We start from the raw sequence: 55477 nt of genomic DNA, 5'->3' as shown, positions 1-55477 counted from the left end.
ACTGGTACAGCAGCCCGGCGATTCTCAAGGAGTGGCAGGACCTGGTGCTCGAGCACGGCTTCGCCTACGGTGCCGGCGGAACGGCCCTGGCGGGCAAGAAGTTTCTCTCGGCCATCACCACCGGCGGCCAGCAGCAGGCCTACAGCCGCTCCGGCGCCAACCGCTTTGCGATCAGGGAACTGCTGGCACCCTTCGAGCAGACCGCCCGCCTCTGCGGCATGGACTGGCTGCCCCCCTTCGTGATCCACGGCACCCACCTGCTCCGGGAGGCCGGCCAGATCGACCCCTACGTCCGCTCCTACCGGCTCCTGCTCATGGGGCTGCGGGATGACACGGTGCGCTGGGATGGACTCTCAGAAGGGGAGTACCTGTATCACAACCTCGAGCGGGTGCTCGGCCCCTCCCCGGTGACCGACCATGCATGACGAAAGCCTTTTCCTGCAGGCCTTCATCTATCTGGCTGCGGCCGTGGTGGCGGTACCGATCTCCAACCGGCTGGGGCTGGGTTCGGTGCTCGGCTATCTCATCGCCGGGGTGGTGATCGGCCCCTTCGGCCTGCGTCTGGTGGGGCAGGAGGGGGAGGACGTGATGCACTTCGCCGAGTTCGGCGTGGTCATGCTGCTGTTCCTGGTGGGGCTGGAGCTGCAGCCCTCCAGGCTGTGGCGTCTGCGACTGCCGATCCTCGGCATGGGTGGCCTGCAGGTGCTGGCCACCGCCCTGCTGATCGCGGCCCTGGCCATGGGGCTCGGGCTGGCCTGGACGATGGCCCTGGCGGTGGGGCTGATCCTGTCGATGTCATCGACGGCCATCGGCCTGCAGAGCCTGGACGAGAAGGGCCTGGCGAAAACCGACGCGGGCCAGTCGGCCTTCTCGGTGCTGCTCTTCCAGGACATCGCGGTGATCCCCATCCTGGCGTTGCTGCCATTGCTGGCCTACGAGAAGGCCGATCTGGGGGGCCACGGGCCGGCGCTCAATCCCTGGCTGCAGGCTGTGATGGTGCTGGGAATCGTGGCCGGGATCATCGTCGGCGGCCGGTACCTGATGCGGCCCGTGTTCCGCATCGTGGCCGCCACGCGGTTGCGGGAGGTGTTCACCGCCATGGCCCTGCTGCTGGTGATCGGCATTGCCCTCGCCATGCAGCAGGTGGGCCTCTCACCCGCCCTGGGCACCTTCGTGGCCGGGGTGGTGCTGGCCGACAACGAATACCGCCACGAGCTGGAGGGTGACATCGCCCCCTTCAAGGGGCTGCTGCTCGGGCTGTTCTTTCTCACGGTGGGGGCCAGCATCGATTTCGGCCTGCTGATCGAGCGGCCGTGGTTGATCCTGGGCCTGGTAGTAGCCCTGGTGTTCACCAAGCTGGGCGTGCTGGTGGCCCTGGGGCGGGGTTTCCGTCTGGCCTGGAGCCAGACCCTCCTGTTCGGCTTCGCCCTCGCCCAGGGGGGCGAATTCGCCTTCGTCCTGTTCTCCTTCGCCACCAAGGCCAAGGTGCTGCCGGAAAGCCTCACGGCCGTGCTCGTGGCGGTGGTGGCCTTCTCCATGCTGCTCACCCCCCTGCTGCTGATCGCCAACGACCGCTGGCTGCAGCCCCGTTTCGCCAGCCCGGACGAGGAACGGGAGGCCGACGGCATCGACACGAGCGACAGCCCGGTGATCATCGCCGGCTTCGGCCGCTTCGGGCAGGTTGTGGGGCGGCTGCTGCTGGCCCACCGCTGTCGCATCACGGTGCTGGACCACAGCCCCGCCCAGATCGATCTGCTGCGGCGCTTCGGCTGGACAGTGTTCTACGGCGACGCCGGTCGGCTCGATCTGCTGCAGGCGGCCGGGGCCGCCCAGGCCCGGCTGCTGGTGGTGGCGATTGATGATCCCGACAAGGCACTGGAGATCGTGGCCCTGGCCCAGAAGCATTTCCCCCACCTGGCGATCCTGGCCCGAGCCCAGGATCGCCGCCATGCCTACGCCCTGATCCGCCATGGGGTGAGCCTGATCCGTCGGGAAACCTTCGGCTCGGCCCTGGAGATGGGCATCGATGCCCTCAGGCTGCTGGGAGTGCGGGCCCACCGGGCCCATCGAATCGCCCAGACCTTCCGTCAGCACGATGAGGCCGCGCTGCAGGAAATGGCGACGATCGAAGGCGACGACGCGCTGGTGATCGCCCGTTCGCGTCAGCTGACCCATGACCTGGAGCAGTTGCTCCAGGCCGACGGGTACAGCATCAGCGCCGACAACGACCAGGCCTGGGACGTGGTCGCCCGTCGGGGACTGTCTCGGGGTTGAGCCCGGCCGCGTCCCTCAAAGGGCCGTCCCCTCGGATGGCCCCTCCTGCTGCGGCAGCTGCTGCCAGCCCGGTTGCCATGCATCGCGGTCGCGCAGCTCACCCAGGGGCACCAGCAGCCGGACCTGCGGCTCCAGCACCGCCTGAAGCTCCACGGTCCGCTCGCGGCCGCGACCCCGCTGGCCCAGCACCGCGAAGTGGCGATAGCCACCGCTGCGTTCGGCCCAGGCGGGCTGGGCAGTCCAGGCGGCGGGCAGCTTCATCAAGCGGGAGGCGGGGGATAGAACGTCAGTGGATCTGCGCGGAGATGGGCTCTTCGATCACCGGGTTGCGCAGCACACCGATGCCTTCGATCTCCACCTCGACCGTATCGCCCACGCGCAGCCAGCGGGGTGGATCAGCCGCCATGCCCACACCACTGGGGGTGCCGGTGAGGATCACGGTGCCGGCCAGCAGGGTGGTGCTGGCGCTGAGGAATTCGATGATCTCCGCCACTGGAAAGATCATGTCGGCGGTGCTGGCCGCTTGAACCGTTGCGCCGTTGAGGCGGGTCTGCAGGCTGAGGGCCTGGGGATCGGGGATCGCTGCGGCGCTCACCAGGCAGGGGCCCAGGGGCGCGAAGCTGTCGAAGCTCTTGCCGCGGCACCACTGGCCGCCGCCGAGGCGGGGCTGCTTCTGCCAGTCGCGGGCGCTGACGTCATTGGCGCAGGTGTAGCCCAGCACCACCTTGAGGGCCTCGGAGCGCGGCACGTTGCGGCAGGTGCGACCGATCACCACCGCCAGTTCCCCCTCGTAATCCACCTGGTGGCTGGACGCGGTGGTCGGCAGGGTGATGGGGGCGTCCGGGTGCTGCACCGCCCCCGGCGATTTCATGAACAGCACCGGATAGGAGGGGATCGCCGCACCGGTCTCGGCGGCATGGCGGCGGTAGTTCAGACCGATGCAGAGGATGGCCCGGGGCTCCAAAGGGGCCAGGATCCGCTTCGCCACGGCCGGTTCGCCCGTGGGCACCAGTTCACCGAACAGGTCGCCCGCCAAACGCTCCAGGAGCCCGTCGGGATCCAGACGGGCGTGATGGAGGCCACCCGCGCCATCGAGGTACCGCACGATCTTCATGGGGGACGTCACAAGGGCATCAAGCCGAGACCGCAGGTTGCTCAGAGCGGCCACTCTCGCCCAGATTCCCGGGGCGGCGCGGGCAGCGTGATCCCGGCGGCCCATGGATGATGGGGGCGCCAGCGGACCCAGGAGCACGCCGTGGTCGCCGAACCCCGTCGCCAGCGGAGCACGATCCTCCGCGGCGCCGAGCTGCTGAATGACCCCTTGCTCAACAAGGGCACCGCCTTCAGCCGGGCAGAGCGCCAGGCCCTGGGCCTGGAGTCCCTGCTGCCCTGGCAGGTGGAGAGCATCGAGGCCCAGGTGGAGCGCTGCCGCCTGGCCTTCGAGGCGATGGGCAGCGACCTGGAGCGTTACGCCTACCTCCAGACCCTGAGGGAGCGGAACGTGACCCTCTTCCACCGCTTCCTGGCCGATCACATCGAGCTGGCGATGCCGATCGTTTACACCCCCACGGTCGGGCAGGCGATCCAGCATTTCAGCCACACCTACCGCAGCCCCAGCCAGGGGATCTACCTGGCGGCACCGCAGCAGGAGCGTCTCGAGGAGCTGCTGGTTCAGGCCTGCGGCGACCACTCCCCGGACCTGCTGCTGGTCACCGACGCCCAGGGGATCCTCGGCATCGGTGACCAGGGCGTGGGGGGCATCCAGATCTGCCAGGGGAAGCTGGCCGTCTACACCCTCTGCGCCGGGCTCGATCCAGCCAGGGGGCTGCCAGTGATGCTCGATGTGGGCACCGACAGGCCGGAACTGCTCGCCGACCCCTGCTACCCGGGCCTGCGCCAGCCCCGCCTGCAGGGGGAGGCCTACACCGCCTTCCTCGACTGTTTCGTCTCGGCGGTGCAGCGGGTCTGCCCCGGCGCCCTGGTGCACTGGGAGGACTTCGGCGCCACCCATGCCCGCTCCGTGCTGGAGGCCTACCGGCACCGGGTGCCGAGCTTCAACGACGACATCCAGGGCACCAGCAGCGTGGCCGCCGCCGCGATCCTGGCCGGCCTGCGGGGCCTCGGCAAGCAGCTGGTTGATCAGCAGATCGTCATCTTCGGGGCGGGCAGTGCCGGCTGCGGCATCGCCGAGCGGCTCTGGCGTCTGCTGCAGCGCGCGGGGCTCACCGCCTCCGAAGCCGCTGATCGCCTCTGGCTGATCGATCGTGATGGGCTGATCCACGCCGCCACCCCGTCTCTTGCGGGCGGCGCCCGGCCGTTTGCCAAGTCGCAACAGCTCCTGACGGCCCGCTTCGGGGCGGAGGCCGGCGAGAGCAGCCACGGGCCGGGCCTGCTGGCCGTGATCGAAGCGGTGCGGCCGGGGGTGCTGATCGGGACCTCCACGGCGGCCGGGGCCTTCAACCAGGCGGTGGTGGAGGCGCTCTGCGGCGGTGTCGAGCGGCCGATCGTTCTGCCCCTCTCCAATCCCACCCACCTGGCGGAGATCACCCCGGAGCACCTGCTGGACTGGAGCCAGGGCCGGGCGCTGGTGGCCACCGGCAGCCCCTTCCCCCCCGTGGCCTGCACCGGCAGCGCCGGCCAGCCGATCGAACGGGTGATCGGCCAGTGCAACAACTGCTTCGTGTTCCCCGGCCTGGGTTACGGAGCCGTGGCGGTGGGCGCCAGGGAGGTGAGCGACACCATGATTGACGCCAGCATCGAGGCCCTGGCCCGGGTGATTCCTGCCGCCAGCGATCCTGAGGCGCCGCTGATGCCACCCCTTTCAGCCGTGCAGGCGGTGTCCCGGGCCGTGGCCGAAGCCGTGGCGATCGCGGCGGTGCAGGAGGGACTGGCGCGCCAGGCCAGCAGCCTCGAGGCCGCCAGAGCAAGACTCGAAGACTGCCGATGGAGTCCCACTTACGAGAAACTTGAGGCCCTGGATTAGCACTTAATTCGTGATATCATTTGGCCCTAAGCCCTTCCCAGTCGATGTCAGATCGGAAGACAAAGAAGCCCTCAGCCTCTGACATCAACAACCGTTTAGGTTATCTGCTGGCAGGATCATCTTTTCTCTACGTTTGCTTCTCTCTGGTTGTGTATGCCGTTCCTTCGCTTCAGGAATGGCGCGGCCTGGCCTTCGCACCGATCCGGCAGGTCGCGATGGTCACTCCCCCCTTTGCCGACCTTGCCATGCTCACCCACAGCTCCCGCTGTGTCGGCAGCCTGAGCGATCTCTTCGACGGCCGGGTGAACTGCGACCCCTACGGCCGCCTGTTCACCTATCCGCCGATGGCCCTGTGGATGTTCAGTGCCCTTGGTCTCTCCAGTGCCAGCCTCGGGTGGGTGGGCATAGCGCTGGGGGCCGCCGTGGCCCTGCTCACCGGCACCTTTTTCTTCACCCTGATCCCCTCTGCTGCCGTGGCAGGGATTCTGTTGGCCCTGACCTACCTGTCGCTGCCATTCCAACTGGCGCTGGAGCGGGCTAACAACGATCTGATCGTGTTCCTGCTGCTGGCGTTGCTGGCTCTGGCTCTGTCAAGCCAGAGGCCGCGCTTGGCCGTGGCTGCAGCCCCCCTGGCGTTCCTTTCTGTGGCCACCAAGATCCTTCCCCTGTTCGGCCTCATCGCCACTCAATGGCTGCCTGCAGGCTTGAGATCCAAGGCCCAGCTTCCGGTGAGAAACCTCCGTTGGGGTCTGCTCGGTGGGGTGGCCGGCCTGTCCCTGGTCCTGCCCTGGCTCGGCCCGATTCTGCGCAATTCCCCAGCTCCCTCAGGCGGGATCCTGAGCCATGGGCTGATGGATAACCAAGTCTATTTAGACAAGTTGGTCAACTTGTCCGGAGCTCACTCCAGAGTCCTGCTCTTCGGTTGCCTGGGGATCAAGCTCCTTTTCCTTTTGATGGGGTTCGTTGGAGCCTGGCGGCAGGAGATGCGCCACCGTCTGCACTCTTTTCTGGCGTCGCAAGCCAACCGGCTCGATGGACGGCTGATTGCCGTCACCATCAGCCTCTTCTCGGGCACCTGGGTGGGGTCCTACCTGTTCACCAAGTCCTACGACTACAAATTCATCTTCCTGGTGCCCATCCTGGGACTCACGGGCGCCCTGCTGTCCCGAGGGGCCACCGGCGCGGGTCAACGCGCCTGGATCAGCCTGATTCTGGTGCCGATCCTGGCCGCCTGGTTCATCCCATACCTGGCCATCAGCTTCGGCAAATCCATGGGAGTTTCCTTGGAGCTCGTCAATGACTTCGTGCTGATTCCAGTTCTGGCGGGCGCCGTCCTCGCCACTTTGATCGGTTTGCGGTCCGCCCTGCGGGCGATCCCCTGAACCCGAGGGATCAATAAGAGCTGTGTCACCCACTCGCGCAGGCGACGCCCCTCGCCCTAGCACCTTGGGCAATCACCCCCCGCGCGATGGGCTTTTTCGTCCGGCTCACCGACGCCATCGCCGCCCGTCAGTCGCTTCTGGTCACCGGCCTCGATCCCAACCCGGAGATGCTGCAGGCCTGGGCCCACCGCCGCGGCATGGGGGGTCGCTCGTTTCTCTCCCAGGCGCGTTACTGGATCAAGGCGGTGGTGGAAGCCACCGCCGACCACGTCTGCGCCTACAAACCCAGCCTCGGTTTTTACCAGGCCCTCGGCCCCGTCGGACTGGAACTGCTGCGGGAGGTGCGGGAACTGGTGCCCCTCGACATCCCCCTGATCATCGATGCCAAGCACGGGGACCTGAACAGTTCCTCGGCCCTGGCCCATTACCTGTTCCGCGAACTCGGCGCCGATGGCGTCACCCTCTCGCCCCTGGCCGGCCAGGACATCGCCGCCCCCTTCCTGCTGTATCCCGAAAAGGCGGTGGTGATCACCTGCCACAGCGCCAATGCGGCCGCCAGGGTGCTGCAGCATCACCCCGATGAGGACGACCCCCTCTACCTGCGCATCGTGCGGGAAACCCAGCTCTGGGCCACCCCCGACCAGCTGCTGCTGGAAGTGGGCACCAGCGACCCCGCCATCCTGGCCCGGGTGCGCCAGGAGGCACCGGAGCGCTTCCTGATCCTGCGCAGCCTCTGGGGAGAGGAGGACCGGCTCGATGCCCTGCTGGAGGCCGGACTGAGTCCGTCGGCCGACGGCCTGTTGATGCCCCTGCCCCAAAACCTGCTGGTGGAGGACGACATCGCCGAGCGCTCGGCCGCCCTCAAGCAACGCATCAGCGAACGGCGGGACCGCTGGCTGGAGCGGCGGGCGCAGGACCAGAGCGATGTCTGCAGCCTGTGGCTGCCGGATCGCCAAAAGCACAGCGGGGCGACAGCCGGCGCCGCGCCGGATGCCGATGGCAGCGAAGACCCATTGGCCAGCCTGATCCTCGACCTGTTCGACATGGGCTGCCTGTTGTTCGGCGACTACGTGCAGGCCTCTGGGGCCGTTTTCAACTACTACGTGGATCTGCGCCAGATCATCTCCGATCCCAACCTCTTCCACCGGGTGCTGCATGCCTACGCCGGCCAGCTCGGTGAGCTGGTCTTCGACCGCATCGCCGGCATTCCCTACGGCTCCCTGCCCACGGCCACCGGGCTGTCCCTGCAGCTGCACAAGCCCCTGCTCTACCCGCGCAAGGAGGTGAAGGCCCACGGGGCCCGCCGCCTGATTGAAGGGGACTTCGAGGAGGGCGACCGGGTGGTGGTGGTGGACGACATCCTGATCACCGGCACCAGCGTGCTTGAGGGCATCGCCAAGCTGGAAAGCTCCGGCCTGGAGGTGGAGGACGTGGTGGTGTTCATCGACCACGGCGGTCAGGCGGACACCAGCGCCCGCCAGCGGCTCGCCAGGTCGGGCTACCGCTGCCATGCCGTGCTCGACATTCCGCGCATCACCGGGGTGCTGCATGCGGCCGGGCGGCTCAGCGATGGACAGGCCGCCACCCTCGGGTACGCCGTTCCGGAGCGGGCTTTGGGCGTCGAGGGGATACTGGCCAGCTCGTAGAGTGGTAAGGCGCCCCTGAAAAACCCGGGTGCCCCCTTCCCCCATGCCCCAGGTCCAGGGTCAGCCCCCCACGATCGGCGAGCTTGAGGCGAAATATTCCCTGTACTGCAAGGCGATGCGGCTGCTGCTCAAGGAGGGACGCACCATGGAGGCGATTCAGAAGACGGTCTGCTGGAGCCGGCTGGAGCAGCTCCACATCTGCCTCCCCAGCCGCTACAAATCTCCCGACTACCTCTACGCCGTGCTGAAACGCGACCTGCGCTGATCACAGCGCAGCGGATCACAGCGCAGCAGATTCCCCTGCCAGGATCACGGAGCGAAAAGGGTCGGTGCCCACCCAGGCGATTCCGTGAAGTCGATCTCCGACCCCTTCCTGCGCCGGCCCGTGCTGACGCTGGTCGTCAGCCTGCTCATCCTGTTGGGGGGCCTGGTGAGCCTGCCTGTGCTGCAGGTGGAAAACCTGCCGCCGATCGCGCCCGGACGGGTCACGGTGCGGGCCAGCTACCCCGGCGCCGGACCGGAGGTGGTGGAGCAGGGTGTCACCGCCCTGCTCGAAAAGCAGTTCAACGGCCTGGAACGTCTCGACACGATCCGTTCCACCAGCTCCGCCAACGGCAGCACGATCACCCTGGGCTTCGAGGGCGGCAACCCGGAGCTCAACCAGATCAACACCCAGAACGAAGCCACCGTGGTGGCCCGTCAGCTCCCCGCGCCGGTGGCCCGGTTCGGGGTCCAGGTACGGCGTAGCTCCGATGATCTGCTGATGGTGCTGAGCTTCAGCGCCAGCCGCGGCACCTATGCCGACACCTTCCTCACCGGCTGGGTGGACCAGGTGGTGCGCGACCGGCTGCGCCGGGTCGCCGGGGTGGGTGATGTCAATCTCTTCGGCGGCAGCAGCCTGGCCTTCCGGCTGTGGCTCGATCCCGACCAGCTCCAGGCCCGCAACCTCACGATCGCCGAGGTGCGCCAGGCCCTGCAGCAGCAGAACGTCCTGGCGGCCCTGGGGCAGACCGGCGAAGCCCCCGTTCCATCCAGCCAGATGACCACCCTGCCCCTGCGGATGGAAGGCCGACTGCGCTCGCCCCAGGAGTTCGAACAACTGGTGGTGGCCCGCACCGGCGACGGCGGGGTCACCCTGCTCAAGGACGTGGGACGGGTGGAGCTCGGCAGCGAGAGCTACGAGACCATCGCCACCAACCTGGCCGGCGAGACGGCCGTGGCGATGGGGATCTTCCAGCGCGACGGCAGCAACGCCCTCGAGGTGCGCCAGGGCGTGGAGAAGGCCCTGGACGCCCTGGCCCCCCGCTTTCCACCCGGGGTGGCGATGGAAGTGATCGTGGATGAGGCCGAGAACGTGCGCGCCAGCATCGATGGCGCCGTGGAGGCCCTGAGGGACGCGGTGCTGCTGGTGTTCCTGGTGCTGCTGCTCGGACTGGGCAACAGCCGCCTGGCCCTGATCACCGCCGGCGCCGTGCCGGTGGCCCTGATCGGCTCGTTCAGCGTGCTCAAGCTCACCGGCAGCTCGATCAACACCCTCACCCTGTTCGGCATGGTGCTGGCCTCCGGGCTGGTGGTGGATGACGCCATCGTCGTGAGTGAAGACATCGGCAGGCGCATCGAGAATGGCCGCCCGCCCGTCCTGGCGGCGCGGGAAGCGATGGCGGAGCTGGGCAGTGCCGTTGTGGCCACCTCCGTGGTGCTGGTGGTGGTGTTCCTGCCGGTGCTGACCATGGAAGGCAGCGTGGGCCGGCTGTACGCCCCGATCGCCATCGCCATCAGCAGCGCGGTGGTCTTCTCCACCATCAACGCCATCAGCTTCACCCCGGTGGCCGCCAGCCGCCTGCTCCACGCCGAACGGCGCGAACCGGCCTGGCTGCGGCGCTGGATCGATCCTCCACGACGGGCCCTTGAAGCCATCGAAGCCCCCTACGGCCGCCTGCTGGACGGGGTGCTCGCCCGGCGCCGTCTGGTGGTGGGGCTGCTGCTGGCGGGCCTCCTGCTCACGATGGTCAGCCTGCAGCAATTCCCCACCGCCTTCATCCCCCAGGAGGACACCGGCCAGCTGCGGGGGGTGGTGATCCTGCCGGACGGGACGGCCCTGCCCCAGACCCAGAAGGTGCTGGAGGAGGTGCGGCGCCTCGCCTCCAAGGAACCGGCGATCACCAGCGCCAACTTCTACGCAGGCCGCTCCTTCGGCGACAGCAGCCCCAACAAGGGGCAATTCTTCCTGCGGCTGCGGCCCATCAAGGAACGCCCCGAGGCCGACCAGACCAGCGTCGCCGTGGCGGAGCGGATGAACGCCCTGCTCACCAAAGGCATCCGCACCGCGGTGGTGCAGCTCAGCGAAGCCCCCAGCGTGCGCGGCTTCAGCAGCGAGGGGGGGCTGGAACTGGAACTGCTCGACACCAGCGGCGGCCTGCTCAGCCTGGCGGCCTTCGAGCAGGAGGCCCGCTCCTTCATCGCCGATGCCCAGGCCAGCGAGATCCAGGGCAGCCCAGCCTTCCAACGGGTGTCCACCCGCTTCAGCGCCGGGGCCCCCCAGATCACCCTGGTGCCCGATCGCCTGCGCATGGCCTCCCTGGGGGTGGATCTGGCGACCGTGGTCGACACCCTGGGGGCCAGTTTCGGCAGCGATTACGTCAACGACACCTTTGAGGGTGACCAGGTCCGCAAGGTGATCGTGCAACTCGACGGACGCTCCCGCGCCGGTACGGAGGACATGCTGGCCCTCCAGGTGCGCAACCGGGAGGGACGGCTGATCCCGATGGCCGAGGTGGTGCAGGTGGAGCAGGGTGCCGGCCCGACCACCATCAACCACACCCGCCTGGTGCGCTCGATCAGCGTCCGGGCCCTGCCGCGCCGTGGGGTCAGCAGCGGCCAGGCGATGGCCCTGCTCGAACAGGTGCATCGCAGCCGCGACTCCGGCGCCGTGGATCTGGAATGGGCCGGGCTGGCCCGGGAGGAGGCCCGCGCCGGTGGCGGCAACGTGCGGGTCTTCGCCCTGGGGATCCTGGTGATGGGCCTGGTGCTGGCGGCCCTCTACGAGAACTTCATCGATCCGCTGATCATCCTAGTCACCGTGCCGCTGGCCATGCTCGGCGCCGTGATGGGCCTGAGCCTGCGGGGCCTGCCCCTTGATGTCTATGGGCAGATGGGACTGCTGGTGCTCTCCAGCCTGGCGGCCAAGAACGGCATCCTGATCGTGGAATTCGCCAATCAACGGCTCAAGGCGGGCCTGCCCCTGGAGGAGGCGATCCACGGGGCCGCCGTCGCCCGTCTGCGACCGATCCTGCTGACGGCGATCTCCTCGCTGGCGGGCTGCATCCCGCTGCTGTTTCCCTTCGGAGCCGGTGCCGCCAGCCGCCTGAGCATCGGCACCGTGGTGTTCAGCGGCCAGCTGGTGTCCACGGTGCTCAGCCTGGCGGTGGTGCCCGCCGTCTACAGGATCGTCAAGGGCTGGGAGCTGCGCTGGCGCAGCGGAGGGCCGAAACCAGACGCCCTGATGCAGGACCCTGGATTCGGGTCCGTTGATCGCTCCGGCGCGGGCTCCTAGGGATCGGGCCGCCAGGCCCCAGCCACGAACCGCTCCGGCTTCAGCCCCTGCGCCCTGAGCAGGGCGATCAGCCCCTGCTCCCCCAGCAGGTGCATCAGACCCACCACCACCAGCGTGTCGTCGGGGCGTCGCAGGAGCTCCCGTACCGGAGCCACCCAGGCCCGGTTGCGCCGGAGCACCAGGCGCTGGTACAGATCGGGGCGCTGACGGTAGTCCCCGAGCAGGAGGGCATCGAGCCCGGCCAGGTCGCCGGCCCGCCAGGCGCCCTCGAGGGCCTCAAGCCTCGGCCCGACGCTGTCCAGTTCCTTCAGGGTGACCTCCAGCAGCTGCACCTGATCCGCCCGGCTCAGCCCATCGAAGAGCTCGAGTTGCTGGGCCGGCGTCTCCAGTCCGTCGATGGGCTTGCGGTCGGCGGCAGCCCTGGCCTGGAGCTGGCCCTCGACGCCGCTGTCCGGGGAGTAGCCCCGCTCCAGGAACTCGGCGGACGCCAGCAGCAGGGCCACGGCCCAGGGCTCGAAGCGATCGATCGCCGCTTCCGGCAGTCCCAGGCCCTTCAGCCGCGGCTGCAGGGCCCGCCAGGACGCCGGCGGCAGGCCGTCGCTCAGGGAGCGGCCCTGGGAATCGATGGCCCGCCCCATCAGCTCGCCGGCCAGGGCCGCCGGGCTGATGGCGTCCATGTCGAGCTCCATCACCAACCGCTCCGCCTCGCCATAGACCTGGCCATAGGACGGGGGCAGGGCGGCCCGGTCACGGCGCAGCTGGTGCAGGGAGCCGGCGATGAACACCGTTCCGGCGCCGTCGCGCAACCGCCAGAGGGTGCCGACCTCGGCAGCCGCCGCGGGAAGGGCGACCAGCCACAGGGCCAGCACAGCCAGGGAGCGGTGCAGCACCCGCGCTCGCATGGGCTGCAGTATCAACAACGTCGCGCGGACGCTAGCGACGCTGCGTCGTGGCTTCGCAAGTTGGTCATGCTGATCGAGGCCCCCGCTGCCGATCCGTGCTTCTCGCCGCATCCCAGCCGATCTGGTCGCTGCCCCTGGAGGAGGTCCACCAGGCCCTGCAGACCTCAGCGCAAGGCCTGAGCAGCGAAGAGGCCGACCGACGCCTGGCTCAGTTCGGCCCCAATCGCCTCCCGCCGGCCAAGCGGCGACCCCTGGCCCTGCGCTTCCTGGACCAGATGGTCCACTTCATGGCCCTGCTGCTGTGGATCGCCGGAGGCCTGGCCTTCGCCGCCGGTACCCCGCAGCTGGGCTGGGCCATCTGGGCGGTGGTGCTGATCAATGGTGTCTTCTCCTTCTGGCAGGAATTCCAGGCCGAGCGAACCCTGGCCGCGCTCACGCGTGCCCTGCCCAGCCAGGTGCAGGTGTGGCGCAACGGGCAACTGGGCTTTCTGCCGGCGGAGGACCTGGTGGCGGGCGATCGGGTTCGGCTCGAGGAGGGGGATCGGGTCCCGGCCGACTGTCGGGTGAGCATCGCCCACGCGCTCTATCTGGATCTGTCCGTGCTCACCGGCGAATCCCTGCCGGTGGCGCGCCGGAGTGACGCCCCTGAAGCCAGCCAACGGCAGGCGAAGGTCAGCACCAGTGAGCGGGCCAACCTGGTGATGGCCGGCAGCACGGTGGCCTCGGGACGGGGGGAGGCGTTCGTCTACGCCACGGGCGCCGAGACGGAATTCGGGCAGGTGGCGCGGCTGGCGGCCGGCACCACCCGCGGCGCCAGCACCCTCGAGGTGCAGGTCAGCAAAATCGTCCACACGATCTGCACCATCGCCGTGACCATGGGCGTGGTCGCCTTCGGCCTCAGCGTCCTGCTGGTCGGGATGACCCCGCTGGAGAGCGTGGTGTTCGCCACGGGGATCATCGTGGCCAACGTCCCTGAAGGGCTGCTGCCCACCGTGACCCTGGCCCTGGCCATGGCGGTGCAGCGCATGGCGAGCCGCAAGGCCCTGGTCCGCCGCCTCTCGGCGGTGGAAGCCCTTGGCTCGGTGAGTGTGATCTGCTCCGACAAGACGGGAACGCTCACCGGAAACCGGATGGCGGTGGAGAGCACCTGGCTGCCCTTGCCCGCAGAGGGGCTGGAACGGCTGTTGTTGCGCACCGCCTCCCTGTGCTCCAACGCCCGTCTCGAGGCGGCGGTGGCCGGCTCTGTCGGAGCCACCGAACCGTGGCTGGGGGTGGGGGATCCCACCGAAACGGCGATGCTGGTGGCCGCCGCTGAAGCTGGGCTGGTGCCGGAGGAGTTGCCGGGCCGGCATCCACGGCTTCGGGAGATCCCCTTCGATTCCCTCCGCCGCCGCATGACGGTGCTGGTGGACTGGAGTGACCAGGCCGACGATCTGCCGATCGTCACGGGGGGCTCCCTGCTGATCACCAAGGGGGCCCCCCTGGAGGTGCTGGCGCACTGCACCAGCTGGCTGTCCTCCGGTGGCGACGCGCCCTTGCCCGGCGAGCTGCGCCAGCAGGTGGTGGCCGCCAACGATGGGCTGGCCGCCCGAGGCTTCCGCGTCATCGCCGTGGCGCTGCGCCGCGGCGATGACCAGTCGACCACGGCGCCGAGCGATGACCTGGAAGGTGGGCAGATGTTCCTCGGCCTGCTGGGTCTGTACGACCCACCACGGCCGGAGGTGCCGGACGCGATCCGGCAGTGCCGCGAAGCCGGCATCAAGGTGACGATGGTCACCGGCGACTACGGCCTCACGGCCCAGGCGATCGCCCAGCAGATCGGTCTGCTCGACCCCCCCCGATCCTCGGGCCGGTCGACAGCCCATCAGCAGGCCAGCGCCGACCCGGTGCGGGTGATCGAGGGCTCCACCCTGGCCCAGATCAGCGACGTGCAGCTGCGCCAACTGCTCAAGTACCGCCGCCGGCTGGTGTTCGCCCGCATGGCACCGGAGCAGAAGCTGCGCCTGGTGCAGGCCTACCGCGCCCTCGGCGAGGTGGTGGCCGTCACCGGCGATGGCGTCAACGATGCGCCGGCCCTGCGCGCCTCGGATGTCGGGCTGGCGATGGGGATCAGCGGCACGGATGTGGCCCGTGAGGCCGCCGACATCGTGCTGCTCGACGACAACTTCGCCACGATCGTGCAGGCGGTCCGCTACGGCCGCTCGGTGGTGACCAACATCGGCCGCTTCATCACCTACGTGCTGGCCTCAAACGTGCCGGAGGTGCTGCCCTTCCTGGCGATGGTGATCGCCGGGATTCCCGCTGCCCTCACGGTGCTGCAGATCCTGGCCGTCGACCTGGGCACCGACCTGCTGCCGGCCCTCGGCCTGGGGGCCGACCCACCCGAGCCGGGGGTGATGCGCCTGCCCCCGCGCCCCAAGGGCTTGCCGCTGCTCAACCGGGCCGTGATGGTGCGCGCCTACCTGGTGCTGGGGCTGGTGGAGGGCCTGGTGGCCATGGCGGGGTACCTGCTGACCTGGCGTGCCAACGGTGTGGGCTGGAGCCAGCTGCGCCTCCTGGCCCCCCAGCTGCTGCACCACACCGCCGACGCCGGCGTGGTGGCGATCCAGCAGCAGGCCACCACCGTCACCTTCTGCCTGATCGTGGCCGGCCAGATGGGCACCCTGCTGGCCTGCCGCAGTGAACGCCGTCCCGCCTGGGCCATGCTCGGCATCCCCAATCCCATGCTCTGGCTGGGCCTGATCAGCGAGCCGCTGCTGGCCAGTGCCCTGGTGCTGGTGGCTCCGGTGGCGGCGGTGTTCGGAATGGTGCCGTTTCCGATGGCCTGGCTGGGGCCGATGGCCCTGGCCCCGGTGTTGGTGATCCTGGTGGATGCCCTCGACAAACGCTGGCGGCACCCTGGGCAGGTGCTGCCAGGGTTCAGCAGATCCGTGGCAGCAGCTCCCCACTGAGGGGAATCAGCACCCGCTCACTGCCGAAGGGGGTGCGCAGCAGCACCCGGCCCCGGGGGGGGCCGACTCCTGAGCCTGCCGCCGCCACCCGGCCGATCCAGGTCCCCCCCGCCGGAGCCAGCACCGCCAGGGCCCGCTGCCGATCAGCCTCGGGCACCACCGCCAGGAAGCGGCCCTCGTTGGCCAGGTGCAGCGGATCGAAGCCCAGCAGCGCGCAGGTGCGCCGCACCGGCTCCGCCACCGGCAGGCACGCTTCCTCGATCCGCAGCTCCAGGGCGTTGGGGGCCGCCAGTTCCTGCAGGGCGCTGGCCAGGCCGCCCCGGGTGAGATCGCGCAGGCAGTGGAGCCGCACCCCTGCGGCCAGCAACGCCTCCACCGCGGGCCACAGGGGCATGCAATCGCTGGCCAGGGGGGGCTGCAGGTCGAGGCCATGGCGGGCGGCCAGGATCGCCACCCCGTGGCGGCCCAGATCACCGCTCACCAGCAGCTGGTCGCCGGGGACGATCGCCAGTGGATCGATCGGATCGTCCACCTGCAGCAGGCCGATGCCGCTGGTGTTGAGGAAAGCCCCATCCCCCTTGCCCCGCTCCACCACCTTGGTGTCGCCGGTGACGATGCTCACCCCGCAGCGCCGGGACGCCTCCACCAGCGACGACACGATCCGGCGCAGCAGGGCGATCTCCAGCCCCTCCTCCAGGATCAGGCCCAGGCTCAGCACCAAAGGCCTGGCACCGGCCATGGCCAGGTCGTTGGCGGTGCCCGTCACCGCCAGGCTGCCGATGTCGCCCCCCTCGAACTCCAGGGGGTGCACCACGTAGCTGTCGGTGGTGAAGGCCAGGCGCCCGTGGGGCAGGGAGAGGCGGGCGGCATCGTGCAGCACCTGGTCGGGATCGGCGTAGAGGCGGCGCAGTTCGCCGTCGATCAGCTGCTGCATCAGGGTGCCGCCACCGCCGTGGGCCAGCTGGATCCGGGGCGTGGCGGGCGGGGCCGGCTCAGCCACGGCGGCCGTAACGGTGGTAGGCCGCGCAGGCCCCCTCCGAGGACACCATCGGCGCCCCCAGCGGATGCTCCGGGGTGCAGGCGCCGCCGAAGGCCGGGCAATCCATGGGCCGGGCTCGCCCCTGCAGGATGGCGCCACTGATGCAGACACCCGCCGGCTCCAGAGCGTCCGCCGGTTCGACTGGCAGGTCGGTGAAGCGAGCGCCGGCCTCCAGGCGGCGGAAGGGCGCCCTCAGTCCCAGGCCACCGCCGGGGATGACGCCGAAGCCCCGCCAGGGCCGGTCCACCGGCTCGAACACCGATTCCAGCAGGGCCCGGGCGGCCGGGTTGCCCTGCTGGCTCACCACCCGGCCGTAGGCATTCGCCACCCGGGCCTCCCCCCGCTCCAGCTGGCGCACGCAGGCCACCAGCCCCCGCATCAGATCCAGGGGCTCAAAGCCGCTCACCACCACCGGCACCCGGTGCCGATCGACCAGCTGCTCCAGCTCCGCGGTACCCATCACGGCGCAGACGTGCCCGGCCGCCAGGAATCCCTGCACCTGGTTGCCCTCCGCCGTGAGGATCGCCGCCATGGCGGGGGGAACCCGGACATGGGCCGCCAGCAGGGAAAGGTTCGCCGCGCCTGAGGCCACGGCCTGGCGCACCAGCAGGGCCGAGGCCGGGGCCGTGGTCTCGAACCCCACCGCCAGAAACACCACCTGGCGATCCAAATGGCGCCGGGCCAGCTCGAGGGCCTCCAACGGGGAGGTGAGCAGGCGCACGTCGCCCCCTTCGGCTCTCACCCCCAGCAGGTCGCCCGGCTCGCCATCGGCGGCGCTTCCCGGCACCCGCAGCATGTCGCCGTAGGAGCAGAGGATCACCTCCGGCCGGCGGGCCAGGGTGCGGGCTGCATCGATCGTGGCGGCGGGGGTGACGCAGACCGGGCAGCCGGGGCCGTGGATCAGCCGCAAGCCGGGGGGGAGCAACTGGTCGAGCCCCCAGCGCACGATGGCGTGGGTCTGGCCGCCGCACACCTCCATCAGCGTCCAGGGGCGGGTGGTGATCGCGGCCAGCTCAGCCGCCAGCTCCCGCACGGCAGCCACCTCCGCCGTCTGCACCGCTGGAGCACTCACCAGGGACCGGGCGCCGCCGTGGCTTCGGCGGGCAGGAAGGTCTGGACGGCGCGCATGTACTGGGAGCGCTCGTACTCGCTGGGATCGGGGCAGCGTTGCTGGCTCATGCAGCCGATAAGTTCCCGGGCGGTGGCGTGCTCGTGCTCCAGCAGCCACTGGCTCAGCTCCTCCTCCAGCCCCGCCAGCCTGCCGGGGCCATGGCGCAGCAGGGCGGCCACCACCTGGGTGATGGCGGCACCGGCCATCAGCAGGCGCACCACGTCGGTGCCGCGGTGCACGCCGCCGGTGGCCGCCAAATCCAGCGGGTGGCGGCCATGCAGCAGGGCGATCCAGCGCAGGGGCAGCCGCAGGTCGTGGGGGGTGCTCAGCAGCAGGTTGGGGCGCACCTCCAGTTCCTCGATGTCGATGTCGGGCTGGTAGAAGCGGTTGAACAGCACCAGGCCATCGGCCCCGACGGCGGCCAGCCGCTTGGCCATGGCACCGAAGTTGGTGAAGAAGGGGCTGAGCTTCACCGCCAGCGGCAGCGTCACCTCGGCGCGCACCTCGGCGACGATCTCCAGCACCTGGTTCTCGATCGCCGCGCTGGAGAGATCGGGGTCGGTGGGGACGGAATAGATGTTCAGCTCCAGGGCGCTGGCGCCGGCGTCCTCCATCCGCCGCGCCACCTGCACCCACTGGCCGGGGTGGGCGCCATTGAGGCTGGCGATCACCGGCACCGACAGGCGGGAGCGGGCCTGCTCGAGGTGGCGCAGGTAGAGGTCGTGGCCCACGTGGAAGATCGAGGGCTCGGGGAAGTAGCTGAGCGCCTCGCCGTAGCTGTCGGCCCCCTGCAGGGTCACCCGGTGCAGCTCCAGCTGGTCGCGCTCGATCTGTTCCTCGAACAGCGAATGCAGAACCACGGCGGCGGCCCCCGCCTCCTCCAGCCGCAGCAACTGGTCGATGTCCTCGCTCAGGGGCGCCGCGGCCCCCACCACCAGCGGGCTGCGCAGCTCCAGGCCCAGGTAGGTGACGGACAGATCGGGACGGGTCATGCCGGTGCCTCTGTCTGGGACTTGGCCGGGGTGCCGGCGAGGGCCTGGTAGATAGCCCAACGGCGGGCCACCTCCAGCTCCGCCTGGCGCGCCAGGGCCCGGGCCCGCTCCGGCTGGCTGAAGGAGAGCATGCGGAAGCGGTTCTCCGTGGCCATCGCCTCGGCCAGGGGCCGCTTCTGGCCCCGACTGTCGATCTGCAGAGGGTGCTCACCCCGTTCGGTGCGGCGCGGGTCGTAGCGGTAGAGCAGCCAGCGGCCGGAGTCCACCGCCGCCTTCTGCTGCTCCATGCCCCGGGCCATGTCGATGCCGTGGGCGATGCAGTGGGAGTAGGCCAGGATCAGCGACGGCCCCGGGTAGCTCTCCGCCTCCAGAAACGCCCGCACCGTGTGCTCGTCACGGGCCCCCATGGCCACGCTGGCCACATAGACGCTTCCGTAGCTCATCATCATCAGCCCGAGATCCTTCTTGGGGGCGGCCTTGCCGCCGGCGGCGTACTTGGCCACCGCCGCCCGGGGCGTGGCCTTCGACATCTGGCCGCCGGTGTTGGAATACACCTCGGTGTCGAGCACCAGGGCGTTGACATCCCGGCCACTGGCCAGCACGTGGTCGAGGCCGCCGAAGCCGATGTCGTAGGCCCAGCCGTCGCCCCCCACCAGCCAGACGCTCTTCTTGACCAGGGCATCGGCCAGATCCAGCAGACGGGCGGCCTGGCCGTCCCGGGGAGTGGCGGCCCGAGGGGCCCCGGGGGCCTCCCCCACCACAGCCTGCAGCAGGCGCTTGAGCTCCTCCACCCGCTTCCGCTGGGCGACGATGCCGGCCTCGTCGTGCTGGTCACCGTCGCGGATCGCCGCCACCAGGGCCTCGGGAAGTGCGAGCCGCTCCAGGAGTTCGAGGGCCATCTGGCGCTGCTGGTCGATGGCCACGCGCATGCCCAGGCCGAACTCGGCGTTGTCCTCGAACAGGGAATTGCTCCAGGCCGGGCCGCGCCCCTCGGCGTTGGTGCTCCAGGGGGTGGTGGGCAGGTTGCCGCCGTAGATGGAGGAGCAGCCCGTGGCATTGGCCACCAGCATGCGGTCGCCGAACAGCTGGCTGGCCAGCTTGAGGTAGGGCGTTTCGCCGCAGCCGCCGCAGGCGCCGGAGAACTCGAACAGGGGCTGCTGCAGCTGCTGCTGGCCGATCTTGTGCAGGTTGAGGTCGCCGCGGGCCATCTCGGGCAGCCCCAGGAAATAGTCCCAGTGGCCCCGGGCCTGCTCCCGCAGGGGGCGCTGGGGCGCCATGTTGATCGCCTTGCGCTTCGGTTCGGTGCGGTCGCGGGCCGGGCAGACCTCCACGCACAGGGCGCAGCCGGTGCAGTCCTCGACGGCCACCTGGATCGTGAAACTGTGGCCCTTGAAGTCGGGGTCGCGGGCCGGGGCCTGACGGAATCCATCCGGTGCACCCGCCAGGGCGTCCGGCGCCACCGCCTTGGCCCGGATCACCGCATGGGGGCAGACCATGACGCACTTGCCGCACTGCACACAGAGGTCGCTCTCCCACACCGGCACCGTCTCGGCGATGTTGCGCTTCTCCCACTGGGCCGTGCCGGTGGGCCAGGTGCCGTCGCAGGGCAGGGCGCTGACCGGCAGGGCATCGCCGCGCCGCTCCAGCAGGGGGGCGATCACCTCGCGCACGAACAGCGGAGCCCCGGCGAGCCGGTCGGCCACAGGCGGCGCCACCGGGAGGTCGTCCTCCGCCGGCAGCCGGCACCAATCGAGCGGCTGCAGGTTGTCGAGGGTGGCGTCGAGGGCGCGCAGGTTCATGGCCACCACCGCCTCCCCCTTGCGGCCGTAGGTCTTGCGCAGGGAGACACGGATCTGCTCGATCGCCTCCTGCCGCGGCAGCACGCCGCTGACGGCGAAGAAGCAGGCCTGCATCACCGTGTTGATGTGGTTCCCCATGCCGGCCTCCCGCGCCACCCGGTAGGCGTTGATCAGCCACACCGACAGCCCCCGCTCGCGGATGCCGCAGCGCAGCGACGCCGGCATCCGCCGCCAGCTCTCCTCGATCGGGAAGGGGCTGTTGAGCAGCAGCACCCCACCGGCGTCCAGGCCGGCCAGGAGGTCGAAGCGATCGACGAAATCCCACTGGTGGCAGGCCACCAGGGTGGGACGCTCGATCAGGTAGGGGGCGCGGATCGGCCTAGGGCCGAAGCGCAGGTGCGACACCGTGACCGAGCCGGATTTCTTGGAGTCGTAGACGAAGTAGGCCTGGGCGAACAGATCGGTCTGCTCCCCGATGATCTTGATCGTGGCCTTGTTGCCCCCCACCGTGCCGTCCGAGCCCAGGCCGTAGAACACGGCGCGCACCTCGTCGGCCCCGTCCACGTGGAAGTCCGCCGCGACGGGCAGGGAGCGGTGGGTGACATCGTCGTCGATGCCGACCGTGAAGTGGTTGCGGGGCTGCGGCAGCTGGAGGTTGTCGAACACCGCCTTGACCATCGCCGGGGTGTACTCCTTGGAGGAGAGGCCGAAGCGGCCGCCCACCACCCGGGGCAGGGGGCGATCGCCGTGGCAGGACTGCCACTCCTCACTGAGGGCCGCCACCGCATCGAGGTAGAGGGGCTCGCCGCCGGCCCCGGGCTCCTTGCAGCGGTCGAGCACCGCCAGCCCCCGCAGCGTGGGCGGCAGGGCGGCGGCGAACAGGGCCGCCACGAAGGGCCGGAACAGGCGCACCTTGAGCACCCCCACCCGCTGGCCGGCGGCGATCAGGGCCAACGCCGTCTCCTCAGCGGTCTCGCAGCCGGAGCCCATCAGCACCACCACCCACGCGGCATCGGTGGCGCCCACGTACTCGTAGGGACCGTAGTGGCGGCCGGTGAGGCCGGCGAACTGCTCCATCGCCTCCACCAGGTGCCCGGGGAGGGCGTCGTAGAAGCGGTTCACCGACTCCCGCGCCTGGAAATACACATCCGGGTTCTGGGCCGTGCCCCGCAGCACCGGGTGGTCGGGGGAGAGGGCCCGATGGCGGTGGTCCGCCACCGCCTGCATCGGCATCAGGGCATGGAGCACCGCGTCGTCGATGGGGTGGATCTTCTGGATTTCGTGGGAGGTGCGGAAGCCGTCGAACATGTGCAGCACCGGCAGCCGCCCCAGCAGGCTCGCCCGGGTGGCGATGGCGGCGAAGTCGCCCGCCTCCTGCACCGAGGCCGAGCAGAGAATCACGCAGCCGGTGCCGCGGCAGGCCATCACGTCGCTGTGGTCGCCGAAGATCGAGAGCCCCTGGGCCGCCAGGGAACGGGCCGCCACGTGCAGCACGGCGGGGGTGAGCTCTCCGGCCAGCTTGTAGAGGTTGGGCACCATCAGCAGCAGACCCTGGGAGGCCGTGAAGGTGGTGGTCAGCACCCCCGCCTGCAGGGCTCCGTGCACGGTGCCGGCGGCGCCGGCCTCGCTCTGCAGCTCCACCACCGCCGGGACCGTGCCCCAGAGGTTGGGTCGGCCTTCGGTGCTCCAGGCATCGGCCCACTCCCCCATCGGCGAGGCGGGGGTGATCGGGTAGATGGCGATGGCCTCGTTGAGGCGGTAGGCCACCAGGGCCACGGCCTCGTTGCCGTCAACGGTGATGGTCATGCGGGATCGTCGTCGACGAGGCTGAGGGCCAGGCCCACGTGCACCAGCACCCGATCGCCCACGGCCGCCTCGGGCAGACAGGCCAGGCTCACCTGCTGACGCACCCCACCGAAATCCACCTCAGCCATGCGCCAGAGGCCGTCATCGGCTGCGGCATCGGCCCCGGCCGGCTCAGGCGCTCCCTGCGGCGGCTGGATCCGGATCGAGAGGATGCGAGCCGGCACGGCCAGGCACATGGGGAGATTTCGGCTCGTGGACACTCCATCCGGTTGTAGGCGCGCCGGCCGGATCTGCCCACGGACCGCCCACCGCCCAGGCCTGCCCCAGGGCCAGCCCGCCGTCACTGCAGGGCACGACCTGCGGCCAGAACGGCTGCAAGCCCCTGGCCCGCAGCGCCGCGATCGCAGCCTCGAGCAGCAGCCGGTTCTGGAAACAGCCGCCGCCCAGGGCCACCGGGACCCCGCCGCTGCTGGCCCTGGCGGGGGGGCACATCCAGGTAACGGCGAGGGCGGCCGTCTCGGCCAGGGACTCGGCCAGGGCGTGATGGAAGCGGGCGGCACACAGCGCCGGCGGCGTGCCGGCAGCGATCGCCGCCAGCAGCGCCGCCAGCAACGGTTGCCAGTCGAGCCAACCCAGGCGCGGCGCGCCGGAGCCATCCGCGACGGCCTCGGGCGGCACCAAGGGGAGGGGCCAGCTCGCAGGCTCACCCGGGGCAGAGGCGGCAGCCCCCTCCAGGAGCAGACCCGCTTCGCCCTCATAGCTCTGCACCTGCACCAGGCCCAGCAGGGAGGCGACCGCATCGAACAGCCGGCCGACGCCGGTGCTCTGGGGGCTGTTGCAGCCGCTGGCGATGGCCTGCAGCAGCAGGCGGCGCTCACCGGCCGTGAAGGCGGCCAGGCTGTGGCGGGCGCCGGGGTGCGCCAGGGCAGCGGGGCCGGAGGCGGCCAGGAGTCCCAGGGCCGCCCGGCGGGGTTCCGCCATGGCCCGCTCACCGCCCGGCAGGGAGAAGGGCCTCATGGCCACCATTCGCTCGCAGGGGGGGGCGCCGGACCCACCCAGCAGCAGCAGCTCCCCGCCCCACAGCTGGGGACCGCCATCGGCGGCAGGGGCCGGGGCGTAACCGAGACCATCCCAGGTGAAGGCCAGCAACGGCAACGGCAGCCCGTGCTCGGCCAGCACAGCCAGGCCATGGGCCCGGTGGTGCTGCACCGTTCGCCGCGGCCACGGCTGGGCGGCGGCGAGCTGATGGCTGAGGTAGCCGGGGTGGGCATCGCAGGCGATCCGCGTCAGACGCTTGCCCCAGCCCCGCTCGATCGCCACCAGACCCTCCGCCAGCCGGGAGAGCAGGCGCCCCTCGGCCAGGTCGCCCAGGTGGGGGGCCAGCCACAGCCGCCCCTCCAGTGCCAGGGCCGGCGCACTCTTGAGATCCCCGCCAAGCGCCACCACGCCATCCGGCGCCCCGCCTGGGGCGACAGCCAGCACCAGGGGCTCGGGGGCATAGCCCCGGGCCCGGCGCAGCAGGGCCGGCCGGCCATCGATCAACTGCAGCACCGAATCATCCAGGGGCCGGGCGATGGCGCGGTCATGCACAAGAAAGACATCGGCGATGGGGCCGCCGGCGCCGCCCCCCAACCGCTCCAGTGCCTCGGCGGGATCGGTGCAGAGCGGTTCACCGCTGGGGTTGCCGCTGGTGGCCACCAGGGGCCGGCCGAAGGCGTGCGCCAGCAGGTGGTGCAACGGCGAAGCCGGCAGCATCGCCCCCAGACATGGGCTGCCCGGGGCCACGCCCGGCAGGGCTTCGGGAACCCCCAGGCGGCGGCGCAGCAGCACGATCGGAGCGGCGGGGTCCGCCAGGGCCCGACGCTCCTCGTCATCAAGTCGGCAGAAGGGGTCCATGGCGGCGGCCTCGGTCACCAGCAAGGCGAAGGGCTTGGCGGGCCGCCGCTTGCGCTGCCGCAGCCGCGCCACCGCCGCGGTGTTGGTGCCATCCACCAGCAGCTGGAAGCCGCCCACCCCCTGCAGGGCCAGGATCTCCCCGGCGGCGAGACGGCCGCAGCAAGAGTTGATCAGGGCGGAGGTGGTGCCGACGTCAGCTCCCACCGGGGGCCGACCTGCGCCATTCCAGAGGGCCAGCCGCGGACCGCACGCCGGGCAGGCGATCGTCTCGGCATGGAAGCGGCGATCGGCCGGATCCTCGAACTCCCTGAGGCAGGCCGGGCAGAGCGGGAAGGGGGCCAGGGTCGTGTGGGCGCGGTCCCAGGGCTCGGCGGTGGCGATGCTGAAGCGGGGACCGCAGTCGCAGCAGCTGATGAAGGGATAGCCGAAGCGGCGATCGGCGGGATCGGCCAGCTCGTCCAGGCAGGTGCGGCAGGGGGCCCGATCGGCCACCAGGGCCAGGGCCACCAGGTCGATGCTGAGGGGCTCCGCGACGCCGGCCTTGATGCGGACGCCGGGGGAAATCCCCCCACCAGCCCCCTCGGGTGCGGGTCGCCAGAGGGGGGCAAGGGCCTCAAGACGGGCCCCGGGGGGCAGCTGCAGCGGCAGGCGCCGCAGGAACCTCTCCAGGGCAGCGCGTTCCCCCTGCAGCTGCAACCGCACCACACCGGGGCCGTTCTCCACCTCCCCGCTGAGGTCGAGGTCGCGTGCCAGCCGGTGCACCAGGGGCCGGAAACCCACCCCCTGGACCACCCCGCGGCACTCCAGCTGCAGCAGGGCGCGACCGGCAACAGGCGGCCTGCTCACCCGGCGACGGGCACCCGCTCCATTGAGAGGGCCGCCAGCAGCTCGGTGATGCCCTCACCGGTGCGGGCGGAGACCGTCACGATCCGGGCCTGGGGGGCCACACGGGCCACATGGCGACGGGCCAAAGGAGCATCAAAGCCGCAGGCCTCGGCCAGATCGCTCTTGCTGATCACCACCACATCGGCGGAGTGGAAGGTGGCCGGATACTTCAGGGGCTTGTCCTCGCCTTCAGTGACCGACAGCAGCACCACCCGCTGGCTTTCGCCCAGGTCAAAGGCGGCCGGGCAGACCAGGTTGCCCACGTTTTCAATCACCAGCACCTCCAGACCAGCCAGGGGATGGCCGAGGTGGTCAAGGTCGTGGAGGGCCCGGTGCACCATCTCCGCCTCCAGGTGACAGGCCTGACCGGTGGTGATCTGCAAGGCCGGCACCCCGGCGGCCCGCAGGCGACGGGCATCGTTGTCGGTGGCCAGATCCCCCACGATCACCGCCATCGGATGGCGCGCCGCCGAGATCGGGGCCAGCTCCAGGGCCAGCCGCTCCAGCAAGGCGGTCTTGCCGGAGCCGGGGGAGGAGAGCAGGTTGATCACCCGAACCCCGGCGGCGGCGAAATGCTCCCGGTTGGCCGCCGCCTGGGCGTCGTTGTGCGCCAGCAGGCGCTGGCCCAGCTCCAGGTGGCGGGGGGCCTCGATAGCGGCTGCGACCGGTTGGCCGCACTTGCAGTCGACACACATCGCAGGATCGACCCCCGGACAGGGAAACAGCACGGAAAAGCCCCGTCGGGGCCCGGCTTTGCCCGAAGGCTAGGCACGGAGCTCCAACGGGGCCGGATGACCACCGGGATCATCCAGAGTGATCACCAGAGGCCACGGATCGGTGCGGGGGCCGGCTCGGGCTGGAAGATCGGCATGGGGGCCGGTGCGGGCTGGATGACGGGTTCCGGCGCCGGTGCGGGAGCAGCAGCCACCGGGCGGGCGCCGAAGCGGTAGCGGAAGCCAATCTTGCCGCCGAAGCTGTTGAAGGCGTCGAAGGTCAGGTTCTCGGAGGAATAGCCACCAGCGCCCTGATAAACGCCCTCAAGGTAGACATCGGAGTTGTAGCTCATGGCGTAGGTGACGCCCACCTTGGCCTGCCAACCGAACAGCCCTTTGTTGACGCTGTTGGTGGGGAAGCCGTTGAGGCTGAAGCTCGGGGTGCTCAGGTTGGTGTACCCGATGCCACCGCCGATGTAAGGCGTCCAGCGGCTGTTGGTCTCGATGTCGTAGTAGAGGCTGGCCAGCACATCATTCTTGTTGATGATGCCGGAGACGTTGTTGGTGAAGGGAACGATGCCGAAGGCACCGAAGCCGATCGGATTGGCGGCACCGACGGCGTTCAGGCTCGCCCGGCTGTAGCCGTAGGTGAGCTCGGTGCGCAGGGCACCGAAGTCGTAACCAACGCCGACGTCACCGGAGAAGCCACCGCCCAGGTCGAGCTTGGTGGAGTTGTTGTTGCCGAAATTGAACAGCAGCGGGGTGAAGAAGGGTGAAACCAGCGTGCCGGTGCTGTTGACCGTCTGGTCACTGGGGGTCTGGGCGCCAGCACCAATGGTGAGATACCAACCCTTGGCGGAATAGGCCTCTTTCACCACCGGCAGGGGGTAGGTCTGGGCGATGAGGGTGGCCTCCGGTGCAACTTGGGGAGCCAGGCTTGCGCTGGGGGCTGGAGCGTCAGTGGGGCTGGCTTCCGTGAGCCCGGGAAGGCTGGCCGACGTTTCCAATGCCACAGGGTTGGTCACTGGCTCGGTGCGCTCGCCAAGGGACCTGACCTCCGCCATGGCGGGGCCACCCAGGAGGAAACCGCCCGTTGCAGCGATTCCAACTCCGCGGAGAAAAGTTCGATTGAATGTCTTTGTGAAATAAGTCATGGGGTTGCGTTCCTCTCACTCATTTACAAATAAACCCACGCCATGCTCCAAATGTCAGGTCATGGACAGCATCAGGCCTGGCACAGAGTGGCAAAAAAAAGAAAACTTGCGCAAGATTTAATTTCATGCCTGAAACTGGCTGCAGCCTGGCCCTAGCGCACGGTAGAGAGTATTTTTTCCACTCCTGATCGGGATAACCGCCTATCTCAGGCCGCGGGGTCGGGGTCCACGTCGGCATGGCGATTCCGGGGGTGCAAGGCAGCCAGGCCCGCACTGCCTCAGTCGAGCTCCAGGGAGGCCAGCTGCAGTTCCCGGCCCCGCAGCAGCTCCCGGCTGATGCGGCCGCAGAGCGGGCAGTCGCAGCAACCATCGAGCGCCGGGAATGGCTGACCGCAGGCGGCACAGAAACACGCCGCGGCCACCGCCTCGATCACGAGCCGGGAACCGGCGGCGATTGTGTCCGCCATCACCACCTCATGGGCCAGGCGCAGGGCCTCGATCTCCACCCCCGCCAGGCTGCCCACCCGCAGGGTGATGGCGGTGATGCGGCGGGCCCCATGCAGGGCGGCCTGCTCCAGGGCCTGCTGCCGCACCGCGTCCATCAGGCTGAGTTCATGCACGGGACTGGACAGCCCCCTGCAACCAGCCCCGCAGCAGCCGGCGCGCCTCGGGCAGCTGGCGCCGCAGCTGCGGCGAGAAGCGATCGCCCCAGGAGAAGTCGAAGGCCGGCACCAGCAACTCGTGGGCCGGTACACAGCAATCGAACAGCTGCTCGGCCAGGGCCAGCAACCGGGAGGGTTGAACCCGGTGCGTGTCCCGCTCCCAGCCGTCCGTGGCCGCCAGGGGCCGCAACAGGCAATGGCTCTGGGGCGGCGCCAACCAGGCGTCGACGATCAGCAGCCGATCGGCCGCCGCCACCGCCTCGGCCAGCTCCGGCGTCAGCTGGTGGCGCTGCAGGCCCAGGCCCTCCACCAGGTGCCAGCCCACCCCGTCATCGCCCCGCAGGGGGTTGCCGATGCCGATCAGCAGCGCGCCTCCGGTGCCGACGCCGCAGCCATTCATCCCCGCAGGCGTTCGGCCAGCACGGTGCCATCGGCGGCCAGCAGCTGCAGCCGCAGCGGCATCTGGCCGGCGGCATGGGTGGAACAGGAGAGGCAGGGGTCGAAGCAGCGGATGCCCGCCTCCACCCGGTTGAGCATCGCCTCGGGGATCTCGGCGCCGGCGGGCACCGGATCGGGGATGTATTCCTGGGCGATCTGGTGCACGGTGCGGTTCATCGCCAGGTTGTTCTGGCCAGTGGCGATGATCAGGTTGACGCTGGTGAGCAGGCCGTCGTCATCCACCTTGTAGTGGTGGAAGAGGGTGCCCCGGGGCGCCTCGCTCACGCCCACCGCCTCGTTGCGGTTGAGGGAGGCGCGCAGACGGATGCGGCCATGCATCAGGTCGGGGTCGCGCACCAGGGCCTCGATCGCTTCGAGGCAGGCCACGATCTCCACCAGCCGCGCGTGGTGATAGGCGAAGCTCGAAGTGGCCGGATGGCCGCTGCGCTGGCGCAGCTCCGCCAGCTCCCGGTCGGCCCAGGGGGTGCCGATGCTGTCGCAGACGTTGAGCCGGGCCAGGGGGCCCACCCGGTAGATGCCGTCCGGGTAACCAAGGGGCTTGTAGTAGGGGAATTTGAGGTAGCTCCAGGGTTCCACCGCCTCGCCGAGAAACTCGGCGTAGTCGTCCTCGCTGAGCTGGTCGGCGACGATCGCCCCGTTCGCATCCCGGAAGCGAAGGCCACCGTCGATGTGCTCCCAGAGCCCCTTGGGGGTCACCAGGCCCATGAACAGGCTGGGGAAGTCGCCGAAGACCCGCTGCTCCTTCTGCAGCGGACCATCGAGCAGCTTTTTGTAGAGCTCCAGCGCCAGGGTCACGGTGGCGCGGGCTTCCGGCAGGCGCTCCAGGATCCAGTCCTTGGCCTCCTGGCTCAGGGGGGTGCGCACGCCCCCGGGCACCGCCCAGGCGGAGTGGATCTTGCGGCCGCCCAGCAGCTCCAGGATCTGCTGGCCGAACTGGCGCAGGCGGATGCCGGCCCGGGCCAGGTCGGGGTCGGCGGCCATCAGGCCGAAGACGTTGCGTTTGGCCGGATCGCTCTCCCAGCCCAGCAGGAAATCAGGGCTGCTGAGGTGAAAGAACGAGAGCGCGTGGGACTGGGTGAGCTGGGCCAGGTTGAGCAGCCGCCGCAGTTTGTCGGCCGCCGGGGGGATCGAAATCGCCAGCAGCTTGTCGCCGGTCCTGGCGGCCGCCAGCAGATGACTCACCGGGCAGATGCCGCAGATGCGGGCCGTGATGCCGGCCATCTCGGTGAAGGGCCGGCCCTCGCAGAACTTTTCGAAGCCCCGGTACTCCACCACGTGGAAGCGGGTGTCGGTGAGGTGGCCAGCCTCGTCGAGGTGGAGGGTGATCTTGGCGTGGCCCTCGATTCGGGTCACCGGATCGATGATGACAGTGCGGGTCATGGCGTTGTCCTCATCCGAACCGCAGCATGGCGGACCCCTCCTGCACGGGCCGCTCACCGGCCAGCAACGGTGTGATCGCCTCGCGGATGCGCTCGGCGGACGGGGGGCAGCCCGGGAGGAAGAGATCCACCGGGATCACCTCATGCAGGGGCAGCACCCGGGGCAGCAGTTCGGGAACGATGCCGGGGGCGAAGGGCAGCTGGCCCGTGGCGTCGGCCAGCTCCAGGTAGCCCCGTTCCAGCACGGCCCTGGCGCTGTCGTGGCCGCCATCGAGCAGGTTGCGCAGGCCGGGCACGTTGGCCGTCACGGCGCAGTCGCCGAAGGAGATCACCAGGGCGGTGCGCTGGCGAAGCTGCAGGGCCAGTTCGAGGTTGTCGACGTTGGCCACCGCCCCCTCCACCAGGGCGATGTCGACGTTCTCGGGGTAGATCTTGACGTCGGTGCCGACCGGCGAGAACACCACATCCACCTTCTCGGCCAGATCGAAGAGGAACTCGTCGAGATCCAGAAAGGACATGTGGCAGCCGGAGCAGCCCGCCAGCCAGACGGTGGCGAGGCGGAGCTTGGCGGCGGGTGGGGTGGGGGTCATGGGGTGGGGGTCACTGGTTGTGCCAGCGGCGCTGCTCGCGGGCGGTGCGCAACAGGGCGGGCAAGGTGGTGTTGGGATGCTTCTCGGCCGTGGTGTCGCTGTTGCGGAACAGGGCGCCGGTGGGGCACACATCGACGCACTTGCCGCAGGAGGTGCAGGCCTGCACCTGGCCCCAGGGCTCATCGAGGCCGGCGACGATGTGGCATTGGCCGCCGCGGCTGCCGATGTCCCACACATGGGCCCCCTCAATCTCATCGCAGACCCGCACGCAACGGGTGCAGAGGATGCAGCGGTTGTGGTCGAGGGTGAACTGGGGGTGGGAAGCATCCACCGACCGCTGGGGGTACTGGTAAGGGAAGCGGGAGTGGTCCATGCCCACGGTCACGGCCATGTCCTGCAGCTCGCAGTGGGTGTTGGCCACGCAGACGGCGCAGACGTGGTTGCCCTCGGCGAAGATCAGCTCCACCGTCATGCGCCGGTACTCCTTGAGCCGGGGGGTGTGGGTGTGCACCACCATGCCCTCGGCGGCGGCGGTGCTGCAGGCGGGAAGCAACTTGCCCGAGCCCTCCACTTCCACCAGGCACAGCCTGCACGCGGACACCGGGGTGAGCCCTTCGAGATGACACAGCGTGGGGACGTTGGCCTCCGCCGCCCGGGTGGCCTCCAGCAGGCTGGCCCCCGCCGGCACCGCCACGTCCTGCCCGTTGACGTTGAGAGTGACGACGCTCATCGCTTCACCGTCCCTGTGGCGAGGCAGGCCGCGGGCTCGCGGCAGGCAGCCTCGTATTCATGGCGGAACCAGCGCAGGGTGCTGAGCACCGGATTGGGGGCCGACTGGCCCAGGCCGCAGAGGCTGGTGACCTTGACCATCTGGCAGAGGGCATCGAGCCGCTCCATGTCGGCGGGGGTGGCCCGGCGTTCCACGAAGCGATCAAGCAACTGGGCCAGCTGCACGGTGCCGGCGCGGCAGGGCACGCACTTGCCGCAGCTCTCGTTGACGCTGAAGCCCATGAAGTGGCGCGCCACCTCGGGCATGGAGGTACCGGATCCCATCACCACCATGCCGCCGGAGCCCATGATCGAGCCGAGCTCCAGCAGGCTTTCGTAGTCGACGGGGGTGTCGAGCCGTTCGGCCGGGATGCACCCGCCTGAGGGGCCCCCCGTCTGCACCGCCTTGATCGGCGAGCCATCGGGCACCCCGCCCCCGATCACCTCCACCACCGTGCGCAGGGGGGTGCCCATCGGCACCTCCACCAGGCCGGTGTTGACCACCGCCCCAGAGAGGGCGAACACCTTGGTGCCCTTGCTGTGCTCGGTGCCGATGGAGGCGTACCAGTCGCCCCCCTGCCGCAGGATCGCCGGCACGGCCGTGAAGGTTTCGACGTTGTTGATCAAGGTGGGGGCCCCCCAGAGACCGGACTGGGCCGGAAAGGGGGGCCGGGGCTGGGGCATGCCGCGCTGGCCCTGGATGGAAAGCAGCAGGGCCGTCTCCTCCCCACACACGTAGGCGCCGGCGCCCACCCGCACCTCCAGGCGCAGGTTGAAGCTGGTGCCGTGGATGTGGTTGCCCAGCAGGTGCCGGCTGCGGGCCTGCTGCAGGGCCAGCCGCAGCCGTTCGATCGCCAGGGGGTACTCCGCCCGTACATAAACGAAGCCCCGCTCGGCGCCGACGGCATAGGCGGCGATCGCCATCCCCTCGATCAGCCGGTGCGGGTCGCTCTCGAGCACGCTGCGGTCCATGAAGGCGCCCGGGTCCCCCTCATCGGCGTTGCAGACCACATAACGGGGGCCGGGGGGCTGCAGGGCCACCGTGTCCCACTTCAGACCCGTGGGGTAGCCGGCGCCGCCGCGACCGCGCAGGCCGCTGCGGCGCACCTCGTCGCGCACCTGCTCGGGGGTGAGGTCCTCAAGCACGCGGCGCAGCTGGCCATAGGCGCCCAGGGAGAGGGCGTCGTCGATGGACTCGGGATTCACCTGCCCGCAGCCCTCGAGAACCACGGACTGCTGCAGGGCGAAGAAGGGGGCCTCCAGATCGAGGCGGTGGGCCGCCAGGGGATCGCCGTTGCCGGGGGCCTGGCTGGTGGGGAGGCCGGCGGCGATCAGGGCCCCGGCGTGCTCCGGTGCCACGCCCCCGAAGAGTTGCGTGGGGCCAGGACCGTCGCAGGCCACCAGGGGGCCGCTGCCGCAGAGGCGCAGGCAACCCACCGGCTTGATCGTCAGCGCATCAGCAGCGAGGCCGGCGGCATCACGGGCGCCCTCCAGGGCGGCGCGCAGGGCCTGGCCACCGGCGGAACGGCAACCACTGGCATCGCAGCAGCGCAGCTGCGGGGGGGCGGGCATGGGGGACCGGGCGTGCCTATTGACTTGTTAGCCAGGAAATGGCCGGGCGGCCGTTCACTCGCCTCTGGCGAGGTCCCGGGCGATGCTGTCCACCGTGGCCGGCAATGGGGTGTTGGCGGGGATCACCCGGTTGGCATAGAGCACCTGACGGATCTTCTCCAGGAGTGGGGGCAGATTGTTCTGAAGCGGGTTCAGCAGCTCATACTGCTCCTGGAGTCCCGGATAACGGATCCCGCTCCCCATCGCTGGCGCCATGGTGGAGCCAAGACCAAGATGGCTCGCCATCTCCTGGCGCACCGTTGCCTGTTGCTGGCTTTCCTCCGCCCGAACCTTCTGCCACCCCTTGACAAGGGCCTGGACCGCCTCGGGATGAACGTGTAGGAACTCGGGTTCCACGGCAAGCACATCCAGGATTTCGTAGGGGAGTTGCCGACTCGTGAACAGGGTTTGCAGCGGCTGGGAGCGCAGCAGCATTTCGCTGCGGGGGGGGTAGCTCACCACCGCCGCCACCCGCCCCTCCCGCAGGGCCGCCGCCCATGAGCTGGCGGGCAGGAAACGCAGCTGAGAAGGCGAGGGGGCAGGCAGGCCCTTGGTCTCAAACGCCCGGGCCAGGAGATACGGCGCCAGGCTGCCGCGTTCGACAGCGATTGGACGACCGACCAGGCCCTCCACACCCTGCACCCCCTTGCGGGCCAGCAGCTGATCAGCACCACGGGACTCATCGATGACGTAGACGATCACCGGACATCTCTCCGGGGCCAGCCCGCAGATGGTGACGACATCGATCGTGGTGGTGGCGATGGCCTGGGCCCTACCCGAGACGTAGGCCTGCATCGACCCCCCCATGTCGGCGAAAATGCGCAGATCGAGGTTGAGCCGGCGGGAATCGTAATGCGCGCCGGCCTTGGCGAGGGCGAAGTAGGAGAACCCCGGCCATGGGTTCACCGCCAGAATCAGCCGCGGAGGCTGGCGCTGACAGCCCATGGCGATCGCCAGCAGCAGTGGCCCCAAAAGGGCGATCCGGGCGAGACGGTACCGCCGATCCCTGGGGGCTCTCCCCGGGGGATGGGCCTCGCTGGCGCCAGGGTCCATGGGTGGGCCATAAGGCATGGAGGAACTAGTGTGAAATACCAACATCGCGCACCATTTTTATTTCCACTGCCCCCACTCTCCGCTCCCTTTCCCCTGCCTTCCACCCCACTGCCAGATGAACAGGACAACCGGGACTGGAGCTCTCTGGGATGCGTTGTGGTGGCCGCCGGAATCCTCGGCACTGGCCTGCTGACCTGGAGCAGCTCCCAACACACCAGGCAGGACCACGACAACAGGGAGCGACCCATGGCCGATCTGGTTGTGATTGCCGTGCGGAGGGAACTGGCCACCACACAATCGGTGCTGAAGGCTCTTGCAGGTCTGCAGCTGGCCTCGGAAGAAGTTACCCCTGCCGAGCTGCAACGGTTCGTCGGAGCCCTCGAGATTGACGGCCGCTCTCTGGAGGGCATCGGCACCCTGGGCTACGCCTCGGCCGAACCCGGAAAGGCCTCGATCCGCTTGATCGCTCCGCTGGATCCCGGCAGCCGCCGGCTGCTGGGGAGCGATCTCTGGCAACTGATCCGGGGCTCCGCCCGCCCCTTCCAGGCCCTGCCCCCAGACCCCACCCCCCCGGAAAGCCTGCTCCTGCCGGGACGTCCCGAGAAGGGGAAGCCGCTGTTCCTGGTGCAGACCCTCCCCTTCGGAAGCAACACCGAAGCGGACTCGGACAAGCCGAAGCCACCAGCACGTTGGGCGTTTGCCACCTTGCCACTTCCTGACATGCTGCGGGCGGCCCTGAACCACCCGTTGATCCAGCTGAGGGAGCCGGTGGATCTGCAGCTGTACTTCGGCGATCGCGCCGACCCGGCCCAGCTTCTCTATGACTCCCGCAACCTCGCCCGGGAGGGGGTGTTACCCCACGCCCAGGCGCGGCCGTTCGAAAGCGGAGGCCAGCGCTGGCTGTTGCTGGTGCAGGCTCCCCAGGGTGTTCCAGGCCTTCCGCTCCCTCATTGGGCGGCGGTGCTCCTGCTTGGCCTGACGACCACCCTCCTGGCGGCCCTGCTGACCCGCCTGTTCCTGCGGCGGAGCCACATGGCCGAGCGGGGGGAGAGATCCATGGAGGCGATGCGCCGCAGCTGGGAGGCAAGCCTCCAGTGGTTCGGCCTCCATCGCCTGGCGTTCTCCCTGATCGGGGAGGGTGTGGTGATCACCGACAGCGGTGGTTCGATCCTGTCCTGCAACGAGGCCTATGCCGCCATCTCGGGCTACGGGGAGGAGGAGCTGGTGGGCCGCAACCCCCGCCTGTTGGGCTCCGGTCATCAGCCCCCCGCGTTCTACAAAGCGCTCCGGGAACAGCTGCTAGACATCGGCCACTGGGAAGGGGAGATCCTGAACCGACGGCCTTCGGGGGAGGTCTACTCCGCCTGGCTACGGATGGGGGTGCTCCGGGACGCGTCCGGAGCACCCAGCCATTTCGTGGCCGCCATGGCCGATCTCACCCGGCTCCGGGAGAAGGATCGGCAGTTGGTGTTTCAGGGTTATCACGACCCCCTCACCAAGCTCCCCAACCTGCAGATGGCCGAACTGCGCCTGGGGGAGATGTGCCAGCGGCCCCAACCCCTGGTAGTGATCTGGATCGAACTGGACGGCATCAAGCGTATCGAGGAAAGCTTCGGCCAGGCCAAGGGGGATCGGCTATTGCAGCTCATTGTCGACCGGCTTGACCGCTTCGTGGGCCCCACGGACGTCCTGGCCCAGGTGGGGAGAAGTGAGTTCCTGATCGTGCATACCCTGGAGCCTGCTGATCCCACTGGCCCGCAGATGGCCAGCAGGATCCTGGCCGGGCTCACCGATCCGACGGGCCCTGCGCAGAAGCTGGAACTGGCCCTTTCGGCCTGCGCCGGATTGAGCTGCTTCCCGAAGGACTCCAGGGAACCGGAAAGCCTGCTTCAGTTCGCCTCCACAGCCCTTGGGCAGGCCCGACAGCAGGGACCGCAGACGATCCTGCCCTACTCGGCCAAGATGACGCTCAGGAGCAGGCACCGCCTGGCGATTGAAGCCCACCTGCAGCGGGCGGTGGACTCGGACCAACTCGAGATTCACTATCAGCCCCAGGTCGATGGCCAGGGAAATCTCCTCGGCGCGGAGGCCCTGCTCCGCTGGCGCAGTCCGAAATTCGGTCTCGTCTCGCCGCTGGAGTTCATCCCCATCGCGGAAGCCAGCGACCTGATCTACAGGATTGGGGAATGGGTGCTGCAGGACGCCTGCCGCCAGTGGCAGGTGTGGGGGCAGGCCGGTTTCAGTCCCGGCCGGCTGGCGGTGAACCTCTCCAACCGACAGTTCCAGGATCCACGACAGACCGTGCCGAATCTGGTGAAGGGGTGCCTGCGCCGCACGGGCCTTGGCGTCGGTCGGCTGGAGCTGGAGATCACCGAGAGTTGCCTGATGCAGTCCATCAGCACGCGCGAACAGCTCCTGGAACTGGAGGCCATGGGAGTGGAACTGGCGATCGACGACTTCGGCACCGGCTTCTCTTCCCTGAGCACGATCCACACGTATCCCATCCAGAAGCTGAAGATCGATCGCTGCTTCGTGAAGGACATTGACACCAATCGCACCTCCCAGGCGATCGTGCACGCCACCCTGGCCATGGCCGTGGGGCTCGGGTTCAGAACCCTGGCGGAGGGAGTGGAGCGTCCAGAGGAACTGGGCTTCCTCCGCCGCTGCGGCTGTCAAGCCTTCCAGGGCTATCTGTTCAGCCGTCCCCTCGCCGCCACAGCGTTCGAAGCTCTACTCAAGAAGGGAGCGGCTGCCGTCCTGGTGCCTGACGGCGAACCGGCGAAGGTCCCCCTGCCATGAGCCGTCCCATCCGACTCCCCCGGGGCCTTACGACCTCTCGCCAGGGTCTTCTCCTCGCCCTGCTCGCCGGCCTGGCCGTCCTCGGCAACGTGGCCACGGTGCCACTGTTCTTCAGCATCCAGATCCTGCTGGGGCCGATCGCCTCCACCCTCACCTTGCTGTGGCTGCGGGGCTGGTGGAGCGTGGCGATCGCCATCATGGCGAGCCTCTACACCTGGAAGCTCTGGGGACATCCCTGGGCCATCCTGATCTTCAGCGCCGAGGCCCTCTGGCTGGCGGTGTTCGTGAATCGCCTCAACGGCCCGCCGGAGAACGACTTCAACGGCCGCATCATCTTTGCCGACATCGCCTACTGGCTTCTGGTCGGGACACCTTTGGTGCTCTTCCTCTACGGCGGTGTCCTTGACATCGACCCGACCAACGTGACAGTCACGGCCGCCAAGCAAGCGGTCAACGGCATGACCAACACGGTGGTGGCCTTCCTCCTGTTCGTGCTGGTGCAGGTGTGGCACAACAGCAGGGGCAGGGGGCTGTTACCCCTGCGGGGCATCGTGTTCTCCCTGGTGCTGGCTTCGATCACGTTGCCGTCGCTGGCTCTCACCCTTCTCTCCGGCAACCTGCTGCAGACCGCCACCCAGGAAGGGGTTCTGGAGAACCTGCGGACCGTCGGCGAAGCCGCCGTCTGGACCGATCCCCGGGCTTTCGGGCCGCGATCCCGCGGGCTTCCGGCCAGCGTCGGGGCGGCGGCTTTCCTTCTCAAGGATCGCGATGGCAACGTGATCAGCTCCAATCCCGCTCTGTTCCTGCGCCTGGCGACTGATTTCCGTCCCGCTCCGCAGGAGCACATCAAGGTGAACGGGCTGCAGATCCTGGTTCCCAGAGGGGAGCGTCCTGCCCTCAGGCTATGGATCCGGGGGTACTGGAGCACAACCATCGACTTCAGGGGTCAGCCGGTGCAGGTCGTGAAACCGGCCCGTCCCGTGGTGCTCAAGCTCCAGGCCCAGAGTGCCGCCATGCTCACCACCCTGATCGGGATGACGCTGTTGGGGGCCCTGCTCAGCGAGCTTGTGGCCACTCTGATTGAGAAACAGCTTCGCCCCCTCGACCAGCCGCTGGCTGACGCCACCGAGCCGCCTGCCCTCTCCGGCCGCCCGGGCGCGGCGAACGTCTCGGGCTATGGCAGTCTCATCGCCGAGATCCACAGCACGGCGCACCGCCTTCAGGAACACAGGCGGGAAGAAGCCCGCCTGCGCCAGAACCTCGCGGCCATGAGCGGGCGACTCGAGCAGTCCATCGAGCAACAGCGACTCCACTGCAGCACCGATTCCCTCACCGGTGCGAGCAACCGCTCCGAGCTCGACAGCAGCCTGCAACGGGTCGCCGAACGGGCCTGTGCCTGCTCCGTCCCGCTGTCCTCCCTGGCCTTCGCAGTGCAGGGTCTACGGCAGATCAATATGCTCCATGGCAGGCAGAAAGGGGACGAGGTCCTGCGCCAGTTGATCGCCGATGTGAAGCAGCTTCTTCACCCCAACGATGAACTGTTCCGCATCGGAGGCAATGAGTTCCTGCTGCTTCTCTGGGATCAGCCGCTCGAATCGGCCCGCACCACGGCCGAGCAGATCCGCAGGGTCGTCAGCGAGGCGGAGCTACCACCCTGCCATGACTCGTCCCCAAGGCTGGAGATCAACGCAGGGCTGAGCCTTCAGAGTGGCTCGGATCCCACCGGGAAGACCATGCTCAGCAGGGTGGAACTGGCCCTGAGCCAATCCAGGGGCCTGGGGACCCATCAGGTGGTGGTGCGCTGAGGCAGGCCGGCTGACTCCAGCCGGGCGTCCAGGTCCTCGGGCGGGTCCACGTGCAGCCGCGTCACCAGCACCCCGTCCACCACCAGCACCGGCGCCTGGCCGCAGGCCCCCAGGCAGCTGACGTGCTGCAGGGCCCAGACGCCATCGCCGGAGGGATCGTCGAGGCGAACCCCCAGCCGCTGCTCGATGCGGGCTGCCACCTGGGCACCTCCCTTCACGTAACAGGCGGTGCCGAGGCAGACGGCGCAGCGATGGGCGGTGGGGGGCTCCAGCCGGAACAGGTGGTAGAAGCTGGCCACGCCATGGACGCGGCTCAACGGCAGCCGCATCCCGGTGGCCACCTCCCGCAGGGACTCCGGCGCCAGGTACCCGTGGAGCTCCTGCACCTGGTGCAGCACCTCAATGAGCGCGTCGGCACCGGCGCCATGGCGGCGGATCACCTGGGCGATGCGCGGGTCGGTGCTGACTGCGGCCGAAGGGGTCATACCGTTGTTCTCCCACCGCCCCTTGCTAGCCACCGCAAGGGCCACGGTCAGCAGACTGCGGCAGGAATGCAGCATCCGGGCGTACAGCGTGGAAGCGAGCAACTACTTATACTTCCTCCGATGAGGCCCCCCTACAGCATGAATCCTGCGTTTCAAGCTCCGTTCCGAGCCGTCGTGTTGAGTTTTGTTCTGTTGTTCAGTTCAGCGGCCATGGCCTGCGAGAAGCACATCAACGGCCACCAGAACAGTTCCGACACCCATTCGGAAAACATCAACAACTAACTGTCTTCACCACCAACGCGGTGAAATGGGCGGCTAATGATTAGCAGTCACATTCGTTAGTCAGAATAATTTGATTCCTTCCCACCCTCGTTACCATCCAAGAGTCGTCGTCTCGGCTGTTGCCCTGATCGGCCTCTTTCTGCTGGATCTGGCCCTCACCAGAAGCCTGGGATTCACGCTGTTTCCTTACTACTGGATCCCCGTGGTGCTGGCGGCCTCGTTCGCCACGCCACGCCAGGTGGGTTGGTTCACGAGCCTGGCGATCGTCCTGACGGTTGTCTGGTCCCTTCAGGCTCCCCAGCCCACAACGCTGGAACTGCTGCTGCGGCTGGTCGGGCTGATCGGGATGGCCTGGGTGTCAATGCAGCTGGCCCGGGAACTGCAGACCAAGGACCGCAGCAACCGGGAACTCAAGCAGCACTACCAGTTGCTGGCCGAAAATGCCCCGGATGTGGTCCTCAGCAGCGACCCGAACGGGCGGATCGCCTGGATCTCCCCGTCGGTGCACCAGTTACTGGGCCATGACTCCCGGCAGCTACAGGGACGCACCATCGATGAACTGCTGCTGGAGGCGGACCGCAAGCAGCTGGATCAGAGCATCGGCCTGGTCCTGCAGGGAAACAGCAGTATCTGCGAGCTTCGCTTCCGGACCGCTGATGGGGGCAGCCGCTGGGTGTCCATGGCCCTGCGGCCGGTGCTCGGGGCCGCTGGGGAGGTGCTGGGGATGGTCGGCAGCTGGCGCGACATCCAGGGGGAAGTCGAGGCGCGCCAGGCGGAGGAGCGCACCAAGGAGGCCCTGGAGGCCTCGGAGGAACGGCTGCGCCTCACGATGGAGAACGCCTCGACCGGCATTGCCCTGCTCGACGCCCAGGGGCATTTCCTCTCCATCAACCCCACTGGCAGCGGGCTGCTCGACCAGGACCACGTTGGCCTGGAGGGCCTCACCTGGCAGGCGTTCTCACCGGCGGCGGACCAGGCCAGCGAAGCCCCGCTGATGGAGGAACTGCTCAGCGGTCGACGCGCCTGCTACCGGCTGCGCAAGCGCATCCTCCAGCGGCCCGACCGCTGCATCTGGGTGGATTGCAGTGTCTCCTGCTCGCGCCATGCCGACGGCACCACGGCCTTCGTGATCGCCCAGTTCAACGACGTCACCGAGATGGTTCAGGCGGAAGCCGCCCTGGCCACCTCGGAGGAGCGCTACCGACTGCTGGCGGAGAACTCCAGCGATGTGGTGCTGCTGATCAAGGACGAGCTGATCAGCTGGATCTCCCCGTCGCTCACCTGCATGCTGGGTTGGCAGCCGGGAGACTGGATCGGCCATCCCCTCAGCCGCTTCATCCCCGCCGAGGAGCAACCGGCCCTGGAGCGCGATCTACACGCCCTCGCCGCCGGTCGGACGGTTGTCAGCAGGCTGCAGGCCCTGGCCCACGACCACAGCCAACGCTGGGTGGAACTGCATGCCAGTCCCTACAGAGATCTCGATGGCCACCTCGACGGCATCGTGGGATCCTTCCGGACCGTGGATCAGGAGGTGGCTGCCGAAAGGGAGCTGGCCCGCCGCGCCTGCACCGACGAACTGACCGGGCTGGTGAACCGCCACGAGGCGTTGGAGCAGATCACCGCCATCGCCGGCCGTGTGGTGCGCCAAGGCCATGCCACGGCCGTGTTGTTCTGCGATCTCGATAACTTCAAGGAGATCAACGACACCTTCGGTCACGTGCCTGGAGATGAATTGCTCAGGGCCGTGGCCACGAGAATCCGCATGGGCCTGCGCAGCGGTGACATGGCCGCCCGCATTGGTGGCGACGAGTTGATGGTGGTGCTGCAGGGGGTGCGAAGCCTGAGCGATGCGGTGACCATCGCCGACAAGCTGCGTCGGGCCGTGGCCGAACCGATCCCCACCAGTGCTGGCTTCCTGTCGATCACCCTGAGCATCGGCGTCACGATGGTCGAACCTGGCGAAGACTCCGACGAGATCATCTCCAGGGCCGACCGTGCCATGTACCGGGCCAAGCAGACCGGGCGCAACCAGGTGCTGGCCTTCAGCGACCAGAGCGATACGTTCGAAAGCCGGAGTGTCAGCTGGCAGCCCGTGCTCTGAACCGCTCAGGAGGAGCGAAAAACTGGAAGAATGGCAAGGGAGGCGATTGCCATGGAGATCATCGGTATCGATCATGTGGTGCTGCGCTGCAGGGATCTGGAGCCCATGGAGCGCTTCTACACCAACGTGCTGGGTTGCGCCGTGACCCGACGTAACGATGCTCTGGGACTGATCCACCTGAAAGCCGGCAACGGCCTGATCGATCTGGCGGCCGTCAACGGAGAGCTGGGTCGCCGGGGAGGTGTGGGACCGGGGGCAGAAGGCCACAACCTGGATCACGTTTGCCTGCGGATCGAACCCTTCGACGAAGAGGCCTTGCGGGCCCATCTCCACCGCCATGGCCTAGAGGCCGGCCCCCTCCATCATTCCTATGGGGCCGAGGGTGTCGGCCCGGCCCTCTACCTGGAAGATCCGGAGGGGAACAGCATCGAACTCAAGGGCCCACCCCAGGGCTGAAACGGCCTCCGGTAAGGGCGGGTTCAGCCACGCCAGGTGGGCTGGCCCCCGCGACCCAGGGTGCCCCGGTGGCGCCAGAGAGCGGCCGGACTCACCTCAATGCCGTGCTGCCTGGCCAGATCGGACGCGGCCTGGGGCGAATCGGATGCTTGCAACGCACCGGAGAACAACGGATCACGCAGGGCTAGATCTTTCACCCGATGCAGAGCTTCTGTGGCATTGGGCTGGGCGGCATTGGGCTGGGCGTAGGTACTTGTGCTGGATAATTCACAGGTAGTCACTGGATTTCTTCCTCTTTTGACTCATCCTAATCAGAAAGAGTCGCCACCAAGATGAGTGGAAACACCTATCCCATCGTTTAACTTCAGTTCACGGTTTTCGGTCACTTTGTCCGGTCACGATGTCCGGAAATAGTCTGCTCCTTTGCCACCGCTGGCGGCAGACCCATAGATCTTCGAGGAAGGGAAATATTCGGCCTCCAGTTGCACCTCGGCGGCCACCTCTTCTCCTGCCGTTTCAGCAATGAATTGCAGGGTGAGATCAATCCCAGACGAGATGCCGGCCGCCGTCCAGATGGCTCCATCCCGGGTGAAGCGCTCTTCCACCACCTCCACATCGCCGAGGGCCCGCAGGCGCTCCAGGGAGGCCCAGTGGGTGGTGGCCCGCTTGCCACTGAGCAGGCCGGCGGCATGCAGCAGGAACGCGCCGGTGCAGACCGAAAGCACCGCCCGGCAACGGGTCGCCTGCTGGCGGATGAAGGCGATCAGCTCGGCATTGTTCACCTGCGTGCGGGTGCCCAGGCCGCCCGGCACCAGCAGCACCTCCAGGGGCGGAGCCGTGGCGAAGCTGGCCTGGGGCAGCAGCACCAGCCCCTTGGCGCAGGTGATCGGAGCCTCGCCCTGGCCGATCATCAGGCACTCCCTGGGGCCTCCGGGCTGACGCGCCCACAGGGCGGCCATCTCCCAGGGTCCGATGGCGTCGAGCTCCTCCACCCCGGGGAACAGCAGGATGCCGAAGCTTCCGACGCCATTGGACGCGGCTGGATCCATCGTCAGCCCTGCCCGCAGGCGCCTAAAAAGCACTCAAGTTTCCCACCAGCAGCGCCTGCACGCTGGCCAGCTTGTCGTCGAGGCTCTGGTCCCGGTCGGTGCGGGTGTTGATGGTCACGGTGGTGAAGATCCGCGGGCAGCCCATGGCATGCACGGCGGCATGGCAGGCCTCGATCGCCGCCATCACCGGCGCCCACTCCCCCTCGATGGCGGTGCCATTGGGGTGCAGCCGGATCGTCAGCCCGGCCTGCTGCAGCACCCGCTCGCAGGTGGCCACGTAGGAGGCCAGGCTCACCCCCACACCGATCGGCACCACACAGAGATCAACGATCACCTTCATGGCGGAAGCGGGCAGGGGCCATGGCGATCCTCACAAGGTGCCGATGCTGAACAGCAACTGCAACAGGGCAAAACCCGCCAGACAGGTGGCGGCCAGCAGCGGAGCGACATGAACCAACTTCGGGATCCCACGATGGCTTCGGTCTAGGCGGGATGGTGCCGCAGGGGAAGACCGTGGAACCGCTGCGTGTGGAGAGCCACAGACACAGTTAGTGATGAACTTTTGTCCTGAGTGCCAGACCAGAGTTCGGGGCCCGAATCTCAGCGATGGGGGCAGGGGGACTTGAACCCCCACAGCCTTGCAGCCTGCGGATTTTAAGTCCGCTGCGTCTACCAATTTCGCCATGCCCCCGCACGGGGATCCTAGATTCGCCCCACTTCGCGCAACCCCGGTGGCCCTGAGCGGACCTCTGAGCAGCCTTTCGCTCGACACCCTGCTGGTGATCGGCGCCTATCTGGCTCTGGCCGGGGCATACCTGGTGGTGGTGCCCCTGGCCCTCTACTGGTGGATGCACAAGCGCTGGACCGTCATGGGCAAGATCGAGCGCACGGCCATCTACGGCCTGGTGTTCCTGTTCTTCCCGGGGCTGATCCTGTTCTCCCCCTTCCTCAACCTGCGCATGGCGGGCCAGGGCGAGGCCTGATCCGTGACCCGCGCACAGGCGATCCTGCTGGGCTTTGTGGTGTTCGGCATTGGCGGGGGCGGCTACTGGGTGTTTCGCTCCAGCGGCCTGGAGGGCTTCTCCCCCGGTATCGCCGCTTCGGCGCTGCTGATGCTCGTGGTGCTGGGGTGGACCGCCAGTTACCTGGTGCGGGTGGTGGGCGGCAAGATGACCTACATGGAGCAGCGGCGCCGCTATCGGGCCGCCTACGACGCCGTCACCGACGAGGAGCTGCAGCGCAAGTTCGACGCCATGAGCCCCGAGGAGCAGGCCAGGCTGCTGGCCGAGGTGGGCCAGCTGCAGGCCGATGCCGACATGTGAGGACGACCCCATAGGCTCAGGGGCACCGTCCTGACTCCGGCCCGATGAGCGTCGCCGCCACCGCCGGCCCTGCCACCACCCCCACGCCGATCCAGCAGCGCTTCGCCGCCCTGCGGGCCAAGGGGCGCTGCGCCCTGATGCCCTTTCTGATGGCAGGGGATCCGGATCTGTCGATCACCGCCGCCAGCCTGCTGGCCCTGCAGGCCGCCGGCGCCGATCTGATCGAACTGGGCATCCCCTACAGCGATCCGCTGGCGGATGGCCCGGTGATCCAGGCCGCCGCCAGCCGGGCCCTGGCCTCCGGCACCACCCCTGGCCGGGTGCTGGCGATGCTGGAGTCCCTGCGGGGCCAGCTGACCCTGCCGGTGGTGCTGTTCACCTACAGCAACCCCCTGCTCAACCGGGGCATGGAGAGCTTCTGCCGCGAGGCCGCCGCCGCCGGTGCCGCCGGCCTGGTGGTGCCGGATCTGCCCCTGGAGGAGGCCCAGAAACTCTCCGGCATCGCAGCCGGCCATGGTCTGGATCTGGTGTTGCTGGTGGCCCCCAACACCCCGGCCGAACGCATGGCCCGCATCCACACCGCCAGCCGCGGCTTCACCTACCTGGTGAGCGTCACCGGGGTGACGGGGGTGCGCACCAGCCTGGAAACGCGGGTGGGACCGCTGGTGCAACAGCTGCGGGAGCTGGGCCCCACACCTGTGGCCGTGGGCTTCGGCATCGCCACCGGCGAGCAGGCTCTGCAGGTGCGCCGCTGGGGCGGCGACGGCGCCATCGTGGGCAGCGCCCTGGTCCGCCGCATGGCCCAGGCCCACCAGAGCGGAGCCGATGTGGCCGCTGATGCCGGTGCCTTCGCCGCCGAGCTGCGCGCCGCCCTCGATCAGCCGCTTTAGCCGAGCTACAGCACAGGGGCGCAGGCGCTCAACGACAGCAGCAGCGCCAGCGCCGCGACCAACGACGCCGGGACAAGCACAGACGTGGCGGTTAGAGATGGAACACCCATGGGACAACCTCGCAAGGTGGGGAGATGATCTCCTCATGATGGGATGGAGCTGGAACTGGAACTGGAACTGCCTTTTTCTCCCGCCTGCCTGCGCAACCAGGAGCCAATCCTGACGCTGCTGCGCCGGTGGATACCCCCGGAAGCCCGGGTGCTGGAGGTGGGGTCGGGCAGCGGCCAGCACGCCATCCACATGGCGCGCCACCTGCCGGGGGTGTGCTGGCAGCCCAGTGAGCGCTCCGAATCCCTGGCTGGATTGGCCGGACGCATCGCCCTGGAGGGCCAGGCGGGGCTGGCCCCGGGGGCCCGGGTGGCGCCGCCGCTGGTGCTGGATGTGACCGAGGCCCACTGGCCAGCCGGGCCCTTCGAGGCTGTGTTCACGGCGAACACGCTGCACATCATGCCGGCGGCCGCCGTGCCCCACCTGCTGGCCGGCAGTGCCCGGGTCCTGACCGCCGATGGCCTGCTGCTGATCTACGGCCCCTTTCGCTACGGCCATGGCCACACCGCCGCGAGCAACGGGGCCTTCGACCTCCACTTGCGCCAGATCGATCCGGCCATGGGGGTGCGTGACGCCGAGGAGCTACAGGTCGAAGCCGCTCAGCTGGGGCTGCATCTGCAGGCCGATGCGGCGATGCCGGCCAACAACCGCCTGCTGGTGTTTCAACAATGCAATGAAGGGCGCGGAGAATGAAAGGCTGAGGGACGTTCACCCCCCACCCTGCGGCCCATGAAATTCGTCCTCTGGGGCACCTACTGCGCCGACGCCCTCGAGCAGCGCACCCCCTACCGCGACGAGCATCTGGCTGGACTGCAACGCCAGAAAGAGGAGGGCGTGCTGCTCACCTTGGGGCCCACGGTCGACGCCAGCCACGTCTTCGGCCTCTACGAAGCCGACGAGCTGGAGACGGTGGAGAACCTCGTCAAAGGGGACATCTACTGGCGCCAGGGCATCTGGACGGCCGTGGAGATCTATCCCTGGATCCAGGCCTTCTGAGCCCCGCCCAGGCGTAGCGGGTGCAGCGACGTCACGTCACGGGATCAGCTTCAGCCGCGGGGCCAGCCCGCCTGGGCCTGCTGCCACACCCAGGCGGCCACCGCCTCGGCCCCGCCATCACCGAGGGCTTCGCCGTAGCCGCCCATCTGGCCGATCCCTGCGGCGGCAATCGTGGCAATCACCGCCGGGTCGGCGGCGCCATTGCGCTCCAGCGCTGCCAGCTTCAATGTCTTGCTGCGGCGAAGGATGTTGCCGCCCTGGACATGGCAGCCGATGCAGTGGGCCTCAAACAGCTCGGCGCCAGTGGTGAGACTTGCGAGCGCGGAATCGCTGGCCTCCAAAGCGAAGCTTGGCCCTGGGAAGCCAAGGGCCGGTGGCGGCAGGATCACGGCCAGCACCAGGAGCAGGGCCACCAGCGCCGACAGCAGCGGGCGCCAGCGAATCAATCCTCTTCGTCGGCGCTGCCGGCGGGGATCAGGCGGATCTGTTTGCGGCCGAGCTTGATCTCGAACTCATCGCCGGGCTTGAGATCAAGCATGGCGGTATAGGCCTTGCCGATCAGCAGATTGCCGTTGCCCTGCACCGTGGCCACATAGCTGAGTTTGCGCCCACCTTTGCCCACCTTGCCGGCCGCACCGAACTCGACGCCTTTGGCCTCAAGCAGGGCCTCGTAGAAGGCGGTGAAGTTCAGGCGCTCGGCGCCATCCTTCTTGGTGGAAACATAGCCACAGGCCCGAACGATCTCGGACTTGCCGACATCGCCGAGTTCCTTGACCTTGGCAAGCAATTCCGATCCAGTCAGCATGGTATGTACGCGGTGTCGTGAGTGAGGTTAGAACTAAAGCATACACCAGCACCATCAGCCTGCTGCCGAAAGCGGCGACAATCCATGCACATTCACGGCCACGATGCTGCCGATCCGTCCACTCCGGCCCGATGATTGCCAGCAGCTGGTCGCTGTCTATCACGAGGCGGTCATCAGCCAGGCCGGCAACCTCTACAGCCCGTCACAGATCGAGGCCTGGTCACAACAGGCGAGCCGCAATGATGGCTTCCGGTCGTCACTGCTACGGGGCCATGGGTTGGTGAGCTGTGCCAACGACGACGACACGATCATCGAAGCGTTTGCCCTTCTCGATCCCATCGACCGGCTCGCCCTGCTCTACTGCCGGGGCCGCGCCAGCCGCCAGGGACGGGCTGGCGCCCTGCTGGAGGCCTTGGAGCAGCACGCCCGCACCCAGGGGGTGAGCCGCCTGCGCACCGAGGCCAGCCAGCTGTCACGGCCGCTGCTGGAGCGGCGGGGCTGGGTGGTGGACGCCGAAGAAACGGTGATCCTGGGCGGCGTCTCCTTCCTGCGCTGGCGGATGGGCAAGGATCTGCTCTGACGCCTGAGCACCTCCCCCATGGCCGAAGCCCAGCTGCAGCAGTTCCTGGAGAAGGTGCGCCAGCTCAATGCCTTCGTGGCCCTGAGCGAGGCCGACCCCGCCCTGCGCCAAGCCCTGCGCGACTGTGGCGATCACCATCAGGTGGTGGCCCTGGCCCGCTCCTGCGGCTTCGAAATCGGCCGCCGCTGGGGCGAGCCACCAGCGGGCGACGGGGCCGAAGCCAGCTCTGGAGGGGCTTCCAGTGCCTCCCTGGTACGGAGCCCGTGCCCCGCCGCTGGGGGGGAAGTCACCACCCTGCTGCTGCAGACCCCGCAGCTGCGGTTGGAGCGGATCCACTCCTGCAGCGCCTCCAGCCCGGAGGGCTTCTGGTACGACCAGACGGAGCACGAGTGGGTGCTGCTGCTGCAGGGCAGTGCCCGGTTGCAGTTCGCCGATGAGGCCGAACCCCGTGCCCTGGCCTGCGGTGAGGCCCTGCTGATCAGTGCGGGCCGTCGGCACCGGCTGCTGGCGAGTGACCCGCTTCCTGGAACGATCTGGCTGGCCCTGTTCTGGCCACCCCATCCCGCTCACTGACGTCCGGCTCACTGACCTGGCGCACCATCCAGAAGGCCGCCGCCAGGCACAGCACGGCCACCCCCAGACCCACCACCAGCAGCGGCTTGTCCTCGGCGTTCGGGGGAAGCACGATCACCTTCCGGGCCACGGCCGTGATGGCGGTGAGCAGCACCAATTCGATCTGCACCACATGGCGACGCAGATAGGAGGTGATGTTCTGCAGCACCTCGATGGCGATCAGCAGGTTGAGCAGATCCCCGAGCACGGCGATGAGGCCTTCGCCCACCCAGCGCCGGGATGGGTCGAGCAACTGCAGGACGACCTCGAAGGAGAACTTCAGGGCCGCCACCGCCAGCACCAGGAACAGCATCACGGCCAGCAACTTGGCCACCAGGCGCTCACCCCGGTCGATCAGGCTGAGAAAGATCGTGTCCTGGAAGATCCCCTTCAGGCGTCGCATCAGTTCTTGAACGGCTGGTAGTTGGGTTTGGCCGGGGTGTCACTGGGGGAATTTTCGATCACCGTGTCGCAGGTGATCGAGCCATCCGGGCTGGTGACGCAGTTGGTGGGCTTGATCTGGGTTTCCGGCCCCACGCTGCTGCCACGCTTGAGCATGAAGGACTCCACCTGGGCCTGGGCCGCACCGGTGAAGCTCAAGCCGACCACCAGGGCAGCGGCGGCCCGCATGGACCAGGGGAAGACGCGGGTTGGGACGGCGGTGGCGTTCATGGTGGTGGGCGTCGGCGCGGGGCCGCAGGATCGGTCAGACCCCACTCTGGTGGCTGGTCGCCTGGCCCGCCAGCACAGCGCGTGCAGTGCGTCAGCTGCCGCTGTCGCCGCGGATTTCCTGCAGCAGCAGGTCGAGCTGGCCCATCGAATCGTCCAGCCGCCCAGCGGTGGCGTCGAAGGCGCCGTCCTCGCCGGGCTCCTCGGCCAGCCACTGGGCCTCAATGGCACAGAGGCGTTCGGCCAGGCCCGCCGCGCCCTGGCGGCTCCAGGTGCGGTGCAGCTCCTCAAGCAGCACGGGCATGCGGATCGAACCGGCCCTCAGGGCCCGACGCAGGTCGGACTGGGTGCGGCCGGTGAGCCGCAACCAGTCCTTGAGAAGGCTCTGGAGCTCGTCGAGCTGCTCCGGGCTGAGGGAGGGGGCGGACGCTGGCATGGCCAGACGCTACCCCTGCTGGCGGTAGAGGGGGAACCAGCGATCCAGCCGGCTCTGGGCCCGGGCGCGGATCGCCGGCGTGCGGTGGGTTCCGCAGAGCCCCAGCAAGGCCGTCAGCGCCACCATGTCATCACTGAAGCCGGCCGCCGGGATGAAATCGGGGATCACATCGAGGGGCAGCAGCAGGTAGGTGAGGGCCGCCAGCACGGTGAGCCGCACCTGGGGAGGGGTGCCGCCATCCAGCAGGAGCTCCACGCACTCGAAGGCGGGGCGGGCGATGGTGCGGCCGGCCCGGCGCAGCAGCCGCACCAGCAGCGCCTCATCAAGCACCGCGCTCTCGAGCACCTCGGCGTCGACGGGGGCTTGATCGGCGGGAGCAACAGCCATGGCGATCTGCTCGGGGGAAGGGACACGCCAACGGGTTGGGCGTCCATTCATTCTGTGGGCCACGCAACCTGATCAACGAGGGGTGGATCCCCCTCCATTCACTCCTCCACCAGGCCGCTTTCGATGCCGGTCTTGCGCAGCTTGCGCAGGGCCCGCTGCACCACCTGGCGGCAGTATTCGCGGCTGCATTCCAGCTGCCGGGCCACCTCGGCCAGGGTGCGCCACTCGCGGCTGCCATCAAGCCCGAAACGCAGCAGCACCACCGTGCGCTCCTTGGGGGTGAGGTTGGACTTCTCCAGCAGCGTCCAGACCGACTCGGTGCGCTCGGCCTGCTCGGCCATCTCCATCGGCGCTGGCTCATGGCTGGGCAGCACGTCCACCAGCTCGGAGGGGTCGGCCTTGGAGCGCACGGCCCCCTGCAGGCTGACCGTGACGCTGCGCAGCTCGCAGCCCAGCAGATCTTCGACCTCGGCCACCGGCAGCCCCATGGCGGTGGCCAGCTCCCCGGCGTTGGGGGAATGGCCGTGGGACTGGAGATGGCGCGCCTTGGCGGCCCGCAGCCGGGTGAGCTTCTCGTTGACGTTGACGGGAATGCGGATCGTGCGGCTCTGGGTGGAGAGAGCCCGGTTCAGACCCTGACGGATCCACCAGTAGGCGTAGGTGCTGAAACGGTGACCACGGGTGGGATCAAACTTTTCGACCGCGCGGGTCAGTCCGATGGTGCCTTCCTGGATCAGATCAAGTAGATCAAGGCCCTTACCTTGGTAACGCTTGGCGAGATTGACGACCAGCCGCAGATTGGCTGTCACCATTTGCTGTTTTGCTCGCTCGCCGGTGCGCAAGGTGCGCTTTTCAAGATCGTTGTACTCGCAGGCCGGACCCGTGCCGCCCGCCTGGGCACAGCGTTCCTGGAGGCTGACCATCGCCTGCACTTTTCGCCCTAGGGTGAGCTCCTGCTCAGGGGTGAGCAGCTGATGGCGGCCGATCTCGCCGAGAAAGGCACTGAGGGAACTCGCCATGGAGCCTCTGAATCGATGAGTTGAACCTACGGTTGTTTCTGGATGTTCCTGAAACAAACAGAAAGCCTTCAGTGTTCCGTTGCGTCTTGCGCATAAAGCCACCTGATTCGCTCTTTTCTCTGCTGATTTCAGACTGGCCTGCACAGCGACCACAGCCTCGGACCCGGGGGCAACGACCCAGCCGCTACCGTCCGGAGCGACCACCTGACACCAGCCGATGGCCGGGCTTCTCTCCATCCCCTCCGAAGTGCTCTCCAGCGCCGGGGTGGCCTACGTGCACTACCTGAGCTTCATGGTCTGCTTCGGCGCCCTGGTGCTGGAGCGGCGCCTGATCCGGCCCGACCCGGATCGCAAGGACGCGATCCTGATGGTGATCACGGACGTGACCTACGGCCTGGCCGCCCTGGGGGTGCTGCTCAGCGGCATTCTGCGGGTGCTGTATTTCGGCCAGGGCACCAGCTTCTACACCGAGAATCCCCTGTTCTGGTGGAAGGTGGGCACCTACCTGGCGGTGGGCGCCCTCTCCCTCTACCCCACCATCACCTACATCCTCTGGGCGATTCCGCTGCGCAAGGGGGAGCTGCCCCAGGTGAGCGAGGCCCTGGCCAACCGCCTGCGCTGGGTGCTCAACATCGAGCTGGTGGGCTTTGCCGCCATCCCCCTGATGGCCTCCCTGATGGCCCGCGGAGTCGGACTGGCGGGCTGATGGGCCGGCCCCACCGCGTGCTGGCGGCCGGCTTGGTGCCGGCGCTGCTGCTGCTGGCGGCGCCGCTGCAGGCCGCCACGCCACCTTGCAGGGCGGCTATGGCCACCCGCGCCATCGCGGAAACGCCGAGCACGCCCGCCGCCACAGCCGCCGCGGCACCAGCCACAGGCGAGGACTACCGCCAACTGCTGCGGCCCACGGGCTTCGGCTGGCCCCGGCTGGATCACTGGTGCGTGTGGGTGGAGCCGGCGGCGACGGGCGGAGCGGGCCAACGCTGGGACGCGCTCTGGCTCGGCGCGGTGGAGCGGGCCCTGGGCCAATGGCAGCAGGACCTGGCGATCACCCGGGTGGAGGATCCGGCGGCGGCCCAGGTGCGGATCCTGCGGCGGCGTCCGCCCCTGCTCAGGGAGCCGAATGGCCGCACCCGGGCCAGCCATGGCCGGGCCCAGCTGGCGTTGGTGGCGGTGGATCGGGGGGCCGGCTGGATCCTGGAGCCCCAGGTGTTGGTGCAGATCAGCCCTGGCCAGCGGCCGGAGGCCACCGAGGCCAACGCCCTGCATGAGCTGGGCCATGCCTTCGGGCTGTGGGGCCACAGCGACGATCCCGCCGACGCCATGGCGGCCGTTCCCGGGGCCCGGCCGGTGCTTGAGCTCAGCGGGCGTGATCGGGCCACCCTGCGCTGGCTTTACCAGCAACCCACCAACTTCGGCCAACCCCTGCCGGCGGCTCCCGCATCCCGCTGAGGGAGCCGTTCAGACCGGCGGGCTTTCCTCGGCGTGGGGGGGCCGGTGGGGTGGGTGGCGGTGGTGGTAGGGAACGAAGCCCGGGCCATAGATCTGGGCCAGCCGGTTGGGGCTGAGGGCGTGGTCGGGGGTGCCGTGGCAGCGCAGGCTGCGGTTCAGGCAGAGCACGCCGTCGCAGGTGCGGCGCACCATCTCCAGATCGTGCGAGACCTGCAGGATCGTCCAGCCCTCGCTGCGCCGCAGCTGGTAGAGGAGGGTGTGGAACTGCTCAGCGGCGCGGGCATCGAGGCCAGCCTGGGCCTCGTCGAGCACCAGCAGACGGCGGGGGCGCACGACACAGAACGCCAGCAGCACCCGCTTGAGCTGGCCGCCGGAAAGTTCGGAGAGCAGGCGGTCGGCCAGGTCGGCGCAGAGGGTCTTGCGCAGGGCGGCGCGGATGGCGCTGCGGCGCTCCTGGCGGCCCAGCCAGGGCAGGGCCAGACCCGGGGGATCCCAGCCCAGGCCAACGAATTCGGCCACCGTGAGCGGGAAGCGGCCCCGGGGACTCAGGGTCTGGGGCAGGTAGGCCAGCTTGGCGCGCAGCTCCCGTGGCAACTGGCCTCGGCTGCCGAGGCTGCAGCCGAGGAAGCGCACCTCGCCGGCCTGGCGGGGAAGGATGCCGAGGATGGCCTGCACCAGGGTGCTCTTGCCGGCCCCGTTCGGACCCACCAGGGCCGTGTCGGATTCGGCCACCAGCTGGAAGCTCACGTCATCCACCGCCGTGACGGCCTCACGCCGCACGCTCAGGTGATTGACTTCGAGAACCATTTCGGCCATGGGTGCAGCCTACCCAGGGGGCCCCTGGCTGGCTGTCGCGATCCAAACCTGCGGGCAACGAGAATGGAGGCCAATGCTTTGGACCCAGACCCCCCATGACCTGCATCGCCGTGAGTGGAGCTTCAGGCAAGACGGGTTGGCGGGTGGTGGAAGAGGCCCTGGGCCGGGGCTGGGGCGTGAAGGCGATCCTGCGGCCGGGCTCAGAGGTGCCGCCCGGGCTGGCTGGTGCTGAGCTGGTACGCCTGGAGCTGGGCGATGGCCAGGCGCTGGCGGCGGCGCTGGCCGGCTGCGACGCCTTGGTGATCGCCACCGGGGCACGGCCGTCGGTGGATCTGGCCGGCCCGTTGAAGGTGGATGCCCTGGCGATCCGCTCCCAGATCGCCGCCTGCCGCGAGGCCGGGCTGAAGCGGGTGGTGCTGGTGAGCTCCCTGTGCAGCGGCCGCTGGCTGCACCCGCTGAACCTGTTCGGGCTGATCCTGGTGTGGAAGGGGGTGGGGGAGCGCTGGCTGGCCGCCAGTGGCCTCGATTGGACGGTGGTGCGCCCGGGGGGGTTGAAGGAAACCGAAGAGGGGCTCGAGGCCGAAGGGATCCGCTTCAGCGGGCCCGACCAGCAGGAGAGCAACAGCATTCCGCGGCGGCTGGTGGCGCGGGTGTGCCTCGATGCGGCAGCGAACCCGGCCGCCAGCGGCCGCATCATCGAGATCACCAGCAGCCCCGAGCTGCCGGCGGTGGGGCTGGACACGTGGCTGGCGAGCAGCGCGGCCTGACGGCGGCTGTAGGGTCGCCGCGGCGGTTGCAGCTGGATGCGAAAACCCACTCTCCTGCTGGGCCTCACGGTGCTGATCGCCGCCGGTGCGAGCTTCGCGGCGGCCAACCTGCTGCTGCGAAACGCCGCGCCGGCCAATTCCGGAGTGGCGGCGGCGCCGCCCCCCCTGCCGGGGGGTGTGGCGCTGGCGGAGCCGGCACCGAAATTCGTGGGGGAAACGCGGGTGCTGGCGATGGAGGCGATCGACGCCACCGCCTGGGCGCCGATGAACCAGGCGCTGGTGCAGCTGGCGCGCCGCTTCCTCGACTATCCCTTCAAGGGGTTCTCCCTTGATGGCGGCCCGAAGGAACAGCTGGTGCTGGATCTCACAAACTTCGACTGTTTGCTGTTCGTGGAGCAGCTGCTGGCGCTGAGCAACAGCCGCAAGGTGGACACCCAGGACGAAGGGGTGGAGCGCTTCACGCAGCACGTGCGGCGGCTGCGCTATGTGGATGGCGAGGTGGACTACTGCCGCCGGCAGCATTACTTCAGCCGCTGGGCCGAGGCGGCCGAGCGCAACGGCTATGTGGTGAACCTCACCCCGTTCCTGCCGGGGGCCAGCCGCCGCACGGTGGCGCTCAACTTCATGAGCAACCACATCAAGAGCTACAAGCCAATGCAGCTGGCCCGCAACAAGCAGTGCATCACGGAGCTGGAGAAGGATCTGGTGCTGAACCAGCCCTACATCCCGCTGGCGGCTCTGCCGGGGGTGCTGCCGTCGCTGCGCAGCGGCGACATCTTCGGACTGGTGACGAAGGTGCCGGGGCTGGATGTGACCCACGTGGGGTTCCTGGAGAAGCGCGACGGGGTGGTGGATGCGATCCACGCGGCGGAGGGAGCGGGGGTGATTCGTAGCGAGAACTTCGAGAAGTACGCGGGGCGGGTGCAGGATGTGATTGGGGTGGCGATCTATCGGCCGAGGCCGAATGATGGGGGGAAAGCTGGTGGGACTAAGCCGGGGGGATCAGGGCCAGCACTTGCGCCTCTCCAAAGGTGACACCGTTGGAAAATCGGAAAGCCTCAACCCTGTATTCATTGGACAGGAAGTAGTTCGAAACAGTCAGCTGATCTTTGGTTGTGAAGTTCATTTCCAAGTGCAAGCCATTCCTCCGTATTGACGAAACATCTGTAGACATCAGGTTCGAGAAGGTGACCGAGTCCCTGTTCAGCAGATTAGGATCGTAGTCGGTGATCCGCTTCAACGATCCACCCCTGACAATCACATAGTTGTCATCACCCTCGCCTCCATCGAGCGTGTCGTTGCCAGCGCCTGCGACGAGGCGGTCCTTGCCACGCCCACCATGGAGAACATCATGGCCTGAACCGCCATCAAGAATGTCGTCACCATCACCACCTTTAAGCGTGTCATTACCGTTCCCGCCGGTGAGGACATCATGCAAAACCCCTCCTTGCAGAAGATCATTTCCGTCGAGGCCCTTGATGCGATTGACCATATCATTGAAGCCGCCAAGGGTATCATTCCCAGCGGTTGCACCAGCCACAACAACGCGATCTCGCAGCTGCTTGTCTTCCCAGAAAATGCCGTTCGAAAATTGAAAAGCTTCGATACGGTAGATCTCAGAAGCAAAGTACTGATCCACTTTCACATGTCCTCCACCGGAGTGACGCAATACCAAGTGATTCCCGTCACGCTCGACCAAGGAGATGTCCTGGGATCTCAAGTTATGGAAACTCACCACATCACGGTTGCCACTCACGTAGTCCGTGTCACTGATCTGCTTGTGATCGCCTCCCATCCCGATCACATACAAATCATCCCCAGCTCCGCCGTTCAGGTTGTCGTTGCCACTGCCGGCGATCAACCAGTCGCGTCCTGAGCCACCTTGCAGCACATCGTTACCGGCTCCACCATCGAGATGGTCATCCCCATCACCACCAACCATCCAGTCATGGCCATTCCCGCCTTTCAACACATCAGCGAACCCTCCTCCATACACATAATCATCTCCATCTAAGGCATCGACTCGATTCACCATG

At 68.6% G+C, this 55477-nt stretch carries 54 protein-coding genes and 1 tRNA gene (1 of these 55 cut by a window edge); 23 read left to right on the top strand and 32 right to left on the bottom strand.

The features are described 5' to 3' along the window. Together KQ305_RS14565 and kefC are read left to right on the top strand one after the other, a co-directional pair. Window positions 1-425: the 3' portion of an NAD(P)H-dependent oxidoreductase gene (locus tag KQ305_RS14565; RefSeq protein WP_259726126.1), read on the top strand. 211 nt of this gene lie to the left of the window's left edge; 425 of the gene's 636 nt are visible here — the last part of the coding sequence; the start codon falls outside the window, past its left edge; the stop codon is at window positions 423-425. Then, window positions 418-2274 (top strand): glutathione-regulated potassium-efflux system protein KefC, encoded by a 1857-nt coding sequence (gene kefC / locus KQ305_RS14560; protein ID WP_259726125.1) that lies wholly within the window; start codon window positions 418-420, stop codon window positions 2272-2274. The genes KQ305_RS14565 and kefC overlap by 8 nt, the downstream gene beginning before the upstream one ends. Window positions 2275-2289: 15 nt before the next feature. On the opposite strand, the gene KQ305_RS14555 is transcribed toward kefC, so the two are convergent. Then, the gene (locus KQ305_RS14555) at window positions 2290-2535 is read right to left on the bottom strand and encodes a TIGR02450 family Trp-rich protein (protein WP_259726124.1); all 246 of its coding nucleotides are present in this window, start codon (window positions 2533-2535) and stop codon (window positions 2290-2292) included. Between the two features lie 25 nt (window positions 2536-2560). Then, a complete protein-coding gene (locus tag KQ305_RS14550; RefSeq protein WP_259726123.1) occupies window positions 2561-3388 on the bottom strand; it encodes a fumarylacetoacetate hydrolase family protein in 828 nt (275 codons plus the stop codon). Window positions 3389-3529: 141 nt separating this feature from the next. Here KQ305_RS14550 and KQ305_RS14545 point away from each other — a divergent pair, with 141 nt between their 5' ends. The 5 genes from KQ305_RS14545 to KQ305_RS14525 all read left to right on the top strand — a co-directional run bounded on the left by KQ305_RS14545 (window position 3530) and on the right by KQ305_RS14525 (window position 11838). Beyond that, on the top strand, window positions 3530-5257 hold the full coding sequence (locus KQ305_RS14545; RefSeq protein ID WP_259726122.1) for an NAD-dependent malic enzyme: 1728 nt from the start codon (window positions 3530-3532) through the stop codon (window positions 5255-5257). A 215-nt stretch (window positions 5258-5472) separates the two neighbouring features. After that, entirely contained in the window at window positions 5473-6639 is a 1167-nt protein-coding gene (locus KQ305_RS14540; RefSeq protein ID WP_259726121.1) for a hypothetical protein, read from the top strand. Window positions 6640-6725: 86 nt separating this feature from the next. Then, on the top strand, window positions 6726-8285 hold the full coding sequence (locus tag KQ305_RS14535) for a bifunctional orotidine-5'-phosphate decarboxylase/orotate phosphoribosyltransferase (protein ID WP_259726120.1): 1560 nt from the start codon (window positions 6726-6728) through the stop codon (window positions 8283-8285). Between the two features lie 43 nt (window positions 8286-8328). Beyond that, a complete protein-coding gene (locus tag KQ305_RS14530; protein ID WP_094584893.1) occupies window positions 8329-8550 on the top strand; it encodes a DUF3136 domain-containing protein in 222 nt (73 codons plus the stop codon). An 84-nt stretch (window positions 8551-8634) separates the two neighbouring features. Next, window positions 8635-11838 (top strand): efflux RND transporter permease subunit, encoded by a 3204-nt coding sequence (locus KQ305_RS14525; protein ID WP_259726119.1) that lies wholly within the window; start codon window positions 8635-8637, stop codon window positions 11836-11838. Here KQ305_RS14525 and KQ305_RS14520 read toward each other — a convergent pair. Beyond that, window positions 11835-12740 (bottom strand): TraB/GumN family protein, encoded by a 906-nt coding sequence (locus tag KQ305_RS14520; protein ID WP_259726118.1) that lies wholly within the window; start codon window positions 12738-12740, stop codon window positions 11835-11837. The genes KQ305_RS14525 and KQ305_RS14520 overlap by 4 nt on opposite strands. Before the next feature lie 95 nt (window positions 12741-12835). On the opposite strand from KQ305_RS14520, the gene KQ305_RS14515 reads away from it, so the two are divergent. Further along, window positions 12836-15691, top strand: a complete 2856-nt coding sequence (locus tag KQ305_RS14515; RefSeq protein WP_259726116.1) for a cation-transporting P-type ATPase — start codon at window positions 12836-12838, stop codon at window positions 15689-15691. Here KQ305_RS14515 and hypE read toward each other — a convergent pair. The 15 genes from hypE to KQ305_RS14440 form a co-directional block, all read right to left on the bottom strand. Continuing rightward, a complete protein-coding gene (hypE, locus tag KQ305_RS14510; RefSeq protein WP_259726115.1) occupies window positions 15660-16691 on the bottom strand; it encodes a hydrogenase expression/formation protein HypE in 1032 nt (343 codons plus the stop codon). The two genes, KQ305_RS14515 and hypE, sit on opposite strands and share 32 nt — an antisense overlap. Continuing rightward, window positions 16684-17802 (bottom strand): hydrogenase formation protein HypD, encoded by a 1119-nt coding sequence (gene hypD, locus KQ305_RS14505; protein WP_259726114.1) that lies wholly within the window; start codon window positions 17800-17802, stop codon window positions 16684-16686. The genes hypE and hypD overlap by 8 nt, the downstream gene beginning before the upstream one ends. Continuing rightward, window positions 17799-18833, bottom strand: coding sequence for a dihydroorotate dehydrogenase-like protein (locus KQ305_RS14500; protein WP_259726113.1), 1035 nt, complete (start codon window positions 18831-18833; stop codon window positions 17799-17801). The genes hypD and KQ305_RS14500 overlap by 4 nt, the downstream gene beginning before the upstream one ends. Continuing rightward, a complete protein-coding gene (gene nifJ, locus KQ305_RS14495) occupies window positions 18830-22438 on the bottom strand; it encodes a pyruvate:ferredoxin (flavodoxin) oxidoreductase (RefSeq protein WP_259726112.1) in 3609 nt (1202 codons plus the stop codon). Before nifJ ends, KQ305_RS14500 begins: the two co-directional genes overlap by 4 nt. After that, entirely contained in the window at window positions 22435-22662 is a 228-nt protein-coding gene (locus KQ305_RS14490) for a HypC/HybG/HupF family hydrogenase formation chaperone (RefSeq protein WP_259726111.1), read from the bottom strand. Before KQ305_RS14490 ends, nifJ begins: the two co-directional genes overlap by 4 nt. Continuing rightward, entirely contained in the window at window positions 22610-25180 is a 2571-nt protein-coding gene (hypF, locus tag KQ305_RS14485) for a carbamoyltransferase HypF (protein WP_259726110.1), read from the bottom strand. Before hypF ends, KQ305_RS14490 begins: the two co-directional genes overlap by 53 nt. Continuing rightward, window positions 25177-25914 (bottom strand): hydrogenase nickel incorporation protein HypB, encoded by a 738-nt coding sequence (gene hypB, locus KQ305_RS14480; RefSeq protein WP_259726109.1) that lies wholly within the window; start codon window positions 25912-25914, stop codon window positions 25177-25179. Before hypB ends, hypF begins: the two co-directional genes overlap by 4 nt. 122 nt (window positions 25915-26036) lie before the next feature. Beyond that, window positions 26037-26996, bottom strand: a complete 960-nt coding sequence (locus KQ305_RS14475; protein WP_259726108.1) for an outer membrane protein — start codon at window positions 26994-26996, stop codon at window positions 26037-26039. A 368-nt stretch (window positions 26997-27364) separates the two neighbouring features. After that, complete coding sequence (gene hypA / locus KQ305_RS14470) at window positions 27365-27706, bottom strand: hydrogenase maturation nickel metallochaperone HypA (protein ID WP_259726107.1); 342 nt, start codon at window positions 27704-27706, stop codon at window positions 27365-27367. Then, window positions 27699-28148 (bottom strand): hydrogenase maturation protease, encoded by a 450-nt coding sequence (locus KQ305_RS14465; protein WP_259726106.1) that lies wholly within the window; start codon window positions 28146-28148, stop codon window positions 27699-27701. The genes hypA and KQ305_RS14465 overlap by 8 nt, the downstream gene beginning before the upstream one ends. Next, complete coding sequence (locus KQ305_RS14460; RefSeq protein ID WP_259726105.1) at window positions 28145-29587, bottom strand: Ni/Fe hydrogenase subunit alpha; 1443 nt, start codon at window positions 29585-29587, stop codon at window positions 28145-28147. The genes KQ305_RS14465 and KQ305_RS14460 overlap by 4 nt, the downstream gene beginning before the upstream one ends. A gap of 10 nt (window positions 29588-29597) precedes the next feature. Then, the gene (locus KQ305_RS14455; protein WP_259726104.1) at window positions 29598-30176 is read right to left on the bottom strand and encodes an oxidoreductase; all 579 of its coding nucleotides are present in this window, start codon (window positions 30174-30176) and stop codon (window positions 29598-29600) included. Between the two features lie 10 nt (window positions 30177-30186). After that, a complete protein-coding gene (hoxU, locus tag KQ305_RS14450; RefSeq protein ID WP_259726103.1) occupies window positions 30187-30906 on the bottom strand; it encodes a bidirectional hydrogenase complex protein HoxU in 720 nt (239 codons plus the stop codon). Further along, window positions 30903-32516, bottom strand: coding sequence for a NuoF family protein (locus tag KQ305_RS14445; protein WP_259726102.1), 1614 nt, complete (start codon window positions 32514-32516; stop codon window positions 30903-30905). The genes hoxU and KQ305_RS14445 overlap by 4 nt, the downstream gene beginning before the upstream one ends. A gap of 54 nt (window positions 32517-32570) precedes the next feature. Next, window positions 32571-33608, bottom strand: a complete 1038-nt coding sequence (locus tag KQ305_RS14440) for an ABC transporter substrate-binding protein (protein ID WP_259726101.1) — start codon at window positions 33606-33608, stop codon at window positions 32571-32573. A 246-nt stretch (window positions 33609-33854) separates the two neighbouring features. Between KQ305_RS14440 and KQ305_RS14435 the strand changes: the two genes are divergently transcribed. Next, complete coding sequence (locus tag KQ305_RS14435; protein WP_259726100.1) at window positions 33855-36407, top strand: bifunctional diguanylate cyclase/phosphodiesterase; 2553 nt, start codon at window positions 33855-33857, stop codon at window positions 36405-36407. Further along, entirely contained in the window at window positions 36404-38212 is a 1809-nt protein-coding gene (locus tag KQ305_RS14430; protein ID WP_259726099.1) for a GGDEF domain-containing protein, read from the top strand. Before KQ305_RS14435 ends, KQ305_RS14430 begins: the two co-directional genes overlap by 4 nt. Here the strand turns inward: KQ305_RS14430 and KQ305_RS14425 are convergent. Further along, entirely contained in the window at window positions 38194-38799 is a 606-nt protein-coding gene (locus KQ305_RS14425; protein WP_259726098.1) for an NAD(P)H-dependent oxidoreductase subunit E, read from the bottom strand. The two genes, KQ305_RS14430 and KQ305_RS14425, sit on opposite strands and share 19 nt — an antisense overlap. A gap of 250 nt (window positions 38800-39049) precedes the next feature. Between KQ305_RS14425 and KQ305_RS14420 the strand changes: the two genes are divergently transcribed. After that, entirely contained in the window at window positions 39050-41080 is a 2031-nt protein-coding gene (locus KQ305_RS14420; RefSeq protein WP_259726097.1) for a bifunctional diguanylate cyclase/phosphodiesterase, read from the top strand. Between the two features lie 51 nt (window positions 41081-41131). Then, on the top strand, window positions 41132-41536 hold the full coding sequence (locus KQ305_RS14415) for a VOC family protein (RefSeq protein ID WP_259726096.1): 405 nt from the start codon (window positions 41132-41134) through the stop codon (window positions 41534-41536). 23 nt (window positions 41537-41559) lie between these two features. Here KQ305_RS14415 and KQ305_RS14410 read toward each other — a convergent pair whose 3' ends face one another. From KQ305_RS14410 to KQ305_RS14395, 4 genes are all read right to left on the bottom strand, one after another. Continuing rightward, window positions 41560-41691: a hypothetical protein gene (locus tag KQ305_RS14410; protein WP_259726095.1), complete on the bottom strand. Its 132-nt coding sequence runs from the start codon at window positions 41689-41691 to the stop codon at window positions 41560-41562. Window positions 41692-41931: 240 nt separating this feature from the next. Beyond that, entirely contained in the window at window positions 41932-42585 is a 654-nt protein-coding gene (locus KQ305_RS14405; protein WP_259726094.1) for a DJ-1/PfpI family protein, read from the bottom strand. A 22-nt stretch (window positions 42586-42607) separates the two neighbouring features. Continuing rightward, a complete protein-coding gene (locus tag KQ305_RS14400) occupies window positions 42608-42925 on the bottom strand; it encodes an MTH1187 family thiamine-binding protein (protein ID WP_259726093.1) in 318 nt (105 codons plus the stop codon). A 267-nt stretch (window positions 42926-43192) separates the two neighbouring features. Then, window positions 43193-43276: transfer RNA gene (locus KQ305_RS14395), tRNA-Leu, on the bottom strand. Between the two features lie 40 nt (window positions 43277-43316). Here KQ305_RS14395 and KQ305_RS14390 point away from each other — a divergent pair. The 5 genes from KQ305_RS14390 to KQ305_RS14370 all read left to right on the top strand — a co-directional run bounded on the left by KQ305_RS14390 (window position 43317) and on the right by KQ305_RS14370 (window position 45901). Then, complete coding sequence (locus KQ305_RS14390; protein WP_259726092.1) at window positions 43317-43568, top strand: NAD(P)H-quinone oxidoreductase subunit L; 252 nt, start codon at window positions 43317-43319, stop codon at window positions 43566-43568. A 3-nt stretch (window positions 43569-43571) separates the two neighbouring features. Then, complete coding sequence (locus KQ305_RS14385; protein WP_259726091.1) at window positions 43572-43907, top strand: DUF3007 family protein; 336 nt, start codon at window positions 43572-43574, stop codon at window positions 43905-43907. 44 nt (window positions 43908-43951) lie between these two features. Beyond that, the gene (trpA, locus tag KQ305_RS14380; protein WP_259726090.1) at window positions 43952-44797 is read left to right on the top strand and encodes a tryptophan synthase subunit alpha; all 846 of its coding nucleotides are present in this window, start codon (window positions 43952-43954) and stop codon (window positions 44795-44797) included. A gap of 153 nt (window positions 44798-44950) precedes the next feature. Beyond that, entirely contained in the window at window positions 44951-45598 is a 648-nt protein-coding gene (locus KQ305_RS14375) for a class I SAM-dependent methyltransferase (protein WP_259726089.1), read from the top strand. A 36-nt stretch (window positions 45599-45634) separates the two neighbouring features. Beyond that, a complete protein-coding gene (locus KQ305_RS14370; protein ID WP_259726088.1) occupies window positions 45635-45901 on the top strand; it encodes a YciI family protein in 267 nt (88 codons plus the stop codon). Between the two features lie 50 nt (window positions 45902-45951). On the opposite strand, the gene KQ305_RS14365 is transcribed toward KQ305_RS14370, so the two are convergent. After that, on the bottom strand, window positions 45952-46347 hold the full coding sequence (locus KQ305_RS14365; RefSeq protein ID WP_259726087.1) for a c-type cytochrome: 396 nt from the start codon (window positions 46345-46347) through the stop codon (window positions 45952-45954). Beyond that, window positions 46344-46706 carry an AbrB family transcriptional regulator gene (locus tag KQ305_RS14360; RefSeq protein ID WP_216909975.1) on the bottom strand — a complete coding sequence of 121 codons (363 nt, stop codon included), beginning with the start codon at window positions 46704-46706 and terminating at the stop codon, window positions 46344-46346. Before KQ305_RS14360 ends, KQ305_RS14365 begins: the two co-directional genes overlap by 4 nt. A 103-nt stretch (window positions 46707-46809) precedes the next feature. On the opposite strand from KQ305_RS14360, the gene KQ305_RS14355 reads away from it, so the two are divergent. Both KQ305_RS14355 and KQ305_RS14350 read left to right on the top strand, forming a co-directional pair. Further along, complete coding sequence (locus KQ305_RS14355) at window positions 46810-47286, top strand: GNAT family N-acetyltransferase (protein WP_259726086.1); 477 nt, start codon at window positions 46810-46812, stop codon at window positions 47284-47286. 18 nt (window positions 47287-47304) lie between these two features. Then, window positions 47305-47859 carry a Nif11 domain/cupin domain-containing protein gene (locus KQ305_RS14350; RefSeq protein WP_259726085.1) on the top strand — a complete coding sequence of 185 codons (555 nt, stop codon included), beginning with the start codon at window positions 47305-47307 and terminating at the stop codon, window positions 47857-47859. Here KQ305_RS14350 and KQ305_RS14345 read toward each other — a convergent pair. The 5 genes from KQ305_RS14345 to KQ305_RS14325 form a co-directional block, all read right to left on the bottom strand. Next, window positions 47765-48301, bottom strand: a complete 537-nt coding sequence (locus tag KQ305_RS14345; RefSeq protein WP_259726084.1) for a phosphate-starvation-inducible PsiE family protein — start codon at window positions 48299-48301, stop codon at window positions 47765-47767. The two genes, KQ305_RS14350 and KQ305_RS14345, sit on opposite strands and share 95 nt — an antisense overlap. After that, window positions 48301-48570 (bottom strand): hypothetical protein, encoded by a 270-nt coding sequence (locus tag KQ305_RS14340; RefSeq protein WP_259726083.1) that lies wholly within the window; start codon window positions 48568-48570, stop codon window positions 48301-48303. Before KQ305_RS14340 ends, KQ305_RS14345 begins: the two co-directional genes overlap by 1 nt. A gap of 91 nt (window positions 48571-48661) precedes the next feature. Next, window positions 48662-49003, bottom strand: a complete 342-nt coding sequence (locus KQ305_RS14335) for a hypothetical protein (protein ID WP_259726082.1) — start codon at window positions 49001-49003, stop codon at window positions 48662-48664. Between the two features lie 9 nt (window positions 49004-49012). Then, window positions 49013-49390 (bottom strand): YkvA family protein, encoded by a 378-nt coding sequence (locus tag KQ305_RS14330; protein WP_259726081.1) that lies wholly within the window; start codon window positions 49388-49390, stop codon window positions 49013-49015. 98 nt (window positions 49391-49488) lie between these two features. Further along, window positions 49489-50409 carry a sigma-70 family RNA polymerase sigma factor gene (locus KQ305_RS14325; protein ID WP_259726080.1) on the bottom strand — a complete coding sequence of 307 codons (921 nt, stop codon included), beginning with the start codon at window positions 50407-50409 and terminating at the stop codon, window positions 49489-49491. 217 nt (window positions 50410-50626) lie between these two features. Here KQ305_RS14325 and KQ305_RS14320 point away from each other — a divergent pair, with 217 nt between their 5' ends. Both KQ305_RS14320 and KQ305_RS14315 read left to right on the top strand, forming a co-directional pair. Continuing rightward, window positions 50627-51115, top strand: coding sequence for a DUF2214 family protein (locus tag KQ305_RS14320; RefSeq protein WP_259726079.1), 489 nt, complete (start codon window positions 50627-50629; stop codon window positions 51113-51115). After that, a complete protein-coding gene (locus KQ305_RS14315) occupies window positions 51115-51858 on the top strand; it encodes a peptidase (protein WP_259726078.1) in 744 nt (247 codons plus the stop codon). Before KQ305_RS14320 ends, KQ305_RS14315 begins: the two co-directional genes overlap by 1 nt. 9 nt (window positions 51859-51867) lie before the next feature. On the opposite strand, the gene KQ305_RS14310 is transcribed toward KQ305_RS14315, so the two are convergent. Further along, on the bottom strand, window positions 51868-52674 hold the full coding sequence (locus tag KQ305_RS14310; protein ID WP_259726077.1) for a metal ABC transporter ATP-binding protein: 807 nt from the start codon (window positions 52672-52674) through the stop codon (window positions 51868-51870). 95 nt (window positions 52675-52769) lie between these two features. Here KQ305_RS14310 and KQ305_RS14305 point away from each other — a divergent pair, with 95 nt between their 5' ends. Then, window positions 52770-53441, top strand: a complete 672-nt coding sequence (locus KQ305_RS14305; RefSeq protein ID WP_259726076.1) for an SDR family oxidoreductase — start codon at window positions 52770-52772, stop codon at window positions 53439-53441. 36 nt (window positions 53442-53477) lie between these two features. Beyond that, window positions 53478-54476 (top strand): DUF1460 domain-containing protein, encoded by a 999-nt coding sequence (locus KQ305_RS14300; RefSeq protein WP_259726075.1) that lies wholly within the window; start codon window positions 53478-53480, stop codon window positions 54474-54476. Here KQ305_RS14300 and KQ305_RS14295 read toward each other — a convergent pair. After that, window positions 54430-55477 (bottom strand): calcium-binding protein (locus KQ305_RS14295; RefSeq protein ID WP_311134363.1); only part of this gene is annotated, 1048 nt, incomplete at its 5' end. The two genes, KQ305_RS14300 and KQ305_RS14295, sit on opposite strands and share 47 nt — an antisense overlap.

The organism is Synechococcus sp. CS-1332, assembly GCF_025127995.1.
Classification (GTDB): Bacteria; Cyanobacteriota; Cyanobacteriia; order PCC-6307; family Cyanobiaceae; genus Cyanobium.
This window is presented reverse-complemented; position numbering and strand designations above follow the sequence as displayed.

Coding starts and splice junctions, on each gene's coding strand:
- kefC (WP_259726125.1), top strand. CDS start 418: ATGCATGACGAAAGCCTTTTCCTGCAGGCCTTCATCTATCTGGCTGCG.
- KQ305_RS14555 (WP_259726124.1), bottom strand. CDS start 2,535: ATGAAGCTGCCCGCCGCCTGGACTGCCCAGCCCGCCTGGGCCGAACGC.
- KQ305_RS14550 (WP_259726123.1), bottom strand. CDS start 3,388: ATGAAGATCGTGCGGTACCTCGATGGCGCGGGTGGCCTCCATCACGCC.
- KQ305_RS14540 (WP_259726121.1), top strand. CDS start 5,473: ATGGTCACTCCCCCCTTTGCCGACCTTGCCATGCTCACCCACAGCTCC.
- KQ305_RS14535 (WP_259726120.1), top strand. CDS start 6,726: ATGGGCTTTTTCGTCCGGCTCACCGACGCCATCGCCGCCCGTCAGTCG.
- KQ305_RS14530 (WP_094584893.1), top strand. CDS start 8,329: ATGCCCCAGGTCCAGGGTCAGCCCCCCACGATCGGCGAGCTTGAGGCG.
- KQ305_RS14520 (WP_259726118.1), bottom strand. CDS start 12,740: ATGCGAGCGCGGGTGCTGCACCGCTCCCTGGCTGTGCTGGCCCTGTGG.
- KQ305_RS14500 (WP_259726113.1), bottom strand. CDS start 18,833: ATGACCCGTCCCGATCTGTCCGTCACCTACCTGGGCCTGGAGCTGCGC.
- nifJ (WP_259726112.1), bottom strand. CDS start 22,438: ATGACCATCACCGTTGACGGCAACGAGGCCGTGGCCCTGGTGGCCTAC.
- hypB (WP_259726109.1), bottom strand. CDS start 25,914: ATGTGTGTCGACTGCAAGTGCGGCCAACCGGTCGCAGCCGCTATCGAG.
- KQ305_RS14475 (WP_259726108.1), bottom strand. CDS start 26,996: ATGGCGGAGGTCAGGTCCCTTGGCGAGCGCACCGAGCCAGTGACCAAC.
- KQ305_RS14465 (WP_259726106.1), bottom strand. CDS start 28,148: ATGAATGGCTGCGGCGTCGGCACCGGAGGCGCGCTGCTGATCGGCATC.
- KQ305_RS14460 (WP_259726105.1), bottom strand. CDS start 29,587: ATGACCCGCACTGTCATCATCGATCCGGTGACCCGAATCGAGGGCCAC.
- KQ305_RS14455 (WP_259726104.1), bottom strand. CDS start 30,176: ATGACCCCCACCCCACCCGCCGCCAAGCTCCGCCTCGCCACCGTCTGG.
- hoxU (WP_259726103.1), bottom strand. CDS start 30,906: ATGAGCGTCGTCACTCTCAACGTCAACGGGCAGGACGTGGCGGTGCCG.
- KQ305_RS14445 (WP_259726102.1), bottom strand. CDS start 32,516: ATGCCCGCCCCCCCGCAGCTGCGCTGCTGCGATGCCAGTGGTTGCCGT.
- KQ305_RS14440 (WP_259726101.1), bottom strand. CDS start 33,608: ATGGACCCTGGCGCCAGCGAGGCCCATCCCCCGGGGAGAGCCCCCAGG.
- KQ305_RS14435 (WP_259726100.1), top strand. CDS start 33,855: ATGGCCGATCTGGTTGTGATTGCCGTGCGGAGGGAACTGGCCACCACA.
- KQ305_RS14430 (WP_259726099.1), top strand. CDS start 36,404: ATGAGCCGTCCCATCCGACTCCCCCGGGGCCTTACGACCTCTCGCCAG.
- KQ305_RS14415 (WP_259726096.1), top strand. CDS start 41,132: ATGGAGATCATCGGTATCGATCATGTGGTGCTGCGCTGCAGGGATCTG.
- KQ305_RS14405 (WP_259726094.1), bottom strand. CDS start 42,585: ATGGATCCAGCCGCGTCCAATGGCGTCGGAAGCTTCGGCATCCTGCTG.
- KQ305_RS14400 (WP_259726093.1), bottom strand. CDS start 42,925: ATGAAGGTGATCGTTGATCTCTGTGTGGTGCCGATCGGTGTGGGGGTG.
- trpA (WP_259726090.1), top strand. CDS start 43,952: ATGAGCGTCGCCGCCACCGCCGGCCCTGCCACCACCCCCACGCCGATC.
- KQ305_RS14375 (WP_259726089.1), top strand. CDS start 44,951: ATGGAGCTGGAACTGGAACTGGAACTGCCTTTTTCTCCCGCCTGCCTG.
- KQ305_RS14370 (WP_259726088.1), top strand. CDS start 45,635: ATGAAATTCGTCCTCTGGGGCACCTACTGCGCCGACGCCCTCGAGCAG.
- KQ305_RS14360 (WP_216909975.1), bottom strand. CDS start 46,706: ATGCTGACTGGATCGGAATTGCTTGCCAAGGTCAAGGAACTCGGCGAT.
- KQ305_RS14355 (WP_259726086.1), top strand. CDS start 46,810: ATGCTGCCGATCCGTCCACTCCGGCCCGATGATTGCCAGCAGCTGGTC.
- KQ305_RS14350 (WP_259726085.1), top strand. CDS start 47,305: ATGGCCGAAGCCCAGCTGCAGCAGTTCCTGGAGAAGGTGCGCCAGCTC.
- KQ305_RS14345 (WP_259726084.1), bottom strand. CDS start 48,301: ATGCGACGCCTGAAGGGGATCTTCCAGGACACGATCTTTCTCAGCCTG.
- KQ305_RS14340 (WP_259726083.1), bottom strand. CDS start 48,570: ATGAACGCCACCGCCGTCCCAACCCGCGTCTTCCCCTGGTCCATGCGG.
- KQ305_RS14335 (WP_259726082.1), bottom strand. CDS start 49,003: ATGCCAGCGTCCGCCCCCTCCCTCAGCCCGGAGCAGCTCGACGAGCTC.
- KQ305_RS14330 (WP_259726081.1), bottom strand. CDS start 49,390: ATGGCTGTTGCTCCCGCCGATCAAGCCCCCGTCGACGCCGAGGTGCTC.
- KQ305_RS14325 (WP_259726080.1), bottom strand. CDS start 50,409: ATGGCGAGTTCCCTCAGTGCCTTTCTCGGCGAGATCGGCCGCCATCAG.
- KQ305_RS14320 (WP_259726079.1), top strand. CDS start 50,627: ATGGCCGGGCTTCTCTCCATCCCCTCCGAAGTGCTCTCCAGCGCCGGG.
- KQ305_RS14315 (WP_259726078.1), top strand. CDS start 51,115: ATGGGCCGGCCCCACCGCGTGCTGGCGGCCGGCTTGGTGCCGGCGCTG.
- KQ305_RS14310 (WP_259726077.1), bottom strand. CDS start 52,674: ATGGCCGAAATGGTTCTCGAAGTCAATCACCTGAGCGTGCGGCGTGAG.
- KQ305_RS14305 (WP_259726076.1), top strand. CDS start 52,770: ATGACCTGCATCGCCGTGAGTGGAGCTTCAGGCAAGACGGGTTGGCGG.
- KQ305_RS14300 (WP_259726075.1), top strand. CDS start 53,478: ATGCGAAAACCCACTCTCCTGCTGGGCCTCACGGTGCTGATCGCCGCC.